Annotated in this window: 58 protein-coding genes and 1 tRNA gene (2 of these 59 cut by a window edge); 35 read left to right on the forward strand and 24 right to left on the reverse strand. The window is 58.7% G+C overall.

Annotation, left to right across the window (positions count from 1 at the left end):
- The 5 genes from ACIQJ2_RS10040 to ACIQJ2_RS10060 all read left to right on the forward strand — a co-directional run.
- On the forward strand, positions 1–218 hold the 3' end of the coding sequence (locus ACIQJ2_RS10040; protein ID WP_400670134.1) for a hypothetical protein. The gene continues 1,438 nt to the left of window position 1, outside the view; the window shows 218 of its 1,656 coding nt (coding positions 1,439–1,656); the start codon falls outside the window, past its left edge; the stop codon is at positions 216–218.
- A gap of 71 nt (positions 219–289) precedes the next feature.
- Positions 290–613: a DUF2190 family protein gene (locus ACIQJ2_RS10045; protein ID WP_400670137.1), complete on the forward strand. Its 324-nt coding sequence runs from the start codon at positions 290–292 to the stop codon at positions 611–613.
- 1 nt (position 614) lies between these two features.
- Complete coding sequence (locus ACIQJ2_RS10050; protein WP_400670139.1) at positions 615–992, forward strand: hypothetical protein; 378 nt, start codon at positions 615–617, stop codon at positions 990–992.
- Positions 993–1,059: 67 nt separating this feature from the next.
- A complete protein-coding gene (locus ACIQJ2_RS10055) occupies positions 1,060–1,752 on the forward strand; it encodes a hypothetical protein (protein WP_400670141.1) in 693 nt (230 codons plus the stop codon).
- A complete protein-coding gene (locus ACIQJ2_RS10060; protein WP_199095317.1) occupies positions 1,749–2,300 on the forward strand; it encodes a phage baseplate assembly protein V in 552 nt (183 codons plus the stop codon). Before ACIQJ2_RS10055 ends, ACIQJ2_RS10060 begins: the two co-directional genes overlap by 4 nt.
- A gap of 14 nt (positions 2,301–2,314) precedes the next feature.
- On the opposite strand, the gene ACIQJ2_RS10065 is transcribed toward ACIQJ2_RS10060, so the two are convergent.
- A complete protein-coding gene (locus ACIQJ2_RS10065) occupies positions 2,315–2,683 on the reverse strand; it encodes a hypothetical protein (RefSeq protein ID WP_199095316.1) in 369 nt (122 codons plus the stop codon).
- Between the two features lie 215 nt (positions 2,684–2,898).
- On the opposite strand from ACIQJ2_RS10065, the gene ACIQJ2_RS10070 reads away from it, so the two are divergent.
- From ACIQJ2_RS10070 to ACIQJ2_RS10120, 11 genes are all read left to right on the forward strand, one after another.
- Positions 2,899–3,276 (forward strand): GPW/gp25 family protein, encoded by a 378-nt coding sequence (locus ACIQJ2_RS10070; protein WP_400670145.1) that lies wholly within the window; start codon positions 2,899–2,901, stop codon positions 3,274–3,276.
- Positions 3,277–3,278: 2 nt separating this feature from the next.
- Positions 3,279–4,157, forward strand: coding sequence for a baseplate J/gp47 family protein (locus ACIQJ2_RS10075; protein WP_400670146.1), 879 nt, complete (start codon positions 3,279–3,281; stop codon positions 4,155–4,157).
- Positions 4,154–5,368 carry a phage tail protein I gene (locus tag ACIQJ2_RS10080; RefSeq protein WP_400670148.1) on the forward strand — a complete coding sequence of 405 codons (1,215 nt, stop codon included), beginning with the start codon at positions 4,154–4,156 and terminating at the stop codon, positions 5,366–5,368. Before ACIQJ2_RS10075 ends, ACIQJ2_RS10080 begins: the two co-directional genes overlap by 4 nt.
- A 3-nt stretch (positions 5,369–5,371) precedes the next feature.
- On the forward strand, positions 5,372–7,663 hold the full coding sequence (locus ACIQJ2_RS10085) for a hypothetical protein (protein ID WP_400670150.1): 2,292 nt from the start codon (positions 5,372–5,374) through the stop codon (positions 7,661–7,663).
- Between the two features lie 18 nt (positions 7,664–7,681).
- Complete coding sequence (locus ACIQJ2_RS10090) at positions 7,682–7,870, forward strand: hypothetical protein (protein ID WP_199095311.1); 189 nt, start codon at positions 7,682–7,684, stop codon at positions 7,868–7,870.
- Positions 7,871–7,876: 6 nt separating this feature from the next.
- Positions 7,877–10,798, forward strand: a complete 2,922-nt coding sequence (locus ACIQJ2_RS10095; RefSeq protein ID WP_400670154.1) for a hypothetical protein — start codon at positions 7,877–7,879, stop codon at positions 10,796–10,798.
- Entirely contained in the window at positions 10,791–11,135 is a 345-nt protein-coding gene (locus ACIQJ2_RS10100; protein ID WP_400670156.1) for a hypothetical protein, read from the forward strand. The genes ACIQJ2_RS10095 and ACIQJ2_RS10100 overlap by 8 nt, the downstream gene beginning before the upstream one ends.
- A gap of 129 nt (positions 11,136–11,264) precedes the next feature.
- A complete protein-coding gene (locus ACIQJ2_RS10105; protein WP_400670158.1) occupies positions 11,265–12,728 on the forward strand; it encodes a phage tail protein in 1,464 nt (487 codons plus the stop codon).
- Between the two features lie 25 nt (positions 12,729–12,753).
- Positions 12,754–13,260 (forward strand): phage major tail tube protein, encoded by a 507-nt coding sequence (locus ACIQJ2_RS10110; protein WP_400670160.1) that lies wholly within the window; start codon positions 12,754–12,756, stop codon positions 13,258–13,260.
- A gap of 75 nt (positions 13,261–13,335) precedes the next feature.
- Positions 13,336–13,620: a phage tail assembly protein gene (locus ACIQJ2_RS10115; RefSeq protein ID WP_199089269.1), complete on the forward strand. Its 285-nt coding sequence runs from the start codon at positions 13,336–13,338 to the stop codon at positions 13,618–13,620.
- 124 nt (positions 13,621–13,744) lie between these two features.
- Positions 13,745–15,907: a phage tail tape measure protein gene (locus ACIQJ2_RS10120; RefSeq protein WP_400670163.1), complete on the forward strand. Its 2,163-nt coding sequence runs from the start codon at positions 13,745–13,747 to the stop codon at positions 15,905–15,907.
- Here ACIQJ2_RS10120 and ACIQJ2_RS10125 read toward each other — a convergent pair.
- On the reverse strand, positions 15,904–16,227 hold the full coding sequence (locus tag ACIQJ2_RS10125; protein WP_400670165.1) for a hypothetical protein: 324 nt from the start codon (positions 16,225–16,227) through the stop codon (positions 15,904–15,906). The two genes, ACIQJ2_RS10120 and ACIQJ2_RS10125, sit on opposite strands and share 4 nt — an antisense overlap.
- Before the next feature lie 60 nt (positions 16,228–16,287).
- Here ACIQJ2_RS10125 and ACIQJ2_RS10130 point away from each other — a divergent pair, with 60 nt between their 5' ends.
- The 3 genes from ACIQJ2_RS10130 to ACIQJ2_RS10140 are packed head-to-tail and all read left to right on the forward strand — an operon-like array spanning position 16,288 to position 18,135.
- Positions 16,288–16,752: a phage tail protein gene (locus ACIQJ2_RS10130; RefSeq protein WP_400670168.1), complete on the forward strand. Its 465-nt coding sequence runs from the start codon at positions 16,288–16,290 to the stop codon at positions 16,750–16,752.
- A gap of 4 nt (positions 16,753–16,756) precedes the next feature.
- Positions 16,757–16,969, forward strand: coding sequence for a tail protein X (locus ACIQJ2_RS10135; protein WP_400670171.1), 213 nt, complete (start codon positions 16,757–16,759; stop codon positions 16,967–16,969).
- A 2-nt stretch (positions 16,970–16,971) separates the two neighbouring features.
- A complete protein-coding gene (locus tag ACIQJ2_RS10140; RefSeq protein ID WP_400670174.1) occupies positions 16,972–18,135 on the forward strand; it encodes a phage late control D family protein in 1,164 nt (387 codons plus the stop codon).
- On the opposite strand, the gene ACIQJ2_RS10145 is transcribed toward ACIQJ2_RS10140, so the two are convergent.
- On the reverse strand, positions 18,132–18,428 hold the full coding sequence (locus ACIQJ2_RS10145) for a HigA family addiction module antitoxin (RefSeq protein ID WP_400670177.1): 297 nt from the start codon (positions 18,426–18,428) through the stop codon (positions 18,132–18,134). The two genes, ACIQJ2_RS10140 and ACIQJ2_RS10145, sit on opposite strands and share 4 nt — an antisense overlap.
- 52 nt (positions 18,429–18,480) lie before the next feature.
- Entirely contained in the window at positions 18,481–18,762 is a 282-nt protein-coding gene (locus tag ACIQJ2_RS10150) for a type II toxin-antitoxin system RelE/ParE family toxin (protein WP_199089253.1), read from the reverse strand.
- A 130-nt stretch (positions 18,763–18,892) separates the two neighbouring features.
- Here ACIQJ2_RS10150 and ACIQJ2_RS10155 point away from each other — a divergent pair, with 130 nt between their 5' ends.
- The 3 genes from ACIQJ2_RS10155 to ACIQJ2_RS10165 all read left to right on the forward strand — a co-directional run bounded on the left by ACIQJ2_RS10155 (position 18,893) and on the right by ACIQJ2_RS10165 (position 20,244).
- The gene (locus ACIQJ2_RS10155; RefSeq protein ID WP_400670181.1) at positions 18,893–19,537 is read left to right on the forward strand and encodes a M15 family metallopeptidase; all 645 of its coding nucleotides are present in this window, start codon (positions 18,893–18,895) and stop codon (positions 19,535–19,537) included.
- Positions 19,534–19,779 (forward strand): hypothetical protein, encoded by a 246-nt coding sequence (locus tag ACIQJ2_RS10160; protein WP_400670184.1) that lies wholly within the window; start codon positions 19,534–19,536, stop codon positions 19,777–19,779. Before ACIQJ2_RS10155 ends, ACIQJ2_RS10160 begins: the two co-directional genes overlap by 4 nt.
- 138 nt (positions 19,780–19,917) lie before the next feature.
- Positions 19,918–20,244 carry a phage holin family protein gene (locus tag ACIQJ2_RS10165; protein WP_199089247.1) on the forward strand — a complete coding sequence of 109 codons (327 nt, stop codon included), beginning with the start codon at positions 19,918–19,920 and terminating at the stop codon, positions 20,242–20,244.
- 81 nt (positions 20,245–20,325) lie between these two features.
- Here ACIQJ2_RS10165 and ACIQJ2_RS10170 read toward each other — a convergent pair whose 3' ends face one another.
- The 8 genes from ACIQJ2_RS10170 to xylF all read right to left on the reverse strand — a co-directional run bounded on the left by ACIQJ2_RS10170 (position 20,326) and on the right by xylF (position 28,226).
- Positions 20,326–20,508 (reverse strand): hypothetical protein, encoded by a 183-nt coding sequence (locus tag ACIQJ2_RS10170; RefSeq protein ID WP_199089245.1) that lies wholly within the window; start codon positions 20,506–20,508, stop codon positions 20,326–20,328.
- A 643-nt stretch (positions 20,509–21,151) separates the two neighbouring features.
- Positions 21,152–21,373 carry a hypothetical protein gene (locus tag ACIQJ2_RS10175; protein ID WP_199089243.1) on the reverse strand — a complete coding sequence of 74 codons (222 nt, stop codon included), beginning with the start codon at positions 21,371–21,373 and terminating at the stop codon, positions 21,152–21,154.
- A gap of 629 nt (positions 21,374–22,002) precedes the next feature.
- Entirely contained in the window at positions 22,003–22,731 is a 729-nt protein-coding gene (locus tag ACIQJ2_RS10180; protein WP_199089242.1) for an SOS response-associated peptidase, read from the reverse strand.
- Positions 22,732–22,744: 13 nt separating this feature from the next.
- Positions 22,745–23,473 carry a hypothetical protein gene (locus ACIQJ2_RS10185; protein ID WP_400670188.1) on the reverse strand — a complete coding sequence of 243 codons (729 nt, stop codon included), beginning with the start codon at positions 23,471–23,473 and terminating at the stop codon, positions 22,745–22,747.
- Positions 23,474–24,542: 1,069 nt separating this feature from the next.
- Positions 24,543–24,619, reverse strand: a tRNA-Arg gene (locus ACIQJ2_RS10190).
- A gap of 162 nt (positions 24,620–24,781) precedes the next feature.
- Complete coding sequence (locus ACIQJ2_RS10195) at positions 24,782–25,564, reverse strand: ATP-binding cassette domain-containing protein (RefSeq protein ID WP_199142773.1); 783 nt, start codon at positions 25,562–25,564, stop codon at positions 24,782–24,784.
- Positions 25,565–25,579: 15 nt separating this feature from the next.
- Positions 25,580–26,893 carry a sugar ABC transporter permease gene (locus ACIQJ2_RS10200; protein ID WP_400670190.1) on the reverse strand — a complete coding sequence of 438 codons (1,314 nt, stop codon included), beginning with the start codon at positions 26,891–26,893 and terminating at the stop codon, positions 25,580–25,582.
- 292 nt (positions 26,894–27,185) lie between these two features.
- The gene (gene xylF, locus ACIQJ2_RS10205) at positions 27,186–28,226 is read right to left on the reverse strand and encodes a D-xylose ABC transporter substrate-binding protein (RefSeq protein ID WP_199142769.1); all 1,041 of its coding nucleotides are present in this window, start codon (positions 28,224–28,226) and stop codon (positions 27,186–27,188) included.
- Between the two features lie 223 nt (positions 28,227–28,449).
- On the opposite strand from xylF, the gene ACIQJ2_RS10210 reads away from it, so the two are divergent.
- Positions 28,450–29,691, forward strand: a complete 1,242-nt coding sequence (locus ACIQJ2_RS10210; protein ID WP_400670193.1) for an ROK family protein — start codon at positions 28,450–28,452, stop codon at positions 29,689–29,691.
- A 104-nt stretch (positions 29,692–29,795) separates the two neighbouring features.
- Here ACIQJ2_RS10210 and ACIQJ2_RS10215 read toward each other — a convergent pair whose 3' ends face one another.
- From ACIQJ2_RS10215 to iolG, 4 genes are all read right to left on the reverse strand, one after another.
- Positions 29,796–30,419 carry an ATP-dependent Clp protease proteolytic subunit gene (locus ACIQJ2_RS10215; RefSeq protein WP_199142765.1) on the reverse strand — a complete coding sequence of 208 codons (624 nt, stop codon included), beginning with the start codon at positions 30,417–30,419 and terminating at the stop codon, positions 29,796–29,798.
- A gap of 44 nt (positions 30,420–30,463) precedes the next feature.
- The gene (locus tag ACIQJ2_RS10220; protein WP_400670196.1) at positions 30,464–30,823 is read right to left on the reverse strand and encodes an SRPBCC domain-containing protein; all 360 of its coding nucleotides are present in this window, start codon (positions 30,821–30,823) and stop codon (positions 30,464–30,466) included.
- Positions 30,820–31,134 carry an ArsR/SmtB family transcription factor gene (locus ACIQJ2_RS10225; protein WP_400670198.1) on the reverse strand — a complete coding sequence of 105 codons (315 nt, stop codon included), beginning with the start codon at positions 31,132–31,134 and terminating at the stop codon, positions 30,820–30,822. The genes ACIQJ2_RS10220 and ACIQJ2_RS10225 overlap by 4 nt, the downstream gene beginning before the upstream one ends.
- A 211-nt stretch (positions 31,135–31,345) precedes the next feature.
- The gene (gene iolG, locus ACIQJ2_RS10230; protein WP_400670200.1) at positions 31,346–32,338 is read right to left on the reverse strand and encodes an inositol 2-dehydrogenase; all 993 of its coding nucleotides are present in this window, start codon (positions 32,336–32,338) and stop codon (positions 31,346–31,348) included.
- Between the two features lie 361 nt (positions 32,339–32,699).
- On the opposite strand from iolG, the gene ACIQJ2_RS10235 reads away from it, so the two are divergent.
- Together ACIQJ2_RS10235 and ACIQJ2_RS10240 are read left to right on the forward strand one after the other, a co-directional pair.
- The gene (locus tag ACIQJ2_RS10235) at positions 32,700–33,236 is read left to right on the forward strand and encodes an AAA family ATPase (protein WP_400670203.1); all 537 of its coding nucleotides are present in this window, start codon (positions 32,700–32,702) and stop codon (positions 33,234–33,236) included.
- A gap of 144 nt (positions 33,237–33,380) precedes the next feature.
- Positions 33,381–33,641: a hypothetical protein gene (locus tag ACIQJ2_RS10240; RefSeq protein ID WP_400670205.1), complete on the forward strand. Its 261-nt coding sequence runs from the start codon at positions 33,381–33,383 to the stop codon at positions 33,639–33,641.
- On the opposite strand, the gene ACIQJ2_RS10245 is transcribed toward ACIQJ2_RS10240, so the two are convergent.
- Positions 33,642–34,115 (reverse strand): hypothetical protein, encoded by a 474-nt coding sequence (locus ACIQJ2_RS10245; protein WP_400670208.1) that lies wholly within the window; start codon positions 34,113–34,115, stop codon positions 33,642–33,644. It lies immediately after the preceding gene.
- Between the two features lie 67 nt (positions 34,116–34,182).
- The gene (locus tag ACIQJ2_RS10250; protein WP_199142753.1) at positions 34,183–35,190 is read right to left on the reverse strand and encodes a LysR family transcriptional regulator; all 1,008 of its coding nucleotides are present in this window, start codon (positions 35,188–35,190) and stop codon (positions 34,183–34,185) included.
- A gap of 271 nt (positions 35,191–35,461) precedes the next feature.
- Here ACIQJ2_RS10250 and chvE point away from each other — a divergent pair, with 271 nt between their 5' ends.
- The 8 genes from chvE (at position 35,462) to ACIQJ2_RS10290 (ending at position 46,527) form a co-directional block, all read left to right on the forward strand.
- Complete coding sequence (gene chvE, locus ACIQJ2_RS10255) at positions 35,462–36,526, forward strand: multiple monosaccharide ABC transporter substrate-binding protein (RefSeq protein WP_400670211.1); 1,065 nt, start codon at positions 35,462–35,464, stop codon at positions 36,524–36,526.
- Between the two features lie 105 nt (positions 36,527–36,631).
- Positions 36,632–38,170, forward strand: coding sequence for a multiple monosaccharide ABC transporter ATP-binding protein (mmsA, locus tag ACIQJ2_RS10260; protein ID WP_199142750.1), 1,539 nt, complete (start codon positions 36,632–36,634; stop codon positions 38,168–38,170).
- Positions 38,167–39,375 carry a multiple monosaccharide ABC transporter permease gene (mmsB, locus tag ACIQJ2_RS10265; protein ID WP_400670215.1) on the forward strand — a complete coding sequence of 403 codons (1,209 nt, stop codon included), beginning with the start codon at positions 38,167–38,169 and terminating at the stop codon, positions 39,373–39,375. Before mmsA ends, mmsB begins: the two co-directional genes overlap by 4 nt.
- A gap of 116 nt (positions 39,376–39,491) precedes the next feature.
- Complete coding sequence (gene araD1, locus ACIQJ2_RS10270) at positions 39,492–40,490, forward strand: AraD1 family protein (RefSeq protein ID WP_400670219.1); 999 nt, start codon at positions 39,492–39,494, stop codon at positions 40,488–40,490.
- A gap of 65 nt (positions 40,491–40,555) precedes the next feature.
- Complete coding sequence (locus ACIQJ2_RS10275) at positions 40,556–41,989, forward strand: aldehyde dehydrogenase family protein (protein WP_400670223.1); 1,434 nt, start codon at positions 40,556–40,558, stop codon at positions 41,987–41,989.
- 63 nt (positions 41,990–42,052) lie between these two features.
- Entirely contained in the window at positions 42,053–43,798 is a 1,746-nt protein-coding gene (araD, locus tag ACIQJ2_RS10280) for an L-arabinonate dehydratase (RefSeq protein WP_400670225.1), read from the forward strand.
- A 291-nt stretch (positions 43,799–44,089) separates the two neighbouring features.
- A complete protein-coding gene (gene catB, locus ACIQJ2_RS10285) occupies positions 44,090–44,725 on the forward strand; it encodes a type B chloramphenicol O-acetyltransferase (RefSeq protein ID WP_400670228.1) in 636 nt (211 codons plus the stop codon).
- Positions 44,726–45,099: 374 nt separating this feature from the next.
- Positions 45,100–46,527, forward strand: a complete 1,428-nt coding sequence (locus ACIQJ2_RS10290; RefSeq protein ID WP_400670230.1) for a serine hydrolase domain-containing protein — start codon at positions 45,100–45,102, stop codon at positions 46,525–46,527.
- A 160-nt stretch (positions 46,528–46,687) separates the two neighbouring features.
- Here the strand turns inward: ACIQJ2_RS10290 and ACIQJ2_RS10295 are convergent, their stop codons facing one another.
- The 4 genes from ACIQJ2_RS10295 to ACIQJ2_RS10310 form a co-directional block, all read right to left on the reverse strand.
- Positions 46,688–47,512, reverse strand: a complete 825-nt coding sequence (locus ACIQJ2_RS10295; protein WP_400670233.1) for a transglutaminase domain-containing protein — start codon at positions 47,510–47,512, stop codon at positions 46,688–46,690.
- A 12-nt stretch (positions 47,513–47,524) separates the two neighbouring features.
- Entirely contained in the window at positions 47,525–48,466 is a 942-nt protein-coding gene (locus tag ACIQJ2_RS10300) for an alpha-E domain-containing protein (RefSeq protein ID WP_400670236.1), read from the reverse strand.
- A gap of 6 nt (positions 48,467–48,472) precedes the next feature.
- Positions 48,473–49,882: a circularly permuted type 2 ATP-grasp protein gene (locus ACIQJ2_RS10305; RefSeq protein ID WP_400670238.1), complete on the reverse strand. Its 1,410-nt coding sequence runs from the start codon at positions 49,880–49,882 to the stop codon at positions 48,473–48,475.
- A gap of 116 nt (positions 49,883–49,998) precedes the next feature.
- A complete protein-coding gene (locus ACIQJ2_RS10310) occupies positions 49,999–50,226 on the reverse strand; it encodes a hypothetical protein (RefSeq protein ID WP_400670240.1) in 228 nt (75 codons plus the stop codon).
- A 62-nt stretch (positions 50,227–50,288) separates the two neighbouring features.
- On the opposite strand from ACIQJ2_RS10310, the gene ACIQJ2_RS10315 reads away from it, so the two are divergent.
- Positions 50,289–51,182, forward strand: a complete 894-nt coding sequence (locus tag ACIQJ2_RS10315; protein WP_199142732.1) for a DMT family transporter — start codon at positions 50,289–50,291, stop codon at positions 51,180–51,182.
- 55 nt (positions 51,183–51,237) lie between these two features.
- Here the strand turns inward: ACIQJ2_RS10315 and ACIQJ2_RS10320 are convergent, their stop codons facing one another.
- Positions 51,238–52,950, reverse strand: a complete 1,713-nt coding sequence (locus ACIQJ2_RS10320) for a DEAD/DEAH box helicase (RefSeq protein WP_199142975.1) — start codon at positions 52,948–52,950, stop codon at positions 51,238–51,240.
- Positions 52,951–53,281: 331 nt separating this feature from the next.
- A complete protein-coding gene (locus tag ACIQJ2_RS10325) occupies positions 53,282–53,605 on the reverse strand; it encodes a hypothetical protein (protein ID WP_400673445.1) in 324 nt (107 codons plus the stop codon).
- Positions 53,606–53,948: 343 nt separating this feature from the next.
- On the opposite strand from ACIQJ2_RS10325, the gene ACIQJ2_RS10330 reads away from it, so the two are divergent.
- Positions 53,949–55,533, forward strand: the start of a protein-coding gene (locus ACIQJ2_RS10330; protein WP_400673447.1) for a response regulator. 1,667 nt of this gene lie beyond the right edge of the window; only the first 1,585 of its 3,252 coding nucleotides appear in the window; the start codon lies at positions 53,949–53,951; its stop codon lies beyond the right edge, outside the window.

Here is a 55,533-nt window from a genome sequence, read left to right on the forward strand (position 1 = left end):
AAACGTCTCAAATTGATGGGCCGTCGTGGGACTTGTTCGCAGACCCTTCGACCGGCTCGAATTATCGATGGGGCTATCTGGACGGATACGAAGCGCCTCGCGTCCGCATGGATGAGCCTTTCGGTCGGCAGGGGTTCAGCATGTCGGTTGAACACGATTTCGGCTGTGGCGCAACCGACTTCCGGTTCGGCTACCACAATCCCGGCAAGCTCGCCTAACTGGCTCGGATCAACAAGGGCGGGCCTCCGGGTCCGCCTCACGTTCTCATTGTTCATAAGGAATGCTCACAATGAAAAACTACATTCAGGAAGGCGATACGCTTGAAGTAACCGCGCCTGCCGATGTCAAGTCCGGCGACGGGGTGATGGTCGGCAAGCTCTTCGGTGTCGCCGCGCATTCCGCCAAGTCGGGCGAGCGCGTCAATATCGACCGCGAAGGCGTCTATCAGCTGCCAAAGGTCGCAGCGCAGGCTTGGGCAACGGAAGGCATCCCGCTCTATTGGGACGCTGGCGCTGCGACCAGCGATGCGACCGGCGGCAAGACGAAAATCGGCTACTCCGCCGATGTCGCGGCCAATCCATCCGACTTCGGTTTCGTGGTCCTGCATCAGTAACATGGTCGATTGGCGAAAACTGGAAGCTGCCGTTGATCGGAAGATTGGCGGCGCTTTTGGCGAGCGGGTTCGGCTTTCCTTCATGAAAGGTGGGAAGGCTGACCCGGATCGCCCGCAAACTATCGTTCGCTGCGAAGCGCTTTGCGAGGGCGGCGACGATTCCAAGCCTATCGGCGTCGGTCAAGCCGGTGTCTTCCGTAGCCGATTGGCGGCGGGGCAGGCGGAGCTTTTCTTAGATCGCGGCTCCTACGTCGGCCCACGCCTTCAAGCCGGCGATGCCGTGCGCGCTATCGATCGACAGGGCGAACCTGTTTGGGAAGTCAGCTTTATATCCGACCGCTACAGCAACTTGATTGTCGCCGTCCTCAACGAAAAGTGAGTGTGCCATGTCGCTTGCCTGTATCGCCATCCGTATCGCCGCCGTGCAAGCTCTGATCGGGCAAACAATGGTCGGCGATAATGTGCTTGATAGTGAAATCGGATCGCTCGACGTTGGCGAGGATGGCAAACTTAGGACGCAAAAGGAAAAGCCGTTCATCTCGGTCTATGTCGGCGCGGCTAAGGTGAAGGATGGCTTAGAGATTCGCGCGCTCAACAAAAACGGGAGCGTCGATATCGTCTTTGAAGCCGGCATTGCCTCGCCGCACGTCATGACCGACCCGGAAACGGATGAAAGCGTGATCTATGGCGGCTTGCCGGCGACAGACGCCAATTTTGAGTTTCAGCTTGATATGACCATCCGCCAGATTGGCGACGCGCTCAATGACCCGCAGAATGAATGGGCGGAGCTGTTTCGGTCCCTTACCCTTAGTTTGAGCGGTTTTGAACGGGACAGGGTGGGGATGGATGCGAATGGTACGCGCCTCGCGGCCCATCGCCTGAAACTCACCATGGAAGTGGTCGCCGATCCTGTACGCGGTGTGGGTCTTGTGGAAGCGTCACCGTTGGCGCGGTTCTTCGCCAAGTGTGAGGCCGATCTTATTCCTAGGTCGCCGGACATGGCGAAGAATATCGCCCTGATGCGCGCGCAGATTTCCGGCGATGCGGACGACTTGCGAGCGGCCATGCGCCGCTATGGCATGGCGTACGGTGAAGCCGATGCCATGTTGATGACGCCGGCTTGCGAGGTGTTGCCATGAGCGATTTGATTGACCAGATCGCCGACATGCTCCACCGGATTGCCGAGCTTGAGCGGCGCAACCGCAACCGCCGTCGCAAGGGCACGGTCGCCGAAGTCAGCGACGACAAGAGCAAGTACCGCGTGAAGCTGTCCGATCAGAACGGCAAACCATACCTTACACCTTGGATAAAGGCGCGGACGCTGGCGGCGGGTGGCGTCAAGGTGGATGTGCTCTATCAGGCTGGCGAGCAGGTCGATGTTGTCTCGGAAAGCGGCGACATAGCAGACGCGCAGATAGATTTCTCCACCTATAGCGATGCCAACGCCCGCGAAAACAAGGATATGCCGCTGCATATCAAGATCGGGGATACCGTCCTTGAAGCCTCGTCCAGTCTCGTCAAGGTCAAGGGAGCGACCGTTATCATTGAATCGCCGAATGTGCAGCTCGGCGGCGCGGGCGGCAATAAGGTCGCTCGTGTTGGTGACAGGGTCGATGTCGGGGCCGGCTCGTCAAAGGGGCTGTGGCCCATTGTCGAAGGTTCGTCCAGCGTATTCGCCAAGGATTAGCCGGCCCTCGTCCACTATGCGGAGTTCGCTGCGTTAGGCCGGCGCATCGCCCTAACCGTATCCGCCGTTACTTCGTCGTATTGGGGCGAGGGGACTTTGACCGCAAGCATGAGGATCCACAGGCTTGCCGGTGAAACGTTCGCGTATCCTAGTTCAAGCAGCCGAAGCGCCAGCCGGTAATGATCAACTCCAATGGCCACGCGGGCGCTTTCATCCACTTGGCGCAAGACTTGGAGCATGGCTGCGTATGTCTTGAACCCAAACGAGGCCGCTAGGGCTTCATCGGCGTGTGATGAGCCAACTTCGGGAAACTCACTTCGCAGAGCCTTTTTGACCGCAGCAACATTCGCAAAAGTAAAAATGAAGGTGGGGTTTGAGAACATGAGACGATCCGTCGTGCATGGTCGAAGTCCGCCGATTACGCATCGACCTTGTTGAACACGGTCGTCTTCAAAAACCGAAAATCACCCTTCAACCCGGCAGCAGGTTAGGCGAGGCACCCGACCGGGCGAGCTTAGCCGTCTGCCAAGGGGTTAGCAAGACTGCCGGGCGCTGGCGACGGCGTATCGCCAATCGATTCAGAAAGAAGGTGCGGAGGATGCCGGATTCAGCGGGCATGAGTGCCGGAAGCGGAAAGCCGCTCACTAATTGGGAGCATGTCGAGCAGTCGATTTGCAAGATACTGACCACGCCGAAGCGGTCGCGTCTGATGCGTCGAAACTTCGGGAGCGACGTGCCAGAGCTGATTGACGCCAAGATGACCCGGCGTTCCATCCTTGCGGTCTATGCCGCCTCGGCGACTGCAATTCTCGAATGGGAGCCGCGCTATCGCATGACGGCGGGCCGGGTCACGCGAGCCGATGCGGACGGCGCAATCACACTGGAAATCTTCGGAACCTATTACCCACGCGGCCATCGCGGCGATTACTCCATATCGGAGAGCGCAAGCGTCCGCGTCATCTATGGCGAGGGCTGACCATGTTAACAATCATCGATCTTTCTCGCCTGCCGGAACCGGACGCGATAGACAAGCTCGATTTCGAGACGATCTTAGCGGCCCGCATGTCCGACCTCGAAAAGCGGGCTGAACAGGCCGGCTATGAGTACGATACGGGTGGACTTGAAACCGACCCGCTCAAGATCGATCAGGAAGCTCACGCCTTCCGTGAAATGTTGATGCGTGCCCGCGTCAATGACGGTCTGCGCTCGACGCTGCCCGCCTTCGCAAAGAATGCCGATCTCGATCACGCCGTTTCGAAGGCGGGTGTTGAGCGCATCATTCTGGTTGACGAACATGGCAAAGTGACTTTCCGCGAAGACGATGGCGCATTGTTGCGCCGCTATCTCGCGACGTTCTCCGCACCCGCCGCAGGGTCGGAGGATGGATACCTGGCTGCGGCGTTGAAGGCTTGGCCGCAGGCGCATGACATTCGCGTCGTCAACGGTGGGGCGGGCAAGGTTCTCGTTTATCTGCTTGGTGCCGATGGTGCGGTTGCGCCCTTGGATGCGGTGTTCGCCGTCGCCAAGGCGCTTGATGCAAAGCATATCAGGCCGCTTACGGACGACGTTACCGTTTCGGCGGCGACCATCGACCGGTATTCGCTGACCGGAAAGCTCATCGTGCCGCGTGGTCCCGACCCGGCGCAGGTCGTTGCGGCGGCTGTCAAGCGGGTCAAGGAATTCGGCATTGCCCGGTATCATATCGGGGCGGAAATTCCGCGCGATGCTCTGTTATCGGCGGCATATGTCCCGAACGTCATTCGCATTGAGGGCGTCACGTTTTCAGACGTACCGGCCCGCGCGAGCGTTGCGCCTTATCTGACCGGCATCGATCTGACATTCGGGGTGGAAGCATGATCCCGGCCAATACGCATTTGTTGCCGCCAAACTCTTCGCCTCTGGAAATGGCGCTGGCGGCGGTTGGGGAGCGCACCGACGCAATCGGGATTGACTGGCAAGTCTACCTCGATCCGTTGAAGACGCCGGTTCATTTCCTGCCGGCTCTTGCCCATGCCTATGCCGTTGATGTCTGGAATCCGAAGTGGCCGGTCCACCATCAACGCCGCGTCATCGCCGATGCGATCTATCATCACCGGATCAAGGGCACGCTTGCCGGGCTTGAAGCCTATGCCGATATCGTCGGAAGCGAGATTATCCGCGCGATCCGGCCACCCGGTACGTTCTTTCTGTCCGGTGGTATGTCGGAAGAGCAGCGGGCGGCTCTCGCTGATCGGATGCCGCAAATTCGCATCTACACGCGCGCCGTCCGTTCGAGTGCAGGAAAGCGGCTGTTTCTGTCAGCGCGATCCTACTCGGCGCTTGGCGCGTCCTTTGTCGCCGATAGCAAGGCCGTAGAGCGAATGCGTCCGCGCATTACCTTTGTCGAGGGCGGCTTAGAGCAGCCAATCAATGTCGAAGAGGTGACGGATATCATTCCAGGCCTCGGCTACGCCCTTTACGAACGGGCATTGCTACGGCGTCCGCGTCGGCGCTCCGTTACCTATCTCGGCAAAGCCCTGCGGTTTTGGGTGACGCTCGATCATAACCGTTCCGTCGCCGCCTATCGGCGTGCGGACGGCGCGCCCTCGGTTATTCGCTATGGGATGCGCCCGGCGACCGTCCAGCCCGAAGCGGAGTATTTGCCGGCAAAGGCGGGAAGATCGGCAATCTTCGGGCGGCCGCTTCACCGTCGATACTGGTCAAACATGCGGTCTGAAACGCGCGTCTTTGAACGCATCGTCATTTGGGACCCCGATATGGTGCCGCGCCGTCGCGGTGCCTCCTATTTGGGGGTAAGCCGTTTTGGCGTTGCACCCTTCACCGCCGAACTGGTCGTGCATATCCCGTCGAAGCGACCGCGCCGGGCGCTTTTGGTCGGTGGGTTCTTCGGCAGCTTCTTCGCCGCGTCCAATGGCGAGAAATACCGCGAAACATTGCGAGCACTTCGCGCCGCGAAATCGGCGCGGGATACGATCCTCATCAACACCAAAACATTCCGCAGCCCGCAGGCAGGTCAGCTCATCGTAGCCGGCACGCCATTCATCGCTGGCCGTCTACTCAGGAGCTAACACATGCTGAAGACAGTACCGTTTCAGGATCGCATGGAGGCGCGCGCCAGCGACCTCAACGCCATCGAGTCATCCGCCCGTGCCACGTTCGATACCGTCGTGAAGGATGCCGTCACGGCAGATGCGCCGGGCTATGCCGGCTTTGCCGTTGCAAAGAACAGCGCGACCGAACTGCAGGTCGCCGCAGGCCGCATCTATCGGCCCGATGGTGCGGTGTTCGAGATGGAGCAGGCATCCACCCGAAATATCGTCAATATCCTGCCATCCGCAACGAAGCGGCTTGTCGCTGTCATTGCCGTTGGGCAGGAGGAAGACAGCCGGACCGAGACACGCGATTTCCTCGTTGATCTGGAAAGCGATACGACCGAACCGCGTATGATCGTTGTTGAGCGCCGACGCGCCGCCTTGATCGACCTTGTTCCGGGACAGGAAAGTTCGACCTTGCCGCGCCCGGTTATCGATCAGTCGCTTATCGTCATCGCCTGGGTGACGTTGAACACGACCGGTATCGAGGCAATTTCCATGGAATCCGCCAATGCGCTTCCATCGGTCACGCGGAATGACAAGCGCATCCGTTCGCTCGAAACTTGGCGCGAGATCATCGAGCCGCGCATCAATACGATTGCCAGCGACATCACCGCGCTCAAAAAGGGCATGGCGGGCATGGCCGGGTCCGGCGAGCTGATCAATGTGATGCGCGATATTGCCCGCCTGAAAGAGCGGCTGGAAATTCCAGACGACGCTTCCGATTGGGCGTCGGATCGCTATCTGACGATCAATGAGACCGACAAGGATAACATTGACCTGCTCTGCCTTGTCGAAGAGGGGATTCGCTTCTCGCATGAAGCCCGGAGCGAAACTCAGATTTCGCTCTATAACCCCCTCGATCTCAACGCCTTCGTGACAGGCAGCGGCTTGTTGTTGCCGGCGATCTCCGGTCGGGAAATCCGTCTGGCGTCGTCATCGGGCGCCGTCGATTCTGCCATATCCATCGCGCAGTACGGGTTCCAGACTCACGAGATGAAACAGCTGTCGGTTGCCCGCTCGCGTATGCGGTATGGGCCTGCCTATAACGTCTGCAACAATTCGCAGTGGTGGGCAGATGGCAAATACGACAGCGCCACCAATACATTCACAAAGAACGGCGAGACTTTCCTCGTTACCGGGACACAAATTCTCGACAACGTCTATGGTCAGTCATGGTGGGACCCACTCAACGCGCATACCCTACTGCGCGTCCAGCAGTTTTGGGAAGACACGTGGGAGGATAACTATTGGGTTGCGCAGACCACGGACAGAACCGTTTCCGGCGCGCAGATCGCTCAAACTATCCTCAATTCGCAGGATGGTTGGCTATCCGGCCTCAAGCTTCGCTTCACCGAAAAGGGTGCGGACGGCGACGTGCATGTTTCCATTGCCTACGCCACGGCCAGCGGTGCGCCCGATCCGGCGCATCTGGTGACGCATGTCACGATCCCTTACGCCAATATCAAGGTGGCACCGAATGACACCTATATCGACATTCCGCCCGTCTTCTTGGAGGCCGGGCAGCGATATGCACTGATCATCACGACGCTCGGCAATCACAAGGTCGCCGTTGTCGACAGCAACAAATATGCGCAAGGCACCCTGTTTTACTCGACGGACGGTGCATATTTTCAGGGCGATCTCACGCGCGACCTTTATTTCCAGATGGAATATCTGGTCTTCAAGGCGTCCCGCGTGGAAATCGAATTGCAGGCTTTGACGCTTTCGGGCGGCATTGCTTCCATCGATATCCTTGCCGGCACCATCAAGCCCAAATCCTGCGCGATTGAGCATCAAGTGATGATCAACGGCGCATGGAAGCCGCTGAACGTGTTGACGCCCAATCTGCTTGTCGGACTGCCGCCGTTGCTGCGCCATCGCGTGGTGATGACCGGTACGAATGCCGTTGCGCCTGCCTTGGAAATTCCGAGCAGCCGCATTCGCATCTGGCGACAGCGGACGACGTTGAAGCATATTTCGACGCGCCGCACGCTAGCGACCTCGGCGACGACGATCACGGTGCAGCTCATCATCGCCAAGTTCGAGGCTGACCGGCACACCATCGCCGTCAAGCTTCGCAAGGACGATAACACCCTGATCGCGAGCAGCGGCTTTGTCGATGAACCGATTGATCCGGGCCGTTTCCGCCGAACCTACAGTTTCGCGGCAAGCCCGGCGATCAACGCCTACAAAATCCAGATCGAAGGCACAACGAATAACGCCCTCGTTCCCTTCCACGTCGAAGAGCGCGTTGACGTAGCGCTCTAACTCCCCGGAGACGAAAACATGGCAGTCAAGAAAACGAGTTCGGCCTTTCAGCCGGACGCGCATTATCGCGTCCAGGTCGCAACGGTCGTCAAGGTCGCGGGCCTGACCATCCGCCCAAGCCAAGGCGGGACCATCACCGGCGCGCTCGCCGAACAGATCAAAGCCGACATTCTTTCCTCTGAGGAAGTCACGCCAGCGCAGGAGTAACCGGTCATGCGCCGACTGGATCAATATGAAATCAAGGTCGGCGATGATCTCGGCGATCCTGATTTTTGGAATAGACGTCTCCAAGACGTCGACTTGCGCTTGCACGGGCAAGAGCTGATCGAAAAGGATTGGCGTTCGGCTGTTCGCGAGTTGCAGGAAAACGGCTTGCGTCGCATTGATGAGGCCGTTTCTCCGCTTATTGCGCAGTTGCAGGAAGACTTGCAGCTTGGCGCGGTCTTTATTGCCGAGTCCAAATCGGCAATCGAAGTGAAAACCGGGCCGTTGACTATCGGTATCAGCTCGGCAAACAGGCGGCGTTATTCGCCTGCGGCCTATCTCGCGCTGGTCACGCGGGATGCGCCCTATGCCGTCATGCTTGGCCGGCTGATGTCCTACAATCGCGAAACGGGCACGCTTGCCGTCGATGTCGAGCGGACCTTTGGGGCGGGCGAGGCGATCCGTGCTAACTGGATTGTCTCCGCCACCTCACATATCGATTATCAGGCGGATCGCGTTTATCGCGAGGCCGGCGGCGGGCTGGTGTCGACCACGGTCGAAGATGCGCTTCGGGAAATCCTGACGCTGAGCGTGTCAAACACTCGTTCCGTCACGACCGGAACCGGCTTGAAGGGTGGCGGGGCATTGGCGGGCGACCTCACCCTGTCGCTCGATCTTCAATATTCCGATGCTCGGTACGTGCAGCAACAGGTCTTTGACCGCCATCGGCACAATTGGGCCGATATCGACAGCCGTCCTAATTCCCTTTCGGGCTATGGCATCGGTGATGCCTATTCGAAGACGGAGACTGACCAGCGTCTTGCGAACAAGCAGAACAAGCTTGATTACACGGCGGAAGATGCCGCCAAGAAAGGCAAGCCGGACGGTTATGCTCCGCTTGGTCCTGATGGCAAGATCGGCGGGGCATTCCTGCCGGTGGATGGTAGCTTCCTAGGCGTTTACGATGCCGCCACAAACAAGCCGCCCATTGCCTCGGGTTCGGGAAACCAAGGCGACTTCTGGGTTGTTTCGGTTGCCGGAACGGTTGCGGCGGATAGCGTCGGTCCCGTATCGGCGGGCGATCAGTTGCGCCGTGGTCCCGCCAAGTGGGAGCGCGTGCCGACTTTCAACGCCGTATCATCGGTTGCCGGCAAGACTGGCGTTATCACGCTCGATGCCGACGACATCGCCGACAGTGGCGCGGCGGGTCAAGCGCTGATGAAAGCCGCCGATGCGACGGCGGCAAAGCGGGTTCTCTCGCTTGCCGTTGCCGACCTGTCGGATTTCGCAACCGCATGGACGACGGCATATCAGGCGGTGTCTGCCGGCTATGGCCGTTCGCTGGCGGCTGCGGAAGATGCCAATGCGGCGCGTGTCTTGTTACAGCTCGGCTCTGCCGCCTTGCAACCCTCGACAGCGTTTGCGCCTGCCGGACACGTCGGGGCGGGCGGTGTTGCCGCCCATCCCGACGCGACAGCGACGACTAGCGGCTTCATGTCGGCGGCGGACAAGTCGAAGTTGGGCGGTGTTGCCGCGAACGCCAACAACTATGTCCACCCGACCGGCGACGGAAACTTGCACGTTCCGGCGACGGGGGCGGGCAGCGCCAAGAAGGTGTTGACCGCTGGCAATGCTGCCGGGTCCATGACCTGGACTTTGGTTGATTTCGGCGATCTGACAGGCAGGCCGGATTCACTGGCGGGGTACGGCATTCTCGATGCCTATACCCGTTCCACCGTTGACGCGATGCTTGCCGCAAAGCAGCCTAACCTTGGCTACACTGCCGAGAATATCGGCAACAAGGGTGCTGCAAACGGGTATGCATCACTCGATGGCGGCGGGAAAATTCCGGCCTCGCAGCTCCCGGCCATCGCTGTCGTTGATACCTTCGTCGTGGGCAATCAGGCGGCAATGCTGGCGCTCACGGTGCAGAAGGGTGATATTGCCATTCGCACAGACTTGAACCGGTCCTATATCCTTCGGGCGGAACCGGGCACAACGCTGTCAAACTGGGAGGAGCTGCGAACGCCGACCGATGTCGTTCAATCGGTCGCGGGTCGGCAAGGTGCTGTCACCTTGTCTTCTTCTGACCTGATGGATTCGTCTGCCTTTGGGCGCAGTCTGTTGCAGACCGCTAACGATTGGACTGCGAGGGGCACCCTCGGGCTAGACCGCATCAACAATACGTCCGATGCGGAAAAGCCCGTGTCGAATGCTACTTTGACGGCATTGGGTCAGAAAGCCGACAATTCGGTTGTGGCCAACAAGCTCGACTTGAGCGGCGGTACGATGACCGGTCCGATAAAGGAGGCCAGTTTCGCGCCGTCGGCAGACCCATCAAGGCTGATGAAGCTCGATGTTTCCGCAATCGCTCCCAATACCACCCGACTGCTCAGGGTGCCAAACTACGATGCAAATGTGACAGTGTGGGAGACGATCGAAGTTTCCGACCTCGTGGGTGTAACGAGCTGGGTGAGAACAGGCCTAGCGGCGTTTCGGGATTTGCGTTTCCACTTTGACGCTTACCCGGATGCCGCTGCCAGCTTGTTCAGTATGCACTATAGCACCAATAACGGCAGCTCGTGGCTTACTGGCGGCACCGATTATTACTACCAAACTTTGTATGGGAGTGGTCTATCGACGCCGGGTGCCGGCTCCGGCAATGCAGCCAGTATTTTGTTGAGCATTTCAAACAATATAGCCGTTGGTGCGAACCAAGGTGGCCTCATTGTCGGCGGTCATATTTCTGAGTTCAACAAAGGCCAATGGTCAAGGTACAGTGGTTTGCACGGCTTTCAAAATTCCGGGACATCACTGAACACTTCAACAATGTACGGCGGTCAACAAGGCACAATTGGCCGCAACGCCATGCGTATTGTGGGGTCGCAGGCGTTTTCAGGGCGCATTATTTTGGAGGGTGTCCGTGGCTAAGATTCTCATTAACGGCACGTTGCGGGATGAAACGCCGGAAGAGCAGGCCGAAAGGCTTGCTCTATCTGACACTCCGATTGAAGGCCCGCCCGCTCCACTTCCGCGTCTTGCCTTCTGGCTTGCGGCGGTAGAAATCGGCGTCACGAAGGCAGGTGTCAGAGAGCGGATTGATGCCATGCCCGAAGGCGTCCAGAAGACGATTGCTCTCGTCTACCTTGAGGAAGCGCAGCAATATCGGCGCAATGACCCATTGCTGAATTCCATGGCGGAAGCCGAAGGCATTACCCAAGTCCAGCTAGATACGCTCTGGACGTGGGCGCTCGACCACTACGCCTAGATAAACCTCGTCTCTGATCAGCACATTGCAGTTCGCCAGCGTCTGGCGGGCTGATCGCGCGCGCGCTCCAATCTCGGCAAAGCCAGCGCAACCTCAAACCAATCCCGATATTTTTCAATGGAGTCCTTCATGGTCGACCTGTCCTATGCGCATGGCGTAACGCTCACGGAAAGCGCCGAAACCCCGTCGCTCTTGCGTGTCCAGCGTAGCGGCATCACCTTCGTCAACGGCACGGCACCCAATGCGGATGCCGCTGCCTTTCCCCTCAATGAACCGCAGATCGTCACGGGGGAAAAGCAGGCTGCGGCGCTCGGCGTGGCCGGATCGCTGCTCGAAGATGTCACAACCGTTTTCGGTGAAGGCGGCTCTTGGTGCATCGTGAACCGTGTGCCCGACAGCGCGGACGCGGCCACACAGCAAAGCAATCTTATCGGCGATCCCGTTGCCCGTACCGGCCTTTATGCCGCGCTTCGTGCCAAGGCCATTACAGGCTATCAGCCGCGCGTCATCATCACCGCTGGCGAAACCGGGACTTGGATTGAGGGCGGTGTTGTTTCCGTCTCGCTCACGGTGCAAGGCGCGAAGCTCACGGAAGCGCCCACTATCGAGGTGACGGGCGGCGGCAGCGATGCCGGCAAGGTTCTGCCGACGCTTGAGGTTGTCATGGGCGAGGGCGCCAGCGCCGGCACTGTTACCGGCGTCCGGGTTGTTCACCCCGGCAAGAAAATGTCGCAGGCTCCGACCATCGTCTTCAAGGGCGGTGGAACCGATGCGGAAAAGGTGCTGCCGGCGGCGACTGCCAATGTCGGCGACGTTGCCAATCCGTTTGTGTCGGCGCTCAACGTCATCACGCCGAAGATCAGAGCGCGCGCCTATATCACCGGCCCGAACACCAGCAATGCGGAAGCCGTCCGTTTCCGCAATACGGTCAACGGCGGGCGCATTCTCATTATCGATCCCAAGACGATCAAGAACGTCAATGGTGTCCCGGTCATCAAGCCGGTTGCTGCTGTCTTTGCCGGCGTCCGCGCTCGCGTCGTTGCTTCATCGGAGGGCGTTTCCGGCTCCGTATCGAACAAGGTTCTTCGCACGATCGATGGTGTTGCCCGGACGATTTCCTACCCGGATGACAGCAACTATCTGAACGAACGGCAGGTCGCGACCATCATCAACGAGCGCGGCGGCTTCCGTACCTGGGGTAGCCGGCTGGCAACCGATGATCCGCTTTGGCAGTTCGATAGTGTTCGCGCGACCGCCGACATGGTGAATGAGTCCCTTGAAGACCTCTATTTCCTGTATGTGGACCGCAAGTTCACCAAGGCGAACCTCAAGATGCTGATCGAGGACGGCAACGCCGCCCTGCGCGTCTTCAAGAACAATGATGACATCTTGGGCGGTCGCGTATGGTTGCCCGATATCAACGAGCCGACCACGCTTGCCGCCGGCAAGCTCTTCCTTGACGTGGAATTCGAGCCGGTCGGCATCATGGAACAAATCCACATCACCGCGCGCCGCAACATTCTCTACTACCGGCTTCTGCTGGATGAAGTGAATGGCGCAATCGAAACCGGCCCGCTCTCGCTCGCCGCCTGATCCCACACTTTTGGAGGATTGCCACATGTCCAATCTACCTCGTTATCTCCTACGCAACTGCATGCTGTGGGCTGACCGTACAAGCCTCCTCGGCCAGATCGGCGATATCACGCCACCTGTCCCGCAGGAAAAGCTCGAGGAAATGCGCAACGCCGGCATGATTAAGCCGCGCGAGATTAAGCTAGGCTTCGACAAGCTGGAGTTCAGCTTCAAAATGCCCGGCCTCGATCCTGCTGTTATCAAGCTGTTTGGCCTCAAGCCGGGCAGCGAGAACCCTTTCATGATTACCGGCGCGCTGGTCGATGAAGATGGAACGGAGCATTCCGCTGTCATGACAATCCGCGGCTTCCTTAAGAAAGCCGACTCTGGCGGCTGGAAGGCTGGCGACCAAGCCGAGAACGACTATCAGGTCTCGGTCAATTACTACAAGCTTGAGATCGATGGCCAAGAGCTGATCGAAATGGACGACTTTGACATTAAGATCGGTGGCGTCTCGCAATATGGCGGCATCCGAAGCGCCCTGCTGCTGTAGGGCTGCATCTCTCCCCGTCACAATCACCCTTCATCAAGCCCGCTGTAGGCGGGTCATTTTCTTTGAGGAATCATCATGACCGAAGTTGTCACAGACGTTGTCAAACATACCCTACTCACGCCGGTAACGCATGGCGAGGTAACCATTACAGAATTGACGTTCCGCGAAGCGGAAGTCGGAGATTTCATGGCTGCTGATCACGTCAAGGGCGAGTTTTCTGGCAACGTCGCCGTTCTGGCGTCTATCTCGGATACCCCGCTTCCCGCCTTCAAGAAGATCAAGGCCAAAGATTTCAGCATCATTCTTGCGAAAACCAAGGGACTGCTGGGAAACGACGGAAAGAACACGACTGGCGGCTAGTCGCGGTCTTCGTTGCCCGGTTCGCTCACACGCCGCTCGACATCATCGAGCGGTGGCCCCCTGAAAAATTGCTCGCCTACTTCGAAGCAGCGCGAAGCCTGCGGGACGCGTTGAAGGAATCTCTATGACCACACAGCAAAGCACCCTGCGCGTTTCATTGCTGGACGATGTCACGGCTCGCGCGAAGCATATCACGCGAGCGCTCGACGGCCTTCGTTCGCAGCAGATGACCGCATTCGCCCCAATGCGGAGCATGATCGGGCAGGCGGTAGCGCTCGGCGCTGGCTACCTTGGCGTTCGCGAGGGGCTGCGGGCAACAGCCGGCGAGGCGATCAAATTCGAATCAGCCTTTGCCGATGTCAAAAAGGTGGTCGACGCGTCCAGCGAGCAGTTTGAAAACATGCGCCGGAACATTCGGCGCATGTCCGGCGAAATCCCGATGTCAGCCAATAACATCGCTGCCCTATTTGCTGCTGCCGGCGAGTCCGGCATTGCGACAGAGGATTTGCAGAGCTTCGCGGAAATGGCTTCGCGCGTCGGCATCGCCTTTGACATCACGGCGGAGAAGGCCGGCACTAGCCTGGCTAAACTGAAAACACAGTTCGGCTTGACGGTTGCCGAGACTGGCGACCTTGCCGATGTCATGAACTACCTGTCGAACAACATGGCAAGCAAGGCGTCGGAAATCACGGATTTCATGCTGCGTGTCGGTGCGCTCGGCAAGATCGCCGGTTTCACCAAAGAGCAGGTTGCCGGCATCGGCAGTGCCATGATTGCAGCCGGTGCGGAGCCGGAAGTTGCCGCGACCGCCATGCAGAACGTGACGAAGGCCCTCACGCGCGGCGCGTCGGCAAAGAAGAGCCAGCGCGCAGCCGCTGAACGGCTTGGGCTTGATTTGCCGCAGATCGCCAAGCAGATGCAGAAGGATGCGCCGGCAGCGCTGAAAAAGGTTCTTGCCGCCATCGCCAAGGCTCCGAAGGATCAACAGATATCTATCGTATCGGATTTCTTCGGTGATGAGGCCAAGGCGTTCATTCCGTTGCTCGGCAACGTCAAGCTGCTAGACGACGCGCTTGCCAGTGTCAGCGACCGAACGAAGTATGCCGGTTCGGCAATGAGCGAGTACAAGCAGCGTGCCAGCACCACGGGCAACGCGCTTGAGCTATTGGGTAACAAGGTATCCAACATCTTTTGGGATGTGGGCGACCGCATGTTGCCGACGATCAGAGAGGGCGCGCAGGCGATCAGCGATGTCTTGGATACCCTTGGAAGCCGGGCGACGATCTTCGATCAGATCAAGGTCGGCGCGCAGGGCTTTGCCAAGGGCTTCGGCTATGACGGCGGCATTCGCGAACTGGTCAACGACATAAGCGACCTGATGCTTGGCAAGGTTGATCCGAATGCCGGCGAAAATCTTGGCCGGTTTTTCATGAAGGCGAAGGAATGGGGCGCGTCGGTGCGCGAGTTGACGGATGCCATCCGCGAAAACCCGATTGCCAAGTTCTTCGCGGAAATGTCCGGCTATGGCCTCAAGCTTGTTTTGTGGGGTACTGGCATTGCCTTTCTCGCCGGCACCGTTCGCAAGCTCGCCAGCGCTATGTTTTTATTGTCTGGTGCAAGTACCCTAATAGGGGCACTGAAAACCGTGGGCACGCTTGCGACGATCCTCGGCGGGGGCGGTGGCACGGATATCGTGACTAAGGTGGCAACCAACCCCGCCGCGCAAGTCGCCGGCGGGACTTTGCTTGGTCGTCTTTCGACGATGGCGTTAGGCTTTGCCCGTCTCTTCACTATTGGTGGGGCGGCGGCGGGCGGTGTAGAGTTTGGTCGGCAGAGCTATACCGGTGATACCTTCTACAAGCAGGGAAAGGCTTGGTTGCCCGGCCCGGAAGATGCCTTGCATGCGATAGGCGCTTATCTGAAGTCGTTCGCCTTGTCTGAAAATGCCCCGGCTCCCGCTGGCGTCTACGGGCAATCGGCTATGGATGGTGCGCGTGCAGCTCGTGCCGCCGGCTTTGGCGGTTCGACAACTGAAACTCTTCCCGGAAAGACGGCGGATGATCTCGGAATAAAGACCACGCGTATCGACGCGTCGTCTATTGCCGAGATGGTCAGGCCAAGCGGGACGCAAGATGTTCGGATTGTCAATCAGCAGCCGGTCAACGTGGCGGTTAACGTGCAGGCTTCGATTACCGGCGTTGCCGACCCACAAGCCGCAGCCACCGCAACTGTCAATCAGATCGGCGCTGCGGTCAAAAATGCGGTGGAGTCGCAGTTCAGCGATTAGCCTGTAAGCTTAGTGTTCGTGAGACCGGCAATCAGTCCGCCGACTACAGCAAGTATTAACGCGCCCATCGTCGCGGTAGCGATTTGTCGCGGCGTCATTTTCAATGCGCCGCCAATTATCGCGACGAGTGCGAGATTGCAGGCTGCGGCTAGGTACTGATTGTCGACCGCGAGCGCGACGAATATCGCGAGCGTAACCAGCATGGACAAGGCGATTACGACGGCACCGCGCCAAGCTTGCGTTCCCGAGCTGCGCGCGCCCCACGCGCCGCCCGCCGCACCGACTAGCAACAGCACGATGCCAAACTCATTCTCGCTCATTTTTCCCCCATCGAATGGCGGCGCTGCAACCGCCGTTTGTTCAGCAGCAACGGAGTCCCCATGACGGGTGTAACATCGATGATGCTCGGAGGCTACGCCTTCGAGGCGTTGGGCCTTGGCTATCAGGGTGTCAAACGCAAAGTGAATACGCCTTGGGTTGAGATACCCGTGGGCCAAACCCTCAATCCGCAACAATGGACCGGGCCAACGTCCGACGAGGTGACGATTCAGGGCGTCTTGTTTCCCGAAGAGTTTGGCGGGCAGTCGCAGCTTGACGGCATCATTGCCGCATCACTGGCCGGCACGGAAATGATGCTGGTCAGCGGTGATGCCGTCGAGGGCATCATTCGTGGCATGTTCACAGTGCAGTCTGTCGAGGAAGACATGTCGTTCCACGACGCCAGCGGGGTCGCTCGCCGGAATGCCTATGTGATCTCGCTCAAGCGGTTGCCGACCGAAGCGGCGGCGGGTGCCGGCGGCTCGCTCGACAGCGCAAGCTCTTTCCTCTCCAATCTCTTCCGGTGATCGCATGGCTAAGACATATACAACCCGACAGGGCGAAACGGTCGATACTGCCTGTTTCAATCACTACGGACGAACGGCGGGCGTAGTTGAGGCGGTGCTTTCGGCCAATCGCGGGCTTGCTGCCCTTGGCCCGGTTCTTCCACTCGGCACTGAAATCTTCATGCCCGACCTGCCGAGCGTTAGCGCGGAGCGTCGGCTTGTCAGCCTTTGGGATTGATCATGCATCCTCGTGTTGAAATCACCGTCGACGGTGTTCCCGTCGCGGGCCAATTCTATGAGCGCTTGATATCCGTCACCGTGACGGATGAAGAGGGCTTGAAGTCTGATACGGTCGATATCGAGCTGAACGACGGCCCGCCGAATTTCCTCGCTCTGCCACGCAAGGGTGCCATCATCTCGGTCAAAATGGGATACGGCAACAACCTCGTGTCGAAGGGCCAATTCACGGCTGACAAGATCAGTCTCGATTGCCTGCCCTATAAGATGTCGATTTCAGGCAAGGCGGCGGACCTGCGCGCCGGCAAGCTGAAAGAGCGACAGGAACGGGCATGGGATAGACGCAAGCTCGGCGACATCATATCCGAAATCGCAGGCGAGAGCGGCTTGACGCCTGCCGTGGATAGCGATCTCGCCGCGCATGAATATGAGTGGATAGGGCAACAGGACGAAACGAACATCCATTTCCTGCGGCGGCTGGCTGACCGGCATAATGCCCTGTTCGCCATAAAGCAGCGGCGGCTATTGTTTGCCCGGCGCGGCTCTGGCCTTTCGGCCTCGGGTTCGTCGCTTGGTTCAATCATCCTCACGCCTTCGGTGATCAAAACCGGCACGCTGAAAGTCGATATCAACGACCGCACGAAATACAGCAAGGTTGTGTCCTACTATCAGGATGCCGACAAGGCGAAGCGGGTCGAAATCGAGGCGGAATCGGATGCGGACGGCGACAGCGTCTACCGCATTCCCGAAGCCTTTTCATCGCCTGCCGAGGCTGACAAGGCAGCTCGCGCCAAGGCGAAAGAGCTGGCGCGGGGCGAGGGTGCCGTTTCGGTGACTGTCATCGGTGACGAGACCATAGAGGCGGGCTTGCCGCTTCTCTTCGCTGATGTTCGCCCTGGACTGGACGGCGTGCCCTACATCATCAAGACGGCGCGCTCCAAATACACCAAGACATCGGGCTTTGAGGTGGACGTTTCCGGGCGGCTCTATGACGGCAAGTCGGCGACGGAAGACGAGAGCGAGGGCGGCGGGAAGGGGGAAGCCGGCGGGTCGTCCAGCGCCTCGCATGCCGGCGGCAAGGTCGCGCCAAACAGCGCGCCGGGCACGCCCGCCACGCCTTCGGCTTTCCTCACCCCTCGCCGGTTCGGGCGGACGGATGAGAACTAGGCGGCAATCTCTTTGATCTGCGCAAGGTCGCTTTCCATCACTTGGGCGGCTATCTTGATGTCATAGGCATTCTGCAAGTTCAGCCAGAATTCAGGGGCTGTCTTGAAGAATTTCGCCAGCCGCATCGCCGTGTCTGTGGTGATGCCGGTCTTTTCGGCGATGATGCGCTCAACGCGGGTGCGCGGCACGTTGATGTGCTTCGCTAGCGCATAGGGCGTCATGTCGAGCGGTTCGAGGTACAGTTCCCGCAGGATTTCGCCCGGATGGATCGCGGGGAGTTTGCTAACTGTCATGATCGCTTGCCCTCCTTGGCTGTTGTCATGATGGCTACCACGCCCTTTCGGGTCAATGGTAGTCCGTGATTTCGACTTGCTCCGGGCCTGCTTCCGTCCAGATGAAGCAGATGCGCCATTGCTTGTTGATCCTAATCGAATGCTGGCCTGCACGGTCGCCCGACAGCTTTTCCAGACGATTGCCGGGCGGCGAACGCAGGTCTTCAACGCTGGTTGCTGCGTTCAGCACGTAAAGCAGTTGTTGAGCGCGGCGTACCAGATCAGCCGGAAAACCCTTCTTGATTGATCCGTCATCGATCGATGCGGTGAGCTTGTCTTTGAACGAACGGATCATATCGGCCTCCTGATATTTGGCATCATACAGTGATACGTCTGGAAGTCAACGAGATAGTATCACTAAACGATACGTTTTTGATGCTGTAACCCGCCCTAGCGGCGTTTTTCCAAAACATAGGAGTTACATAATGAGCTACACGCTATCGGCGCGGAGCGTTTCGCGCCTGAATGGAGTGCATCCCGATCTCGTGCGCATCGTGAAGCGTGCTATCCAGATCACCGAAGTTGATTTCACGGTGCTTGAGGGACTGCGCACCGTCGAGCGGCAGAAACAGCTTGTCGCGTCGGGCGCGTCGAAGACGATGAATTCGCGCCATCTGAAGGCTGAGAACGGCTACGGCCACGCGGTCGATGTCGCGCCGGTCATCAATGGCGAAGTGTCTTGGGATTGGCCGCTCTATCACAAGATCGCCAAGGCCATGAAGCAGGCGGCAAACGAGCTTGGAATTGCCGTCGAGTGGGGCGGCGACTGGAAGGGCTTCAAGGATGGCCCGCACTGGCAGTTGCCTTGGAAGCAATACCCGTCAAAGGGTCCGGTTGCCGGCGCGAAATACACGGCGGAGACCGAGACGCAAGCCAAGTCCAAGGCCGTCGCCATCGTTGCGAGCGGCGTCGGCGCGTCGGCAACCGTCGCGCAAGAGCCGCTTTCGAGGGCTGTCGAAGTCATCTCGCAGCAACAGGGCGATCTCTCTTCCGGCGAGTGGCTGCGGATGGGTCTCGCGGTCGTCGTCGTGGGTCTCACGCTCTATGTGGCATGGCGGAAGCTCGCATGATGCCCTTCGACGCTATTAAGATTGGAGGCGGCATCGTGATCGGTGCCGCCTTGGCGATGACGCCGGCCTATCTGGTCGGCAAGCGCGCGGCCAAAACCGAGATTGCGGCGAGCCTTCATGCAAGCCGCGTTACCATCCTCAAAGACGGACAGAAGATCGATGCGAACGCTTTTCAAGCTGACGATGCTGATTTGTGCTTGCTGCTCGGCGGCTGCTTGCAGCCCGACAGCCAAGGGAATTGAGCCGTGTGACGTTCTGGTGCCTATCGACCCGCTACCGGAAACGAACGCATATCTGGTCGGCCATGACAGGCCGGTTGCTGTCAACATCGCTCGGCATCGCGGACGCTATGCCCAATACCACTGCGGAAAGCCCGGCTGATGTCTGACAAATACAATTCGCTCTACGAGCTGCTGAATGCCTGGGGTGGCGGGGCGCTGTCGACCATCGTCGGGGCCATGATGGGCCGGGCCATGTGGCACACCAACGAGGCGCGCAAGGGCCGGCGGAAGTTCTTCGGCCTCGAATTGCTTTGGGAAGCTCCCGTTGCTCTTGGCATGGCGTTCATCGGGGAGGGGATAGCCTCCTATTTAAATGTAGGGCAGCCGGCAACGACGGGCCTTATTGCCGGGCTTGCCTATCTCGGGCCGCGCGGGACTGAGGTGCTATTTCAGAAATGGTTTTCCCGGCGCATGACGGGCCAATAGATCGCAAACTAAACGCCGCCTCGCGTATGCCGGGCGGCTTTTTGCGTTTTCGGAGCGCCTTTGGTTTGTGGCGTTGGCAGGCTAATCCGTAATCTCCAGCATGAGGCGCCAAAGTCGTTTCATCTCTTCGTCCGCTTTTCGAAAGGCCTCAGATTCCACGCCGGACTTCTCCAGAACATGGTTTGCACGTGCTTTGGCCTTCGAATGGCTCGCATGCAGCTCATTGAGTTTCTTTCTCGCCTCGGGACTGATGACCGTCTGCATGATGAAACCCCTGTGTTGCGACCTCGCAGATACATAGATGGGGTGAGCGGCATTCAAATTTTAGGGGGACTTTATCGAGCGTGACGAGATCGCGCGATAATTCATCTCGAATTGGCATAGGCGGCTGAAGGCATCGCGTCCATTCGAAGAAGGCGTCGAAGATCAATGTTGGAAGGAAATAGACAAAAAAGCCCTGCCCCTTTGCGGAGGCAGAGCTGAAGCGCTTTCGGGCACTTCATGCGAAACGTCGATTGGGGGCGCCAATTTCGCAAGGGCGCCGTACAGGAGGTGTCTGACATAATCCTGAACGATTTCGAATGGCACCAGAAAATATCGCTGGTGAGAAGTCTACTAGAATCGTGGCACTACGCTGCTGCTTATCGGTGTCGTCAACTATCGTCCCGGCGGTTTATCGCTGCATCTGACCTTTTGGGCGTCTAGCTGTCCGTGTTCGAACGATTTTGCGGCCCCACTGCCCTCGGGATAGGGGTTACCTTCTTTGGGATATTTTTGTTTACCGGCGTCCGCGCCTCGCTCATACGCGGAGGCATTGCTCTTGCGAGCGTCCTTCGCACTCGATTTGCTCGATGTAGGCTGTTTGTCATGTTTAACCATAGGCTTATCCTCCTCTCGAAGACCGTTCCTATTTCTGCGCGGGGGCAGCCGCAGGCATGGTTGTAGTCGAAGGCTGCTGTGTGGTCGTGTAGGTTTGGATAGGGGTCGTGGTGCTGGCATGCGGCCAGAAATTCCAGGTAAAGGCCCCCACGAGAACAGCCACAAGTATTGCGGTCCACGGAATCGCGGGCTGCTGGCGTGTCGTTGTCGCTTTGAGATCGGGGCTTGGTCTATTGATGTCGTTACTCATCGGAGTACTCCTCTAAGACATAACCCCCAACGGGACCAATGGTTCCAGACTGCCGCCGTGCGCATTCGCACCTGGCCGTTTGAAGGCGCAAGCAACTAACACTTTTGCGAGTGGACACTCGGAGGCATCTCCGGCCTGATGAGCCATCGAACGCGGAGAACAACGATGGAAGTCAGTAGCAAGGTGATTGATCAGCTATGCGTGCTGCAAGACAGACTGCGCTTGGTTGAGGCAGCGTCAGTATCGCTCGACGATGAAGACCATGTGATAGCCCTGCATATAGGGATATCTCTCGCGCGTCAGGCCGTAGGGGACCTCTGGGCATTGCTCGACCCATCGGGAGAGTTTATCGTCCCTTCAAGTTCGCGAGGATGGCATTAAATTCGGCAACTAAAAAGCGTCCAGAGATAGGTTTCGCTAGACTGCTTGGCGTCCATCCCGCGCCTCCCTCTCTTTACGCCTGTCTGCTTTCCATTCCTCGTCTGGAAAATGAGGCCAGCACCAAAAGCTGTTTTTCCCTTTAGCCGGTTCGTACCCGAGCAAGCCCCATTGGTTGCAGCCGGGATGCTCGCAAAAATGCTCGAGGTATGTCGGCGGGAATGGATGGGTGGGCGTGCGTGTTTCGTCGCTCATAGCAATGGCGGCTCCGGGTCTTCGGGCATGGGGTCGATGATATCGGGCCGGTTGTTCCTCACGTTGCCTACGTCCCTGCCGATTTTCCACATGGTCATTAGCTCGGATGGGAAGGGCTTCATAAGGTCAGCGGGGTCCGGCTCTGGCGATAGCCAGCGATCATAGTCTTCCGGGTGCAGGATGACCGGCATTCGGTCGTGAATTTCGCTCATCATCTCGTTTGGTGCGCAGGTCACGATTGCAAACGTCTGCTTGTCTAGGCCGGTCTCTGGGTCGCGGCGGCGCGACCAGATGCCGGCAAGCACATAGGGGCTGCCGTCTTTCATGGCGATGGCATAGGGCTGCTTGTTTTTGCCGGTCCCGTGAATGTCCTTCCACTCGAAGAAACCATTGATCGGTACAAGGCAACGCTTTGACTTGTAAGCCTGCCGGAACATGCGATGCGTCTGGATGCCTTCCGCCCTGGCATTGATCGGCGCGAGTCTCGCTATGCCGTCATCCTTGGCCCATTCGGGGACGAAGCCCCATCGGCCCGAAACGAAGATTGGGCCGGTGATATCAGGCTCTTGGACAATATCCCTGACGATGACGGGATAGGATTGCGTCGGCGCTCCGTTGTAATTCGGAAAGCTGTTCGAAAGCGGCTCGACATCGCCGGGCCGGGCAAACGAAAAGTTTGTCAATAGTTCGCGCAATGATGCTTTGATGTAGATGCGACCGCACATGCTTGCTCTCTCCCTAAGCCTGCTTTCCGTTTAGTCTCATGATGGCATCAAAACACTTTTCAGCCCGGCACGATGCTTCGCGGGCTGACCATTCCCATCCTGCCGAACGGCTTTCGCGCTCCGGGCGTTCAAGGGGCATGTGTTCGACCAGCCAAAACCATTTCTTGGATTGAGTGGTATAGTCCAGCTTGAACACGCGCCCGATACACGCGCCGTCTTTGTAGCCGACAAAGTCATTGCCGCTTCGGTCTGCCCATGTGTGCCGCCATTTGTACTGAGGCTTTTCGTGGGACTTTATCGATTCAAAACTCTGCCACCCGTTGCCTTCAACCTCTTTCGGCGGCTCCGGCACTTTCTCAATTTCCGTCACGGTGTAGTCAGAAAGCATCATTGCGCGGACCTGATCTATGATCAGATCAACGACCGCTTCCTTTTCTTCCGTCGAATGGCTGGCCAAATTGAAGGCCGTTGTCTCGTCAATGCCAAGCAAGATCGTCTCAATCTTTCCGGCGATCTCTTCCGGCGTGACGGCCTGTCCTTCGCTGGCAACCTGCACCGATCGTACAAGTTCTTTCGCCATGTCCCTCGCGATATAGGGCACTATCGATAACTTGCGGCGCTTCCCCACGGCATAGCCTGCAAAGTCGCGTCGTGTCTGTCTGCTTGTTCTGCTCATGCAAGCGCTGACGACAAAGCTTAGGGTTTCATAAGCGGGCGTAATGGTGCGGATATCGCGCGGCATAAATGTTCCTCTTTTTCCATAACTGCCGCCTGATCGTTCCTATTATGTTCTTGTCGGCATTTGAGTCAAGATGGTTGGTGATCCGCATGCGTTCCGCTGAATTTGGGGGATCAAAAGTTTTACGGCGCTATTGAAAACATTGAAGAAAATCGAACGCCTTGAGCGGAGTTTTACCCGCAACCCATTGATATCTCTAGGATAGATCGAGCTTCCCAAGCTGTTTTGGATAAGCGAAACCTAATCAACCATGCGACTACGAATTTTCTTGCAGACGCGATGGACCTCACTCCCGGTGCGATACCACAAAATGAATAGGATAACCCCCAGCGCTATCCCTACAATGGCAACAAGAGTGAACAGCGTATCGAGTTTTGGCTCTTTGATTTCGGTCGATAGTATCGTGATCAGAAAAGAGATGCCAATGGAGAAAAAAAGCGTACCGAGATTAAACATAGTCGAACTAGGCGACCCTTTTTCGAGAATGCCTAACTCATAGTCCGTGATTTCGTACAGAGATACCGAGCCTACTCGTGCACGCCGAATTTTAGGTTCATTTGACCCTGTATCACCTATTGGGGCGTCATCTCCGCTTAAAGCCATTTCTTTAGCCACTCGTTTCGACCACGAACATTCCGCCAAGCTGCTTCGGTTCCAGACTTCACAATAAAAAGTCTGTCGTCCTCGTCCAATACCGAGCCTAATCTATCACGAAGTTGTTTAGCACTTTCTTCCGTGACGACCGCCCAAGTCGACTCGGTCACCCTCGACCAGTGAGGGGATGATTTTATTGCCTCGTACAGTGGTTCATAGTCACGTTTATTTACTAAGTCGTAGGTGACGATGTATGTGTTTTTGTCCAATGCCTTCCGCCCCTGATTTTTTATTAAATGCCAAGGCAGATATTCCTCGCGATCGAGGTTGTGTCAACGTGCTCCTGGTATATTTTTGCGTGAATTTCAAGTCGTGAAGCAAACAAGGTGCGCTAGCAAGAGGACGCAACAATGCTTCCTATGTGCTTCCTGCGAGAATTTTAAGTGAGGGTGAGGGTTGCTAAAGTCCCTGTAAAATATGGCGCACCCGACAGGATTCGAACCTGTGACCTTTGGAATCGGAATCCAACACTCTATCCAGCTGAGCTACGGGTGCATGCCTTAGGCGGGTTGAATCGCCTGTCCGATGGCTGGTTCTTAGCCTAGGAAGCGCTTGGCTTCAATGCGGAAAATTCAGGAAAACGCAGATCGGTCATTTTGTTAGATGGAGGTCGCGGCCTTTTGGGCCGCGGCCTTGGTTGTTGAGCGGCGTTTGCGCCTATTCCTTCATCGCGCCGGGGCCGGGGATGGCTTTGGGCGGGACCTTGCCGAGGATGATCATGCCGAGGACTTCGTCCTTGGTGACGTCTTCGGTGCGGGCGTGGCCGACGACCTGGCCGTTCTTCATGACCGAGACACGGTCGGCGAGGTCGAAGACATCGTGGATGTCGTGGCTGATGAGGAAGATGCCGATGCCTTCCTTCTTCAACTGCTTGATCAGCTCGCCGACCTGCGCCGTCTCCTGCGGGCCGAGCGCTGCCGTCGGCTCGTCCATGATCAGGATGCGGGCGTCGAACAGGATGGCGCGGGCGATCGCAACGGACTGGCGCTGGCCGCCCGAGAGCGCCTTTACCGGCTCCTTGAAGCGCTTGAAGTTGGGGTTGAGGCGCCCCATCACTTCGCGCGCCTTGGCCTCCATGGCGACGTCGTCGAGCGTGCCCCAGCGGGTCTGCAGCTCGCGGCCGAGATAGAGGTTGGCGGCGGCGTCGACATTATCGGCAACGGCGAGCGTCTGGTAGATCGTCTCGATACCGTATTTCTTAGCATCGCGCGGGCTGCGGATATCGGCGGGCTCGCCATTGATCAGGATATCGCCGCTGTCGCGCTTGTAGGCGCCGGAGAGGATCTTGATCAGGGTCGACTTGCCTGCGCCGTTATGGCCGAGAAGGGCGACGACTTCGCCGGGGTAAAGGTGCACGGAGGCGTTGTCGACCGCGTGGATGCCGCCGAAGGAGATGGAAATGTTCTTCATTTCCACAAGCGGCGTGGTTTGATCCGTCATGGTTCAGAATTCCTTTTACTTGGCGCGCGAGCGGTAGACGATGTCGAGCCAGACGGCGATGACCAGCACGACGCCGACGACGACGTTCTGGATCGGCGTGTCGACATTGGCGAGGCCCATGCCCGACTGCAGCGACTGCATGACCAGGGCGCCGAGCATGGCGCCGGCGATGGTGCCGCTACCGCCGGCAAGCGACGTGCCGCCGATGACGGCCGCGGCGATGGTGAAGAGTTCGTAGGTGGTGCCCTGCGAATTGGCGGCGGCATTCAAGCGGGCGGTGGAAATCGCCGCGGCGACGGCTGCCAGCAAGCCCATCAGCGCGAAGATGCGCACCGTTACCCAGCGTGTCTTGATGCCGGCCAGTTCAGCCGCTTCCGGATTGCCGCCGATGGCGAAGACATAGCGGCCGAAGCGCAGGCGCGTGGCGATGAAGGTCATGACAATACCGATGCCGACCGCGATCAGCACGGGCACGGCGATGCCATAGGGGATGTCGAGACCGTTTTCCGGCCAGGGAATGTTGTGTTCCGTCGCGTATTTCTTGGCGATGCCGACGGGCCAGTAATAGATGCTGAAGACGTAGATTGTGCCGAGCACCAAAGCCGAGCCGAGGATGGCGAGGAAGTATTCGGCCCAGAGCGGCCGGCGCGGGAAGTTGAAGCGCTTGCGCTGGTGGCGCTCGCCGACGATGCCGAGCACGATCATCACACAGGCGAGCACGCCGAGGATCCAGCTCCAGGTCGCGCCGATAGAGCCTTCGGCGCCGCCGCCCATGATGCGGAAGGTGGCATCAAGCGGTGCGACTGTCTGGCCGCTCGTGACATACCAGGCAAGGCCGCGCCAGGCGAGAAGCCCGCCGAGGGTGACGATGAAGGAGGGGACATTCAGGAAAGCGATGATGACGCCCTGGAACATGCCGAGCAGCGTGCCGATGGCAAGGCCGCAGATCAGCGTGATAACCCAGGTCCATGAACTGTCGAAGCCAAGATATTGCGGCAGCCATTTAGCCTGGATGACGCCCATGATCATGGCGACGAAGCCCAGCAGCGAACCGACCGACAGGTCGATGTTGCGGGTGACAATGACAAGCACCATGCCGGTCGCCAGAACGGCGATTTCGCAGGTCTGAACGGAAAGGTTCCAGAGGTTTCTGGGTGTCAGGAACAGGCCGCCGGTATAGACGTCAAAGCCGATCCAGATGATCAGCAAGGCGCCGATCATGCCGAGCAGGCGGGTATCGATTTCGGTGGCGCGCAGGAAGCGCGTAAATGCGCCTTCCTCTGCATTGCGCGGACCGCTCGATGCTGTGGAATGTGTCATGTCGGCCATCGCTTTGCCGTTCTCCCACTTGTTGGGCGCAGGCCAGCGAATGCTCTCTGTTTATCGCTGGGCAGTATCCGCGCTGGTCATAATAGACGTCATCGCTCGCCCACCCGGTCTCTCCCGGTTCCACGACCGCCATCCGGCAAGCCGATCGGATATGCGACGACGCAACACATGCGGGAAACCTTTTTCTCCATTCTGGGTGGAGTTGCCGGCCTCTTATCCGCATTCGACGCCGCAATGGAAAATCCCTTGCGGCGTCGGCATTATATTCGGGTCAACCCGTCAACGTCTCTGCTTACTTGCAAGCAGCGACGGTGCCGGCCTTGACGCCCTGGCAGGCTTCAGCCTTGGAGATCCAGCCGGCGTCGATGACGACGTTCAGATTGTCCTTGGTGATCGGGATCGGGGTCAGGAAGACCGACTTCATGGCAACATGCTTCGGACCGCCGTTGAAGGTCTGTACGCCGGTAATCTCGTCGAGCTTCTTGCCCTTGGCGAGGTCGATGGCGATTTCGGCGGCGCGCTTGCCGAGTTCGCGCGAGTCTTTCCAGACAGAGACGGTCTGCGTGCCGAGCGCGATGCGGTTCAGAGCGGCCTTGTCGGCGTCCTGACCGGAAACCGGTACGGAACCGGCGAGGCCCTGGGCGTCGAGGGCTGCAACAGCGCCGCCAGCGGTGCCGTCGTTGGAGGCGACGACCGCGTCAACCTTGTTGTTGTTAGCGGTCAGGAACTGCTCCATGTTGCGCTGCGCGTTCTGCGGCAGCCAGCCGTCCGTGTAGGCTTCGCCGACGTTCTTGATCTTGCCGGCGTCGATCGCAGACTTCAGCACTTCGATCTGGCCTGAGAACAGGAAGTCGGCGTTCGGGTCGGAAGACGAGCCCTTGATGAAGACGTAGTTGCCTGCCGGCTTTGCCTTCAGCACTTCGCGAGCCTGCATGCGGCCCACTTCCTTGTTGTCGAAGGTGATGTAGAAGGCGGCCGGATTTTCGATCAGGCGGTCATAGCCGACAACCGGAATGCCTTCGTCGGCAGCCTTTTCGACGGCGGGGCCGATGGCGTCGGAGTCTTGAGCGAGAATGATGAGGGCGTTGGCACCCTGGGAAATCAGGGATTCAACGTCGGTCAGCTGCTTGGACGCGGAAGACTGAGCGTCGGCGGAAATATACTTGGCGCCGACGGCGGCGAGCGCCTTCTTGATGGCGGCTTCGTCGGTCTTCCAACGCTCTTCCTGGAAGTTGGACCAGGAAACGCCAACGACGAGATCCTTTGCGAAGGCGGCCGTCTGCATGGTCAAAACGATGGCCGCGCCCGCAGCCAGCTTAACAAAAGCTTTCATATTATCCTCCCGATTGAACGCGGCCGGGCGTATCCTGAACTCCCGCCGGCCGCCGCGATAACGCTGACGAGAAAAGGTTCTGATTTTTTTCTCGACAGTCGAGAAATTTACTGTCAGAGATTTTTTCAACTGTCAACACCCGCATTGTCAGGCTAAATCGGCTGCCCGATAAGAGTCGTCCGTCGATGCGGAGGGGAGGGCGGAATGAGCGGGAGAGTTACCGATGCTGGCCAAATCGAGCACCGAATTGGTCCGTCAGAAGAACAGTACCTTGGTTCTGTCGGCTTTGCGCCGGCACGGCCCGCTTGCGCATACCGAACTTTCTGATTTCACCAAGCTTTCCTCGGCAACCGTTTCGGTCATCACGGCCGATCTGGAGCGTGCCCAGATCATCGAGAAGGCGGAGCAGCAGGCGGCCAGCGGCCGCGGCCGGCCGCGTGTCCTGTTCTCGCAGCGGCGCGATTGCGGCTACCTCATCGTCGTCGTAATCTCTTCCGATGCCGTGCAATATTCGCTGGTGGATTATGCCGGGCGGCTGATCGACCGTTTCAGCGAGGAGCGGCCGCAGGAGGTATCCGGTGTCGGCCCGTTCGTCGCGGGCCTGCGCGATGCGTTGCGGCGTATCGCCGCCCGTTCGCAACTTGCTCACGACAAGGTGCTGATGATCTCGATCAGCAGTAAAGGGCTGGTTGACAACTCCGAGCCGGTGCTGCGCTGGTCGCCGATTTTCGGGCGTGATGAAATCGACTTTGCTGCCGTGCTTGCCGACGAATGGTCGGCAAAAGTCATTCTCGGCAACGAGACCCTCCTTGTGGCCGCTGCCCTCGGCCGGCAAGAGGAGAACAGCAAGGGTCCCGATTTTCGGGCCATGGCGGCGTTATCGCTGGGGCACAGTATCGGTCTCGGCATCGTGCGCAGGGAAGATGAGGGTGGGCATCAGGTCTCGGCACCCAATTTCGGGCATATGATGCATGTGCCCGGCGGGGGCCTGTGTCGCTGTGGTGCAAGGGGCTGTATCGAAGCCTATGCCGGCTTCTACGCCATGCTGCGCATTGCCTTCGACGTGCCGCTCGATACCATCCCGGCGAAGTTCGTTCCCATTGCCGAGCTGGACAAGATTGCGGTGAGCGCGCGGCATGGCGGCCGCCGCAATGTGCTTGCCTTCCGTCAGGCTGGTCTGGCGCTCGGCAATGGTCTCTCTCGCGTGCTCAGCCTGCATGAACGAATGCCGATCGTCATCACAGGCCCGGGCGTGCGCTACTACGATCTGCTGATCGAGGGCATAACGGAAGGGCTGGCGGAATCGCACGTCGTGCGCATGGAAGGCATGCCGGAGTTGCGTGTCGCCGCCGACGAACCGACGCTCGTTTTCGAAGGACATATCAACCGCGCATTTTCAATCATCGACAATGATATCGTGAAAAAGGTCAGCTCGGGCATCGAATTGCGTGCTGAGGCTGGCTGAGAGCCGGCGCTGCGGTGACCGGGACCGACACAGGTGGCATTCGCGTCGGCAATCGAATGCTGCCGAACGAGGCGCGATGCCGGTCTTGGCCTCTTCCATTGAGATCATTCCGTCAGGCCTGGATACTGATCTACGTCGCGGACCTGCAGAATGCGATCGATCAAGCCCCATTCGAGGGCTTCTTCCGCGGTCATGAAGTTATCACGATCCATTGCGTGTTCGAATTCCTCATAGGAGCGGCCGCAATGCTCCGCATAGAGCCGCGTCATGCGGTGCTTGGTGCGCCTCATTTCCTCGGCATGGATGAGCATGTCGGAGGCCTGGCCCTGAAAGCCGCCCAAAGGCTGATGAATCACGATGCTGGCATTGGGCAGCGCGGTGCGGTGCCCCGGTTCGCCTGCCATGAGCAGGAACGACCCCATTGAACGGGCAGTTCCCATGCAAAGCGTATGCACCGGCGCGCGGATGTAGCGCATGGTATCGTACATGGCCAAGCCGCTGGTCACGACGCCACCGGGTGAATTGACATAGAGGCTGATCGGTTTCTTCGGGCTTTCCGCTTCGAGAAACAGCAGCTGTGCACAGACCAGCGCCGAGACGGCGTCATTGATCTCACCGTTCAGGAAGATGATTCTCTCCCGCAGCAGGCGGGAATAAATGTCGAAAGACCTTTCTCCCTTGCTGGATTGTTCTACGACCATAGGGACGAGCTGCATCGCTTCGCGCATCGGCGAACTCCAATAGTTTTGCAATTTTTGGTATGTCTTATGCGTCAGGCGGCGCGCATGACGGGCAAGCCGTTATTGTTCGCAACGGCCTTGTTCGTTTCGCGAAGCCGCGCATCATCGAGCTCATGGATGATGCGCAGGCTCGTGCCGCCGGTTGCGTTCGGCAAGACCCTGAAGGTCACGGTGCTTTCAAGGAATGGTGGCGTATCATCGCGCAGCCTGTAGCGAACTTCCTCGCCGTGGACGACGGAAATTGCCTCAGGACTGGCCAGGGCTTCTTTCGGCAGCCAGTTCTCGCGCAGTTCGGGAGTGCTGACCGCGCGCCAGACTTTGTGCGGCGGCTGGTTGAAGTGGTATTCCAGTTCGATGCTGTTGTGCCGCACGGGGTTCTTGAGATCGTTCATTGGTCCATATCCTTCAACAAGCCCTCGAGAGCTTCCATGCGAGCAGGCCAGTAGGCGCGGTATTTCGCCAGCCACTGCGCAATGAGTGCGAGACCTTCCGGATCAACTTCATAGTTCACGAAACGCCCCTCGCGGTGCTCCCGGACCAGTCCGGCGCTTCGAAGCACCGCAAGGTGCTGGGACATTGCCGGCTGACTGATCTCAATGCCTTCGCGCAGTGCGCTGGCATTCATTTGGCCCAGGGCCAGCTTTTCAAAGATGGCGCGCCGGGTCGGGTCGGCCAAGGCACGGAATATTTCGTTCTCTATCATCACAACAGATAAGCATGGACTTATGTGATTCGCAAGGGAATTCTATTGCACTCAATGGCTGGCCGACCCTGATTATCAATGGCGAGCGTCGCAGGGCTCGTCACGTATGCGAGTCTCGGACGCGGTGAAGCGCGAAAACAAAAGTCCGCCGCGAAGCGATTCGCGACGGACTTATCGGGAGGATCATGTTTTCCGCGGGAAGCCGAGCGGATTAGTCGACCTTTACCAGACGGCCTTCCTTGACCGACTGCAAGGCGGCGTCCGCCAGCTTCAGGGCGGCGAGGCCGTCGGCGCCCGACGGTGTGATGGTCGCGCCCTTTTCGATCGCGGCGATGAAGCTTGCGATTTCGTTGGCGTAGGCTTCGGTATAGCGCGTCATGAAGAAATCATGCAGCGGCGGGCGGGTATAGCCATCGCCATTGGCAACTTCGATGGAGAAGGGGCGCTGGTTTTCGGCAGCGACCATGCCCTTCGAGCCGTGGATTTCGATGCGCTGATCGTAGCCGTAGGTGGCGCGGCGCGAATTGGAGATAACAGCCTGCTTGCCCGATGCCGTCTGGAGGATGACGGAAACGCTGTCATAATCGCCGGCTTCGCCAATCGCCTTGTCGACGAGAACTGCGGCGGTCGCGGTCACGGCCACCGGCTCTTCGCCGAGCAAGAAGCGCGCCATGTCGAAGTCATGGATGGTCATATCGCGGAAGATACCGCCGGAGCGCTTGATATAATCGACAGGCGGGGCGCCCGGATCGCGCGAGGTAATCGTCACCATCTCGACGGCGCCGATGCGGCCTTCGTCGATGGCCTTTTTCACGGCCATGAAATGCGGGTCGAAGCGGCGGTTGAAGCCAACCATAAGCTTGCCCTTGGTTTCGTCGACGACCTTGATGCAGGCCTTGACGCGGGCGAGATCGAGATCGACGGGCTTCTCGCAGAAGACGGCCTTGCCGGCGCGGGAGAAGCGCTCGATGAGATCGGCATGGGTATCGGTCGGCGTGCAGATCACGACGGCGTCGATATCCTTTGCGGCTTCGATCGCTTCGATAGTGCGTACCTCGCAGCCATATGCGGCGGAAATAGCTTCGGCAGCGGCAGGGAAGGCGTCCGCGACAGCAACAAGCTTGGCGTTGGCATCGCCGCTGACGGCCTTCGCATGCACCTTACCGATACGACCAGCACCGAGCAGGCCAAATCTTACAGTCATTCTTACCTCCCTGGATTCGGAACAAATGAACCGAATAATGATCTAGATGGAATTTTCATTCCATCTTCCGGAGGCGGCGTCAAGCCACCCGTTCTTCACAATTGCGAAAATGACAATACGATATTGGCCTCTGCTATGTGAGGTCCCAGCATCTCATCAAACTGTGAAAATCGATCGAGATGCAAGGATTGGTGCTGTCGGCAATGCGACATCGTCGGCACTTCTTCGCCGAAAGCATTTTCCCTGATAAGTCGTCGAGCAAGATTGCCGAAGGTGCCGGCTTTTGTGATGATGGAACACGGTTGCAAATTGTTGGTTCGATCAGGGATTTGCTTGAGCATGGACTGGACAGGTCGACGCCATGATAAACCATTCAAAAGAAGTTCTCATTCTGACTGGTCCGCCAGGATCAGGGAAGACGACGACGGCGCAGGCTCTCGCGCGCCAGCCCGGATCGCCAAAGGTGCATCTTCATTCCGACGACTTCTGGCACTTTATCAAGAACGGGGTGATCCCACCCTATTTGCCTGAGGCTCATGAGCAGAATGCGGTGGTCGTCGACGTTTTGAAAGAGGTTGCTGCGCGTTATGCTCAGGGCGGCTATTTCGTGATCCTGGATGGGATCGTTGGTCCCTGGTTCCTGGAGCCATTCAGATCTATTCCCGTGCCGCTTCACTACGTCGTCCTGCGACCGCCGCTCGAAGCGGCCATCCAGCGTTGCAGAGAGCGGGGTGGGGGTACTCTAACCGATCCGGAGCCCATTACCGCCCTGCATCAGCAGTTCTCTTCCCTCGGGCCACTTGAGAGGCATGCCCTGCCAACCGAGGGTTACGATCGTGCAGAAACACTTTCCCAGGTGATAAGGGCCGTACAGAGCGGAACTTTTCGCCTCGCATGAGATCGCAGGTTTGCAACGGCGATAATTCTGTATTCCTGCAGGCGATCAAGAACTGGCCCATCACTTCTTATTTTACTCAGACAGCTTCACAATTTTCCCGCGGATGCGTTAAAGACAAGTCTTCTTGAACAGGCAAAGAGACCTATGCAACTGATCGATCCCAGCCATCCCATGTACAAGCCGCTTTGGGTGCGCATCCTCATCGTGGCCGTCTGCTTTGGCTGGGCAGCTGTCGAAACGCTTGGCTCGCAACCGTTCTGGGCGATGCTGTCAGGTGCGCTGGGCGCCTATGCCGCCTGGATGCTGCTTTTGAATTTCAAGCCACTGCCCCCGGCAACAAATACTGAAACTCCGTCGCAGGATGATGCCGAAGAGAGCGATACGCCGGCGGACGACAAAAAATAATCACCGCCTGAGGCGGCGAAGGGCTTCGTCGATCAGCTGATTGGCGAGTGTCATGCGGATGGTTGCCTGCTCGCGGAAGAGGACGGCGATGCCGTCCGGATGATTGGCTTTGGCAAAGTTGCGGCGCTTTTCCTGCAGGGCCTCGCGCGTATCATTCGAAGTGATTGCCAGTTCGGCGGCGACTTCTTCGCGTGACGTTCGTACAAGATGCTCCGGCATGACAGGCGGCTCGGGCTCCTGAGGCACCGGTTCGTGCTCTGCTTCCGGTTCAGGCAAAATGATGGGGTCGCCGAGATTGTCGCGATAGGCGTCATCGGCGCGATGCGCCTCCGGCGTCTCGCCGCCAAGCACGGTCGCCGCGAAGCTGACATTCAATCCGCGAATGCGATGCGCGACCTCTTCCTTCTCCGAGGTTTCCTCTTCCGTATCGAGACGGTCGAGTACGGATTGAAACAGTGATTGCTTGAACAGCATGCCGGCCTCCATGCCACCTCCATAAGAGAGGAAGTTGGCGTGGAGCTTATGGCGAGCGGCTCTGCCTCTATGTCAGCGAGAGGGTCTTGCTCTCTTCCAGGATCATATCGTGCAGCAGGCGGGCGCTCGGCGGCATGGCCCGCTCGCGTGCGGTGATGAGGCTATAGGGCCTGACGTCGATATCGAAATCGGTCGGCAATATGCAGGACTCGCCGGCTCGCGACGATTGCCCGCATATGAATTGCGCCATGTCGAGTGCGATTGGCGCGATCGCATCCGTCTTGCAGACGACGGCGAGGGTCAGCAGCAGTGATGAGGTATTGACGACGTTTTCCGGCAGCGGCACGCCGGCGGCAAGGAATATGTCCTCCACTTTACGGCGCAGCAAGGTTCCGGGCGGCTGGAAGACCCAATCGTAGCGGCCGAGATCCTCTAGGCTCGCAGGCCCCTTTTCGAGGAGCGGATGGCCGTTGCGGACCACGAGACAGGCTTTTTCCACGCCGATTTCGTGGGCCAGGAACAGGCGTGGGTCGAGATCGTCGGGGATGCGGCTGATGATAAAATCATGACGCGCTGCCAGAAGCTCTCGTGCCAGAACATTGCTGTTTTCGACCTCGATATTGATCTCGATACCCGGATAGCTGCGCGTGACCCGCTGGATGGCGGGGACGACGAGGCTGATGGCTGGAGCGGTTACGGCTCCGAGGAAAACCGATCCGCCTCTTCCTGTCCGCAGGGCGCCGAGTTCGCGGCTCGCTTCGCGCAGCTCGAGGAGGATCTTGCGCGCGCGCTTGGCAAGCGAGAGCCCGAAAGGGGTCAGCACCACGCCCCGCGCGACGCGCTCGTAAAGCGGGCTTTTGACAATGGACTCCATTTCCGAGAGCATGCGTGAAGCCGCAGGTTGTGACATGTTCATGGACTCGGCGGCGGCGGAGATCTGGCCATGATCCTCGATTGTGACGATCATCCGCAGGTGATTGAGCTTCAGGCCCGCCTTGAGCAACGTGTCGTCGCGAAAACTATCGGAATGAATCTCGATGCCTTCGCTGACATAATCGTTATATATTTTCTCCATAACGGCCAAATTTCCTGTTCGTCGGCAAAAAAGTACTATTTTTTATAATTATACCAAACATGGTATATGTTTAGCCAGTTATTCTATTTGACAGTTATACGAAATCGTACGAGTTTGCCCATCGTGCGCTGGTTGCAGTTCACAAGACGTGAGGGCGTGGAGGAGACCTACTTCGTTTCTCACAATTGGAAGTAAACCATTCCTTCTACGAAACCTGCTGCAGTTTCGGGCGGGCTTTTTGTCCGTCATTTTATCAACAAGGGAGAGAGTAATGAAATCCATTATCTCATTGATGGCCGGCGCTGCGCTCGGCGTCGTTACGCTGGTCGCACCTGCCTTCGCGGCGGATAAGGGCACTGTCGGTATCGCCATGCCGACCAAGGCATCGGCTCGCTGGATCGACGACGGCAACAATATCGTCAAGCAGCTCCAGGCCGCCGGTTACGGCACCGACCTGCAGTACGGCGATGACGACATTCCGAACCAGCTCTCGCAGATCGAGAACATGGTCACCAAGGGCGACAAGGTTCTGGTCATCGCATCGATCGACGGCACCACGCTGTCCGACGTTCTGCAGAAGGCTCATGATGCCGGCATCAAGGTCATCGCTTACGACCGTCTGATCCGCAACAGCGGCAATGTCGACTACTACGCCACGTTCGACAACTTCAAGGTTGGCGTTCTTCAGGCCGGCTCGATCGTCGACGCTCTCGGCCTCAAGGATGGCAAGGGTCCGTTCAACATCGAACTGTTCGGCGGTTCTCCGGACGACAACAATGCCTTCTTCTTCTATGACGGCGCAATGTCGGTCCTGAAGCCGTACATCGACAGCGGCAAGCTGGTCGTAAAGTCCGGCCAGATGGGCATGGACAAGGTCGGCACGCTGCGTTGGGATCCGGCAACGGCCCAGGCTCGTATGGATAACCTCCTCTCGGCCTACTACACCGACGCTCACGTCGACGCCGTTCTGTCTCCTTATGATGGTCTCTCCATCGGTATCCTCTCCTCGCTCAAGGGCGTAGGCTACGGCACCGGCGGTGTGAAGCTCCCGGTCGTTACCGGTCAGGACTCCGAAATTCCTTCGGTCAAGTCCATCATCGCTGGCGAGCAGCACTCCACTATCTTCAAGGACACCCGTGACCTCGCAAAGGTCACCGTCAACATGGTCAACGCCCTGATGGAAGGCAAGACGCCTGAAGTCAACGACACCAAGACCTACGACAACGGCGTCAAGGTTGTTCCGTCCTACCTGCTGACCCCGGTCGCAGTCGACAAGACCAACTACGAGAAGATCCTCGTCGAAGGCGGCTACTACAAGGCCGATCAGCTGAAGTAATCTTCTGATATAGCGGTCAGGGCTCGCTCGAAGGCGGGCCCTGGCTTTGATATTTAAGACGATCGCGCGGTCTGCTATGTTCGATCGCGGCGTTGGATTTGGACTATGGACGATACCATTCTCGAAATGCGGAACATCACCAAGTCGTTCCCCGGTGTGAACGCCTTGGAAAATGTCAATCTGAAGGTCCGCCAGGGCGAGATTCACGCTCTGGTCGGCGAAAATGGAGCCGGCAAGTCAACCCTGATGAAGGTGCTCTCGGGCGTCTATCCGGCCGGCACTTACGAGGGCGACATCTATTACGATGGCGCGGTCCGTCAGTTCAGGACGATCAGGGATTCTGAAGATATCGGCATCATCATCATCCATCAGGAGCTGGCGCTCGTGCCGCTTCTGTCGATCGCCGAGAACATCTTCCTGGGCAATGAGGTCGTCGCCAATGGCATGATCAATTGGCAGGAAACCTTTACTCGTACCAAAAAGCTGCTCGACAAGGTGGGCCTCAAGGAATCACCGAACACGTTGGTGACCGATATCGGCGTGGGCAAGCAACAGCTGGTTGAGATCGCCAAGGCTCTGTCGAAGAGCGTTAAGCTGCTCATTCTCGACGAGCCGACAGCATCGCTCAACGAAAGCGATTCCGATGCGCTGCTCAATCTCCTCATGGAATTCCGGAACCAGGGCATCACGTCGATCATCATCACGCACAAGCTGAACGAAGTGCGCAAGGTGGCCGACGAGATCACGGTTCTGCGCGACGGCATGGCCGTCAAGACGCTGAACTGTCACGAGGAAGAGATCAGCGAAGACATCATCATTCGCAACATGGTCGGCCGCGAGCTGGCCGACCGCTATCCGCCGCGCTCGGTGCCGATCGGCGAGACGATCTTCGAAGTCAAGAACTGGAATGCCTTTCACCAGCAGCATCGCGACCGCCAGGTGCTGCACGATATCAACGTCAATGTGCGCAAGGGCGAAGTGGTCGGCATTGCCGGTCTGATGGGCGCAGGACGTACCGAATTTGCGATGAGCGTGTTCGGCAAGTCTTACGGCCACAAGGTCAGCGGCGACGTCTTCGTCCATGGCAAGCCTGTCGACACCACCACGGTACGCAAGGCGATCGACGCGGGTCTCGCTTATGTGACCGAGGATCGCAAGCATCTCGGCCTCGTTCTGTCAAACAGCATCCTGCACAATACGACGCTTGCCAATCTGCTCGGCGTTTCCAAGGCGACAGTCATCGACGATGTGCGCGAGTTGCAGGTGGCGACCAATTATAGGGCCAAGCTGCGCATTCGTTCGGCCGGCGTCTTCCAGGAGGCGGGCAACCTGTCCGGCGGCAACCAGCAGAAAGTGGTGCTGTCGAAGTGGCTGTTCTCCGATCCGGATGTCCTGATCCTCGACGAACCAACGCGAGGTATCGACGTCGGCGCCAAATATGAAATCTATTCCATCATCAACCAGCTTGCCGCCGACGGAAAAGGCGTTCTGATGATTTCATCGGAAATGCCCGAGCTTCTCGGCACTTGCGACCGCATCTACGTCATGAACGAAGGTCGCATCGTCGCCGAACTGTCGAAGGCAGAGGCAAGCCAGGAGAGCATCATGCGCGCTATCATGCGCTCAGGGGAGAAACAACAATGAGTTCGGCCAACCCAGCCACGGAAAGCAGCAACGTCGTCTCCGTTGGCGATCATATCCGCAACAATATTCGCGAATACGGCATGTTGATTGCGCTCGTGGTGATCATGCTGTTGTTCCAGTGGCTGACCGGCGGCGTGCTGTTCAGGCCGCAGAATCTCACCAACCTCGTTCTACAGAACTCGTTCATCGTCATCATGGCGCTGGGTATGCTGCTGGTCATTGTGGCTGGACATATCGATCTGTCGGTCGGCTCCGTTGTCGGCTTTGTTGGCGCGGTCGCCGGCGTGCTTGTCGTGCAATGGCATATGAATCTGGCGCTTGCGACGGTTATTTGTCTTCTGATGGGGGCTGCGGTCGGTGCGTGGCATGGATACTTCATCGCCTATCATCGCATTCCGTCGTTCATTGTGACGCTTTCAGGCATGCTGGTTTTCCGCGGCCTGACCTACGCGATCATCAATACGACCGGCAACGGCAGCAGCATCGGCCCGTTTCCGCCGGCATTCCAGATCGTCGCCACGGGCTTCATCCCTGATCTTGCAGATGTGGGCGGCATTCATTCGACGTCGATTCTGCTGACAGTCGCCATCCCGATCGTGATGTTCTTCCTGTCGTGGCGCCGCCGCGTTGTGAACGAGAAGCACGGTATCGATGTCGAGCCGTTCGCCTTCTTCGTCGGTCAGAATCTGGTGGTTGCGGCTGCGGCCATTTTCATCGGTTATCAGATCTCCTCCTACAGAGGTCTGCCGAATGTTCTGGTTCTCATGCTGCTGCTGATTGCACTCTACGCTTTCGCAACGCAGCGCACGACGATCGGCCGCCGCATCTATGCCATGGGCGGCAACGAGAAGGCGACGAAGCTTTCGGGTATCGATACCCGCCGTCTGACGTTCTACACCTTCATCAACATGGGCGTGCTTGCCAGCATCGCCGGCATCATCATCGCCACGCGCCTGAACTCCGCAACCGCCAAGGGCGGCGACGGTCTGGAGCTTGACGTGATTGCGGCCTGCTTCATCGGCGGTGCTTCGGCTTCCGGCGGCGTCGGCAAGGTCACCGGTGCTGTCATCGGCGCCTTGATCATGGGTGTCTTGAATCAGGGCATGTCGATCCTCGGCTACCAGACGGACTCGCAGAAGATGATCAAGGGCGCCGTCCTGCTCGCTGCCGTGTTCATCGACGTCTACAACAAGAACAAGGGTTGATCGGTTAGCGATCAACCAAAGCTTTTAAAACCAAATCCATGACAGAGTCCGGCTCTCGCTGAGAGCCGGAGCGGTGAACTGCATCCGATCTCTGTCTTCTCGGAAGGATGAAAAACATGCTCATCTCGCAGATCAAAGGTTCGAACGGCGAGATTGTCGTTGCCGTCCGCAACGGCCCCGGCGAAATCGCCAAGGCTGTCGTTAACGCCGGCAGCGTTTACAAGCTTGCCATAGAAGCCGCCGATAGCGGCAAATCGCTGGCATCAGTCATCGAGGCGCATGGTCTCGGCGAGGCGATCGATCTGGAAAAGGTCTATGCCGAGGGCCGCTTCCTGCCGCCGATCACGCATCCCGACGCTGCGCATCTGCATTTGACGGGCACGGGCCTTACGCATCTCGGCTCGGCTGCGACGCGCGATTCCATGCATAAGAAGACGACGGAAGCCGCTGAAGAGACGCTGACCGACTCCATGAAGATGTTCAGGATGGGCATCGAAGGCGGCAAGCCGAAAGCGGGCGAGAAGGGCGTGCAGCCCGAATGGTTCTACAAGGGCAATGGTTATGGTGCGGCAGCTCCCGGTGCTGCGCTGATATCGCCGTCCTTCGCGCTCGACGGCGGCGAGGAGCCCGAAATGGCCGGCATCTATGTCATCGCCAAGGACGGGTCGCCGTTTCGCATCGGCTTTGCGCTATCGAACGAGTTTTCCGATCACGTCACCGAGCGGATCAACTATCTCTATCTCGCGCATTCCAAGCTGCGTCCGGCGAGTTTCGGTCCGGAAATCCGCATCGGCGCTGCACCGGAGGATATTCGAGGCACCTCGCGCATCAAGCGCGGTGATAAGGTGATCTTCGAAAAGCCTTTCCTTTCCGGAGAAGCGAACATGTCGCACACCTTCGCCAATCTGGAATATCATCATTTCAAATATGGCCTCTTCCGCACCCCCGGCGATGTGCATGTACATATGTTCGGCACAGCGACACTCTCTTTTGCCGAGGGCATCAAGCCGGAACCGGGTGATGTCTTTGAAATCGAGGTTGCCGAATTCGGCCTGCCCCTGCGCAATCCGCTGGCAGTCGCCGCCGAAGAGAATGTGGCTGTTCGCCAGCTGTAATTCGGTGAGACCGGCTGCTACGGTTGGCCGGTCATCCTCAATACGAACCAGGAAAGCATGACGCCATGACCATTCATCAGAATCTGATTGCCGGCGAGTGGACCGGAACGACCGGCGCCGAAAATATCAACCCGTCCGACACCAACGAAGTCGTTGGCCTCTACGCCAGCGCAAATGCGCAGGACGTCACGGACGCGATCGCTGCAGCCAAGGCCGCTTTTCCGGCATGGTCCCGTTCGGGCATTCTTGAGCGTCATTCCATCCTGAGGAAGACCAGCGACGAAATCCTGGCACGCAAGGACGAACTCGGCGCGCTGCTCGCCCGCGAAGAAGGCAAGACGCTGCCGGAAGCTATCGGCGAGACCATCCGCGCCGCGCAGATTTTCGATTTCTTCGCCGGCGAGGCACTGCGCCTTGCGGGCGAGGTGCTGCCCTCCGTGCGGCCGAACATCGGCGTCGAGATCACCCGCGAGCCGCTCGGCGTCATCGGCATCATCACGCCCTGGAATTTCCCGATCGCCATTCCCGCCTGGAAGATCGCGCCGGCGCTTTGCTACGGCAATACCATCGTCTTCAAGCCAGCCGATCTGGTGCCCGGCTGCTCCTGGGCGATCGTCGATATCCTCAACCGCGCCGGCCTGCCGAAGGGCGTCCTGAACCTCGTCATGGGCAAGGGCTCGGTCGTCGGCCAGGCGATGCTCGACAGCCCGGTTCTGTCCGGCCTCACCTTCACCGGCTCGGTCGGCACGGGAAAACGCGTCGCGCTTTCCTCCGTCGAGCATGGCCGCAAGTATCAGCTCGAAATGGGCGGCAAGAACCCGATGGTCGTTCTTGACGACGCCGATCTGACGGTTGCCGTCGAAGCCGCCGCCAACTCGGCCTTCTTTTCCACCGGCCAGCGCTGCACGGCCTCGTCGCGCCTGATCGTGACCGAAGGCATTCACGACAAATTCGTGGCCGCACTGACGGAAAAGCTGAAGACGCTCAACGTCGACAACGCCCTGAAATCGGGCACGCATATCGGCCCTGTCGTCGACGCCAAGCAGCTGAAGACGGATACGGATTATATCGAGATCGGCCGACAGGAAGGCGCCAAGCTCGCTTTTGGTGGCGAGCTTATCAGCCGCGACACGCCCGGCTTCTACCTGCAGCCGACGCTCTTCACCGAAGCGACAAACCAGATGCGCATCAGCCGCGAAGAGATTTTCGGGCCGGTTGCCTCAGTCATTCGGGTCAAGGATTACGAAGAGGCGCTCGCTGTCGCCAACGACACACCGTTCGGCCTGTCCGCCGGCATCGCCACCACAAGCCTGAAGCATGCGACGCATTTCAAGCGCAATGCCGAAGCCGGCATGGTGATGGTCAACCTGCCGACGGCAGGTGTCGACTTCCACGTGCCCTTTGGTGGCCGCAAGGGCTCGTCCTTCGGTCCGCGCGAGCAGGGCAAATATGCCGCCGAATTCTTCACCACGGTCAAGACCGCCTACACGCTGGCCTGACCATCGAATTCAAAGCCCGGGCGCGAACGAGGCGGCCCGGGCGACACAAAAGGTACCGAGACTATGAAAAAGAAAGCTGAATGGCCGCGCAAGCTGCGCTCGTACGACTGGTTCGGCGGCACCGGCAAGAACGCGATCATGCATCGTTCCTGGATGAAGAACCAGGGCCTGCCGGCCGACACCTTCGATGGCCGCCCGATCATCGGTATCTGTAATACCTGGTCGGAGCTGACGCCTTGCAACGCGCACTTACGCGATCTTGCCGAGCGCGTGAAGCGCGGCGTTTACGAAGCGGGTGGCTTTCCTGTCGAATTTCCGGTCTTCTCCGTCGGCGAAAGCACGCTGCGCCCGACCGCAATGATGTTCCGCAACCTCGCGGCCATGGATGTCGAGGAGGCGATCCGCGGCAATCCGGTCGATGGCGTCGTGCTGCTCGGCGGCTGTGACAAGACCACGCCGAGCCTGCTGATGGGCGCGGCCTCTGTCGATATCCCGGTCATCCTCGTTTCCGGCGGCCCGATGCTGAACGGCAAATGGCGCGGCAAGGACGTCGGCTCGGGCACAGCGATCTGGCAGTTCTCGGAGATGGTGAAGTCCGGCGAGATGTCGCTGGATGAATTCATGGATGCGGAGCAGGGCATGGCCCGCTCGGCCGGCAGCTGTATGACCATGGGTACGGCCTCGACCATGGCGTCGATGGCCGAAGCGCTCGGAATGACCTTGCCGGGCAATGCGGCCATTCCGGCTGTCGATGCCCGCCGTCGCGTCATCTCGCAACTGTCAGGCCGCCGCATCGTCGACATGGTCAAGGAAGATCTGAAGCCCTCCGACATCCTGACCAAGGAAGCCTTTGAGAACGCCATCCGCGTCAACGGCGCCGTCGGCGGTTCGACCAATGCCGTTCTGCATCTGCTGGCGCTTGCCGGCCGCGTCGGCGTCGAGCTGTCGCTGGACGATTGGGACCGCCTGGGCCGCGAAGTGCCGACGATCGTCAACCTGCAGCCCTCCGGCAAGCATCTGATGGAAGAGTTCTACTATGCCGGCGGTCTGCCCGTCGTTATCAAGGCTGTGGGGGAGATGGGCCTGCTGCATAAGGATGCGATCACCGTCACAGGCGAAAGCATCTGGGCCGGCGTCAAGGATGTCGTCAACTACAATGACGACGTCATCGTGCCGCGTGAGAAGGCGCTGACGCAGTCGGGCGGTATTGCGGTTCTTCGCGGCAATCTCGCGCCGAAGGGCGCCGTCCTCAAACCATCGGCCGCTTCGCCGCATTTGATGCAGCACAAGGGCCGCGCCGTGGTCTTCGAAAGTATCGAGGACTATCACGCTCGCATCAACCGCGACGATCTCGATATCGACGAAAACTGCATCATGGTGCTGAAGTACTGCGGTCCGAAGGGATATCCGGGCATGGCCGAAGTCGGCAATATGGGTCTGCCGCCGAAGGTGCTGAAGAAGGGTATCACCGACATGATCCGCATTTCCGATGCTCGCATGTCCGGCACCGCCTACGGCACTGTCATCCTGCACACAGCTCCCGAAGCCGCCGATGGCGGGCCGTTGGCGCTGGTTCAGAACGGCGACATCATCGCCGTCGACGTTCCCGGCCGCACCATCCAGCTCGAGGTTTCTGACGAGGAACTGGCAAAGCGCCGCGCCGCCTGGGTTTCCCCGGTCAAGCCGCTCAACGGCGGCTACGGCGGTCTCTATGTGAACACTGTCATGCAGGCCGATACCGGCGCCGACCTCGACTTCCTCGTCGGTCCGCGCGGCTCGGAAATCCCGAACAATCGCGATAGTCACTGAGATCGGCGCTTTGAAGCACTACCAGGGGCGGGATGAAAATCCCGCCTTTTTCTATGGCGTGCACTGGATGTAAGGTGAAGGAAGCAACCATGGCATGTGTTAAAGGCGGATGTTCTTGTCTCGCTGGTCTTCCCGGGATATGAGGGCCGCATGAAACTTTGTCGAAGTATCATCTGCATGGTGCTCTCGCGCTAACCGCGTGGAGAGCGTGAGCGCGAGCAATGTTCAAATTGCTCGCGGCGTTGTCGCTTGCCATTCCGCAGGCGCATTTTCTCATGCAGTGAGTACTACATGGACAATTTTTTCGAGAGCCCTTTCAAGGGCAAGACCCTCGTTGAGCAGGTCACCCATCCCAACATCCTCGTCGGCCGCTATAGCTATTATTCGGGCTATTATCACGGCCACGGTTTTGACGACTGCGCGCGGTTTCTTCCTCCGGCGAAGGGTGTCGACAGGCTGATCGTGGGCAGTTTCTGCTCGATCGGATCAGGCGCCGCCTTCATCATGTGCGGAAATCAGGGGCACAGGCACGATTGGATCAGCACCTTTCCATTCTACTGGATGTCGGAAGTTCCGGCCTTCGCGGAGGCGGAAAACGGCTATCTGCCGGCGGGGGATACCGTGATCGGCAACGACGTCTGGATCGGTTCCGAGGCGATCGTGATGCCGGGCGTCAAAATCGGCGACGGTGCGATCATCGGCACGCGTGCGCTGGTGACGCATGATGTCGAGCCTTATGCGGTCGTTGGCGGCAACCCGGCCCGCACGATCCGCAAGCGGTTTGACGATGACCGCGTGCGACTGCTTCTTGAGATGAGGTGGTGGGACTGGTCAGACGATCAACTGAAGGCGGCGATGCCGATCCTGACCAGCGGCGATATTGAAGCCCTCCATCGTCATTGGCGGGATTCCGTGAAATCTAACTGATCCTGAAGCGGGCAGTTGATGCCCGCTCGCAATCAAACCATTGGCCGCAGGAACTCTCGCTTCGCGAGAGGACTTGCGGCCAATCTGGAGGAGTAGCGCCATCAAGCTCTCTCAACTAGGCCGGAAGCATCCGCTGCGGCTAGGCACGCATGGCAATCTGGGCATAATGTACCATCCTGCGTTGGGGCGTAGTCTTTGCGTGATCGGAGATCATTGTGGACATGCAAGTCAGGAAACGCTCTGCCCTACGTGCAATCTTTAGCTTATGTGCTGTGTTCATCGGGGTTCAATTCGGGCCGGCATGTGCGCAGGACACTGGTCGATCGATCTGGCCAACCAAACAATGGCTGACATCAACACCGGAAGAGCAAGGCATGGATTCTGCCGCGCTCGCCAAGCTTGTCGCCTACGGGGGACGCAACAGCTTTGACAGCCTTCTCGTCGTGCGTCACGGACTGATTGTCACGGAGGCCTATTATGCCCCTTACATCGGCAATATTCCACACCAGATATTCTCTTCGACAAAGGCGATCACCGGCACTCTTCTAGGCATGGTCTTCAAAGACGGCCTGCTCGACCGGCTCGATCATCCAGTGCTCGATTTCTTCAGCAATCGGGCGATTGCGAATATTGATCAGCGAAAGAAGGCCATCACAGTCCAGAACCTTCTGGATATGACCTCCGGGCTCGACTGGGATCAGGGATTCGAAGGCGCCAAGCAGCAAACGATGTTCGATTTGGAGCTAAGCTCCAATTGGACCCAGTTCATTCTGGATCGCCCGATGGCGCATCCACCGGGAGAGGTTTTCAATTACAGCAACGGCAGTCCCGATCTGGTTTCCGCCATTATCACCGAGCTGACCGGCAAGCTTGCCGAGGACTATGCGCGAGAGAAGCTGTTTACCCCGTTGGGCATTGTCGATTGGCATTGGGATCGTGATCCGCAAGGTCTCTCCAAAGGGCATGGGATGCTATATCTGCTGCCGCGCGACATGGCGAAGATCGGCTACTTGTATTTGCACCATGGCGAATGGGACGGGGCGCAACTTCTGCCGGTCGGTTGGGCGGATGTCTTGAGCCACAGGCTCGTCAATGTGCATGCATCGAACAATCCGAATGAGAGCTATTCGAACTTTATCTGGGTCTTTCCCGATAGGCATGTTTACATGGCGAATGGCAAAAACGGCCAATTGATCGTGGTGTTTCCCGATTTAGATGTCGTTGTGGTGACCACCGCCAGGCAGCAGCTTCGGTACAAAACCCTGATCGATGCTGTTTCCGATGCGGTGAGGTCCGAGTCTTCGCTGCCGTCGAATCCGAAGGCCGTTGCGCAGCTTGCCGATGCCGTCAAGGATGCTGCCATCGAGAAGCCGACGCCCGTCGGCCCAACGCCCGAGATTGTCTCCAAGATTTCGGGAAAGACATACGAGTTTCCCAGCAACGCCTATGGATTAAAATCGTTCACTCTCGATCTGACCAATCCTCGCCCGCATTTCGAAGTCGAATTTTCCTTGCATTATCCCGCCGGCTCGTCGGTCAGGTATGACACGCCGATCGGACTTGACGGGCTCTATCGCAAAGGATCTCCGGTGCTCGCGGACCCGGACGCGGGTCGCATTACCGCAGCCAAAGGAACATGGTTGGATGCGCAGACATTCGTGATCGACGCGCCGCAATTGGGTTATGGCGAACAGCAGGAACTTATCCTGACATTTAACGGCAAGACCTTGAGGCTTCATCGCACAGTCGCCGTGGGCGAAGGTACAGACATCTCGCTCGATGGCCAGCAAGCGACGAATTAGAGCAGTTTCAGGGAAAATGCGCGGGCGCTTTTCCGTCCGGGAATACGCAACGAAAGATGACGATAGCGGGCTTTCGCGAGTCAATGAAAAGCGGAAAGACGTCAGCCGAAAAATTCGTCACTTGATCGATAGGGCAAAGCTTCAAGCCGAAGCGGATTTGTTAGCTTTGGCTCTGGCTCTGACTTTGCTCCTGGTTCGCAACCGTGACCTTTACGGTGAGGGTTTCACCCGGCGTGCCGACCCGCATGCCGGAAACGGGAGCGGCGTCTCTATAGCACAGGCCCGTCGCGATGCGGACGTAGCGGGCATCCGGACAGACGTCGTTGGCTGGATCGAAGCCGACCCATCCGAGGCCGGGAATGTGCGCTTCCGCCCAGGCATGTGTGGCTGCCTGCTCATTCTTGCCTTCCATCATCAGGTAGCCGGAGACGTAGCGCGCCGGAATCTGGAGTGCGCGAGCGCCGGCGATGAAGATATGAGCATGGTCCTGACAGACGCCGTTTTTTGCCTCCAGAGCCTGTTCGGCGGTTGTCTCCGTATCGCTGGTGCCGGGCTTGTATTCGACGGATTGATGGATTGCGCTCATCAGCGCGTGCATTCTGGCGAGGTCGCTGTCCCCGGACAGCCCGCGTGTCAGCTCCTTCGTCAGCTTTCCGGCCTTGGTACGCGGCGATTCCCTGAGGAAGAGCCAGAGCGGGGCGAAGCCGGCATGCGGCCCCACCACGCCATTGAGATCCTGCGTTTCCACTTCGCCCGTCGCGACGATCCTCGTCGCTTCCTGCTGTCCGTCGAGCGAGACGAGGGTAACGCGATTGCCGAACTGGTCGTCATATTCCACTTCGGGACTGGCGCCCTCGACGGATAGTTTCCAGTTCGCGACCGTTTGCCCGGTGCCGGTGAGCGGCGTCAAGCGCAAGCGCTGCAGGGAAAACTGCGACGGTTGGTGGTAGCGATATTCCGTAATATGGCTGATCGTCAGTTTCATAATGTCGCCCGCCTACTCATAGAACCGATAGCCATCGGAAATCTCCGCGCCGAGCTTGTTGTTGCGGGCGACGAAATCCTCCAGGAACTCATGAAGGCCCTGATCCATGATGCGCTTGATCGTCAGCTTTTGCAGCGATTGGCGAATGGCTTCGGCCGTTTCATGCGCCGGCAGCCGCTTTTCGTATTCCGCGCCGAGATACCCCATGTTGCTGACGATCTTGTCGTAGCAATAGGCGAGGGAGCGCGGCATCTGCCCATTCAGGATCAGGAAGTCGGCAATGTTGGCGGGCTTGTATTCCGGGTCGTAAGCCCATTTGTAGGCCCTGTGCGCCGACACCGATCGCAGGATCGACTCCCATTGCGCATTGTCGAGCGATGAGCCGACATGCGAGACCGAGGGCAGCAGCACGTAGTATTTCACGTCGAGAATGCGGGCCGTGTTGTCGGCGCGCTCGATGAAGGTGCCGATGCGGGCGAAATTATAGAGTTCGTTGCGCAGCATCGAGCCGTGAAAGGCGCCGCGGATCAGCCCCGCACGCTGCTTTATGACGTCGATCGTCTCGGGCAGTTCGGCCGTCTTCAGCTTTTTGCCGAGGAGGGTCTTCAGTTCGATCCAACATTCGTTGGTCGCTTCCCAAGTGTCACGGGTCAGTGCCGTGCGCACCATGCGGGCATTGTTGCGTCCGTATTCGATACAGGACATCACGCTCGACGGATTGGCCCGATCGCGCATCAGATAGTCGATGGCGTCGGCGCCCGTCATCTTGTCGTGCACCTGGCCATAGGCTTCGCGCACGCCGGCGCTTTGCAGCACGCCGTCCCAATCGTCATCGGCGGCATCGCTGCGGGTCAGCGACATACGTTGTCCGGCGTCGACAAGGCGGGCAATGTTTTCGGCGCGCTCGATGTAGCGGAACATCCAGTAGAGGCCATTCGCGGTTCTTCCCAGCATGTCCGATCAGTCCTCCAGAACCCAGGTGTCTTTGGTGCCGCCGCCCTGGCTGGAGTTGACCACCAGCGAGCCTTCCTTCAGCGCCACGCGGGTGAGCCCGCCGGGAATGATCCGCACCTTGTCGGAGACGAGGACATAGGGCCGCAGGTCGACGTGCCTGGGCGCAATGCCCTTGTTGACCATGATCGGCACGGTCGACAGGGAAAGAGTTGGCTGCGCGATATAGTTGTTCGGCTTGCTCTTCAGCTTCTCGGCAAAGGCAATGCGCTCCTTCTTCGAGGCCGTCGGTCCAACGAGCATGCCATAGCCGCCGGAGCCGTGAACTTCCTTGACGACGAGATCCGCAAGGTACTCAAGCACATATTTCAGGCTGTCGGGTTCCGAACAGCGCCAGGTCGGCACGTTTTCGAGGATCGGTTTACGGCCGGTGTAGAATTCGACGATCTCCGGCATGTAGGAATAGATCGCCTTGTCGTCCGAGATGCCGGTGCCGGGCGCGTTGGCGATGGTGATATGGCCGGCGCGGTAGACATCCATGATGCCGGGGATGCCAAGCGCGGAATCCGGGCGGAAGGTGAGGGGATCGAGGAAATCGTCGTCGACGCGGCGATAGAGGACGTCGATGGCCTCATAGCCGCGCGTCGTGCGCATTTTGACCTTGCCGTCGATGACCCGAAGATCCGAACCTTCTACCAGTTCGACACCCATCATGTCGGCGAGGAACGAGTGCTCGTAGTAGGCGGAATTGTATATGCCTGGTGTCAGCACCGCGACGCGCGGCTTGCCCTTGCAGCCGGGAGGGGCAAGGGAGGCCAGACTTTGGCGCAGCTGCAACGGATAGTCCTCGACGCGCTGCACCTTGTTCTGGTGAAACAGTTCGGGGAACATCTGCATCATCGTTTCGCGGTTCTCGAGCATGTAGCTGACGCCGGAAGGCGTGCGGGCGTTGTCCTCGAGCACATAGAACTGGTCTTCGCCGGTGCGCACGATATCGGTGCCGACGATGTGGGTATAGACGCCGCCCGGGGGACGGAAGCCGATCATCTCGGGTAAAAAGGCATCGTTCTTTTCGATCAGCTCACGCGGGATACGTCCGGCGCGGATGATTTCCTGCTTATGGTAGATGTCATCGAGGAAGGCGTTGAGGGCGATGACCCGCTGTTCGATGCCCTGAGCGAGCTTGCGCCATTCGCGGCCTGATATGATGCGGGGAATGATGTCGAAGGGAATGAGCTTTTCGGAGGAGTCTGCGTGTCCGTAGACCGCAAAGGTAATTCCCGTTTTTCGGAAGATGGTTTCCGCATCTCGGGACTTGGAAATCAAGTGGCCTCTATCCTGGCCAGAGTACCACTCGAAGTATTTCTCATAAGGTGCGCGCGGATTTTCATCCGCAGTCATCATTTCATCAAATGCCAAAGGCGCGGTCCCCGTGTTTTCACCCATTTGAATACAATGATTTTTACAATGCAAGAAGTATGCGCAGTTGCCGATACGAATTTCGAAATATCGAAAAGTGCCGGATTTGCAGGCAGTTAAGAATAGAGCAGCTGTTGCTGGCCTGATCCCGTGGCATTACTCGGACCAAAATTTGAGCATTTGCCTGCTTTGCAGACCGAACGGCTGGGTAGCAGCTGCAATTCCTTCAGCTGCGGATTGCGGTTCGCCAGCGGTGAAGAAAAATTGATCGCTGCTTTCAGCAGATGGATTTTGACCGTTCCGGCAGCTTCGGCTATCAGCCTGGAATCCCCTTCGCGCAGCATTCTGAGTCCACCTTTCTTTGATTTGACCTCCGATGCGCAAAACACATATCGGTCTGAATTCCATGTCCCTCGATAGACTAGCACCGGCGATCTTCGTTCTTCTCTGGTCCACCGGCTGGATCGTCGCCAAGTATGCCTCGCTGCATTCAGGCCCCTTCACGTTCCTGATGATGCGCTACAGCCTGTCGGCGCTTGCCTTCGTACTGCTCTGTTCTTTCACCGGCGCCCGCTGGCCGCGTGATTGGTCGAGCGTCTATCGGGCCATCTACTCCGGCATCTTCCTGCATGGCATCTATCTGGCTGGGCTCTGGTGGGCGATCGCCGAGGGCGTGCCGGCCGGCATTTCCGGCATCATCGCGGCCCTGCAACCTCTAATGACGGCCATGGCGGCGCCATTCCTCGTCGGGGAGCGTATTCAGCCGATCCAGCGTCTTGGCTTGCTGCTCGGCTTTCTCGGCATCGCCATCGCCATATCGCCGAAGCTGCTGGCGTCGGGCACGGCTGATCTCTGGCAGTCAGCGATCCCGCTCGTCGTCAATCTGCTGGCGATGGTATCGGTGACTTATGGAACGCTCTACCAGAAGCGGCACCTTCAAACCGGCGATCTGCGCACCATCGCAACATTGCAATATGTCGGCGCATTGATCGTCACCGTGCCATTGGCCTTCACATTCGAAGGCCTGCATTTCGACGGCACGCAGACGGCGATCCTGTCGCTCCTCTGGTCGGTGTTCGGCCTGTCGATGGGGGCGGTCGGTCTGCTGCTCTATCTCATCCGCCGGGGGCAAGTCTCGCGCGCGGCATCGCTGATCTACCTGATGCCGCCGGCCGTCGCCATCGAAGCGGCGATCGCTTTCGGCGAGCCTCTGACGCTGCCGATCATCATCGGCACTGTCATCGTGGTCATGGGAGTTTATCTCACCAATCGGCGCACGGCGGATGTCGTGCCGGAATAAAATGGAATGATGGAATAAAAAAGGGGGCCGGTTGGCCCCCTTTTTTGATCTTGTGTCAGGCGCGTTCGCGGCGCTGACCGCCATTACCGGGGCCGCGGCGCTTCATGCGGCCGTTGCCGCCATTGCGCTGTTCGCCCTGGCCGTTCTGGTTGCGGTCTTCATTGTGACGACCCGCCGGGCGGCCGTGCGAATGGCGCTGACCGCGATGTGCGCCGGCTTCATGTGCTGCGGCGTTGCCGTTCGCGGCATTGGCATGCTGCGGCTTGCGGGCCGGACGGAAATCGGAGGTTGATGCCAGATCGTTGTCGACTTCCGGACGCGGCGCCTGCTCGTTGCGGCGCTGACCACGGAAATCGGCGTTGCGGTTGTTTTCGCGCTGCGGACGATCGTCGCGCTGACGGCGTTCCTGACGTTCGCCAGCCTGACCGCGCGCTTCGCCATTCTCCTTGTCGAAGAAGGGACGACGAGCCGGGCGAGCCGGACGACCTTCGGCGCGACCCTGACCGGCGCCGCGACCTTGGCCTTGGCCCTGGCCACCACGGGCACCACCGCCGCGGTTGTTGCCGCGAGCCGGACGGCCTCGGTCGGCCGGAGCCTCGCCGCTGGCAACGGCGATTTCGATACCCATCAGGCGCTCGATGTCGCGCAGCAGGCGGATTTCGTCCGGAGCGCAGAAAGCGATGGCGATGCCGTCGCGGCCGGCACGGGCGGTACGGCCGATGCGGTGGACGTAGGCGTCGGGAACTTCCGGCAGATCGTAGTTATAGACGTGCGAAACGCCGGGGATATCGATGCCGCGGGCAGCGACGTCGGTGGCGACGAGAACGCGGATTTCACCGTCACGGAAAGCCTTGAGAGCGCGTTCGCGCTGGCCCTGGCTCTTGTTGCCGTGGATGGAGGCGGCGGCGAAACCGACATGGTCGAGATGCTTCATCAGCTTCTCTGCGCCGTGCTTGGTGCGCAGGAAGACCATGGCGCGGCCATCCGGATTGGCGGAAATCGTTTCCTTGAGGATCTCCGTCTTGTGGTTCTGGCCGGAAACGAAGTGGACATACTGTTCCACCTTGTCGGCAGCCTTGCCCGGAGGCGACACTTCCACCTTGACCGGATTGCTCAGGTAGTCGGAAGCGAGATCGGCGATCGCCTTCGGCATGGTGGCCGAAAACAGCAGGGTCTGGCGCTTGGCGGGGACCATCTTGGCGATTTTGCGCAGATCGTGGATGAAGCCGAGGTCGAGCATCTGGTCGGCTTCGTCGAGCACGAGATGGGTGACATGGCCGAGCGACAGGGCGCGGCGGCTGATGAGGTCGAGCAGGCGGCCCGGAGTAGCAACGAGAATGTCGGTGCCGCGTTCAAGCTGAAGCTGCTGCTTGTTGATCGAGGCGCCGCCCACGACAAGGTTGATCTTCAGCGGCGTCTTGCGGACGAAGAGCTTCAGGTTGTCGGCGATCTGGTTCACCAGTTCGCGGGTCGGGGCGAGGATCAGCGTGCGGACGGTGCGGTTGTCCGGGCGCTTGGCGTCCTTCAACAGCATTTCGATGATGGGCAGGCCGAAAGCGGCGGTCTTGCCGGTGCCGGTCTGGGCGAGGCCGATCAGATCGCGGCCCTGGAGAACAAGCGGGATAGCCTGTGCCTGGATCGGCGTAGGAGTGGCGAAGTTGTTCTGCGACAGCGTATCGACGATCTGCTTGGAGAGACCAAGCGAATGAAAATCGGTCAATTCAATACCTTTCGGGGGCGCCAAAGCAAAAAGGCCGGGTCGCACCATGCGGTCCGGTCTGTCTCTGGCGTCAAGAACCCCGCGTGAAGTGGGAACTTGTAAGTTGGAAAAAGCTTTCCAGCGCATCTGACCGCCTTGGGTGCGGTCTCATTATCTAAAGCGCTTTTGTCCTTCTCTTGCGTACGTCTAGTCCCGCAGGGCACGCTCACGCGGCGGCCGGAAGGTGAAAGCTGAGGCGCATTTGGTCTCATTTGCGCCCAAAGTCAAGGGGCACAGGCAAAAGCTTTTCGATAGACAAAGAAGGATGCCGCCGAAATCGGGCGGCATCCTTGGTCATGAAAATCCGAAAATCGCGCTAGCCGTCGCTGCGTTTCAGGCCTTATCGGCAGATTTCGACACGATATGGACGGCCCCAGCCATCGTGACGCCAGGCCCAATAGCAGCTTGGATAGGGGCGCACATAGACCCGCTCATAGGCGGGGCCGGCGTAGTAGGCAGGATAGGCGGGGTAAGCAGGATAGTAAGCGGGGTATGCCGGTCGTACCGCCCCGGCGACCAGAGCCCCTCCGACGACACCGGCAGCAAGGCCGCCGAAAAAGGCGCCGCGCTCCGAGGCGCCGGCATTGGTAGTGGTTACGGCGGTGGCACTGCCGAGCGTCAGTGCGATCAAGCCGGCCGTCGTTAAAGTGCGAAGCACAGACATTGAAATCCCTTTCCCAAAACAAAGGCCTCCCAGCCGAAGCCGAGTTTGAAGGTGCGCGCGAAACGGGGCGAAGTCGCGGCTGAAAAATGGGCCGCCGCATTAAATTTTGTTCATTATGAAATAGGCGAAAGCAGTTGATTTTGCTTCTGAAATCTCTGCGTGTGTCGCGTATTCTTTCGCGGTTAGCGACCATGTCTGGTGTGGCAAGCGAGGACCGCTCTCATCCATGACGCGAGCGCTGCCGCATCGCGCCGCGCCAAACATGGTTAACATCTTTTTAAAGCGATTTGTGATAGAGCGTCGCTTGATGAACTATCATACGTGGTGAGAAGAGAGGCTTGGTTTGACCTTGGACGGTGAACTGCTTGACATAGCATGCCGCCGGATCGCCAATCTGGACAGGCCTGCCTACATCAAGAACAGCGAACTGCGCTACGTCGCCGTCAATGACGCCTATGCGCGCTTTTTCGGGCGCGACATCTCCGATTTCATCGGTAACCGAAGCCACGAAATTCTCGATGTGGGCGAGAGCGCCGAGAGGGAAGACAAAGAGCGCCGTGCGCTGGTTTTCGCCTCGGAGGAGACGGCGCTGTGCTTCGATGTCGCCGGCCGTCAAAGGTCGCGCATACAGATCGAAAGCTTCTCTCCCTCGGAAGATCGCGTCTATATCTTCGGCGTGTTTCTCGATGCACCGGCGGTCTTTGGTGCAGCCTCAGCTGCCGACGGTTTTCAAGAGAAGATCGATCGGGCAGGCTTTTTTCGGACCGTTCTGGAAGACTTGCCGGTCGCGACCTTCGTGCGCGATGCGAATCATCGGCTCGTCTATTCCAATAGCGCCCATGCCGAGATTACCGGGCTCGATCGTGCGGAAATGGTCGGCAAGACCGAGCACGAGATGTTCGACGTCGGTGCCGACGACTTCTTCGCCGCAAACGAAGATGCCCTCAGGGAAGGGCGCGGGCACGAGTTCGAGAGCGAAATCGTCGACCGACAGCAGGTGAGGCGGCCGGTGAAAATTCGCCTGAACAGGGCGACCACGGATGACGGCAGTCACTACACAATCGGCTCCGTCACCGATATCTCGGCTCTCAAGCAGCGGGAAATGCAGATCATCGAGGCGCAGGCGCGTGCCGAGGCGCTGCACCACGATCTCGAAAACATCCTTCGCTCGATGCCGATCGGAGTTCTGATCCACGATAGCGACTACATCGTCGAATACGTCAACGATGCCTGGTACGAGATCTGGGATTTCTCCAAGGACGAGCGTTTCGAGGGTCGGCCCTATCGCGACCTGATCGCGAGACATTTCGCGCTGGAGCGTTTCGGCCCGGACAACAGCCGCAGCGTCGAGGACATCTATCAGGCGCGTCTGGCTGCCTTGCGCAAGGCGGGGTCGCACCTGCAGACGGAAGTGAATTTTGCCGATGGCAAGTCCGTCATCATCGATGCGCGCCGAATATCCAATGGCAGGACACTGATGTCCTACACGGACATTTCCTCCGTAAAGCAGCAATCGCTGGAGATAACCGAGACGCGACTGGCACTGGAGCGTCTCGGCGAGTTGATGGCCGACGCGATGCAGGCCATGTCGCAGGGTTTGCTGATCGTGCAGGACGGCACGATCATGCTGGCAAACGACACGCTGCAGCACATGCTCAAGCTGCCGGCGGCGCTTCTGGAAGCGGACAAGAAGTGGTCGGCCGCTTTCGACTACTGTGCGGCGCGTGGGGACTTCGGCGACGATGCGGAGACGGTGCGGCGCTCCTGGGGCGAGAGCATCGCGGCCGGCAAGCCGATCCATCATGTGTTCCAGGTCGTCGGCGATCGTTGGATGCAGCTCGATGCGGCGATCGGCGAGCATCGCCGCTGGACCGTCGTTCTGACCGATGTCACCGAAATGAAGGAGCGCGAAGCCGATCTGCAGCTCC

This window comes from Rhizobium sp. NPDC092011, assembly GCF_044756305.1.
Lineage (GTDB): Bacteria > Pseudomonadota > Alphaproteobacteria > Rhizobiales > Rhizobiaceae > Rhizobium.

Coding starts and splice junctions, on each gene's coding strand:
- ACIQJ2_RS10155 (WP_400670181.1), top strand. CDS start 18,893: ATGAGCTACACGCTATCGGCGCGGAGCGTTTCGCGCCTGAATGGAGTG.
- ACIQJ2_RS10215 (WP_199142765.1), bottom strand. CDS start 30,419: ATGCGCGAAGCGATGCAGCTCGTCCCTATGGTCGTAGAACAATCCAGC.
- ACIQJ2_RS10090 (WP_199095311.1), top strand. CDS start 7,682: ATGGCAGTCAAGAAAACGAGTTCGGCCTTTCAGCCGGACGCGCATTAT.
- ACIQJ2_RS10250 (WP_199142753.1), bottom strand. CDS start 35,190: ATGGAGAAAATATATAACGATTATGTCAGCGAAGGCATCGAGATTCAT.
- ACIQJ2_RS10110 (WP_400670160.1), top strand. CDS start 12,754: ATGTCCAATCTACCTCGTTATCTCCTACGCAACTGCATGCTGTGGGCT.
- ACIQJ2_RS10165 (WP_199089247.1), top strand. CDS start 19,918: ATGTCTGACAAATACAATTCGCTCTACGAGCTGCTGAATGCCTGGGGT.
- ACIQJ2_RS10095 (WP_400670154.1), top strand. CDS start 7,877: ATGCGCCGACTGGATCAATATGAAATCAAGGTCGGCGATGATCTCGGC.
- ACIQJ2_RS10160 (WP_400670184.1), top strand. CDS start 19,534: ATGATGCCCTTCGACGCTATTAAGATTGGAGGCGGCATCGTGATCGGT.
- ACIQJ2_RS10185 (WP_400670188.1), bottom strand. CDS start 23,473: ATGCCGCGCGATATCCGCACCATTACGCCCGCTTATGAAACCCTAAGC.
- mmsB (WP_400670215.1), top strand. CDS start 38,167: ATGAGTTCGGCCAACCCAGCCACGGAAAGCAGCAACGTCGTCTCCGTT.
- xylF (WP_199142769.1), bottom strand. CDS start 28,226: ATGAAAGCTTTTGTTAAGCTGGCTGCGGGCGCGGCCATCGTTTTGACC.
- iolG (WP_400670200.1), bottom strand. CDS start 32,338: ATGACTGTAAGATTTGGCCTGCTCGGTGCTGGTCGTATCGGTAAGGTG.
- ACIQJ2_RS10060 (WP_199095317.1), top strand. CDS start 1,749: ATGAGCGATTTGATTGACCAGATCGCCGACATGCTCCACCGGATTGCC.
- ACIQJ2_RS10045 (WP_400670137.1), top strand. CDS start 290: ATGAAAAACTACATTCAGGAAGGCGATACGCTTGAAGTAACCGCGCCT.
- ACIQJ2_RS10300 (WP_400670236.1), bottom strand. CDS start 48,466: ATGCTGGGAAGAACCGCGAATGGCCTCTACTGGATGTTCCGCTACATC.
- ACIQJ2_RS10130 (WP_400670168.1), top strand. CDS start 16,288: ATGACGGGTGTAACATCGATGATGCTCGGAGGCTACGCCTTCGAGGCG.
- ACIQJ2_RS10055 (WP_400670141.1), top strand. CDS start 1,060: ATGGTCGGCGATAATGTGCTTGATAGTGAAATCGGATCGCTCGACGTT.
- mmsA (WP_199142750.1), top strand. CDS start 36,632: ATGGACGATACCATTCTCGAAATGCGGAACATCACCAAGTCGTTCCCC.
- ACIQJ2_RS10275 (WP_400670223.1), top strand. CDS start 40,556: ATGACCATTCATCAGAATCTGATTGCCGGCGAGTGGACCGGAACGACC.
- ACIQJ2_RS10240 (WP_400670205.1), top strand. CDS start 33,381: ATGCAACTGATCGATCCCAGCCATCCCATGTACAAGCCGCTTTGGGTG.
- ACIQJ2_RS10290 (WP_400670230.1), top strand. CDS start 45,100: ATGGATTCTGCCGCGCTCGCCAAGCTTGTCGCCTACGGGGGACGCAAC.
- ACIQJ2_RS10195 (WP_199142773.1), bottom strand. CDS start 25,564: ATGACGGATCAAACCACGCCGCTTGTGGAAATGAAGAACATTTCCATC.
- ACIQJ2_RS10075 (WP_400670146.1), top strand. CDS start 3,279: ATGTTAACAATCATCGATCTTTCTCGCCTGCCGGAACCGGACGCGATA.
- ACIQJ2_RS10245 (WP_400670208.1), bottom strand. CDS start 34,115: ATGCTGTTCAAGCAATCACTGTTTCAATCCGTACTCGACCGTCTCGAT.
- ACIQJ2_RS10295 (WP_400670233.1), bottom strand. CDS start 47,512: ATGAAACTGACGATCAGCCATATTACGGAATATCGCTACCACCAACCG.
- ACIQJ2_RS10175 (WP_199089243.1), bottom strand. CDS start 21,373: ATGAGTAACGACATCAATAGACCAAGCCCCGATCTCAAAGCGACAACG.
- ACIQJ2_RS10315 (WP_199142732.1), top strand. CDS start 50,289: ATGTCCCTCGATAGACTAGCACCGGCGATCTTCGTTCTTCTCTGGTCC.
- ACIQJ2_RS10125 (WP_400670165.1), bottom strand. CDS start 16,227: ATGAGCGAGAATGAGTTTGGCATCGTGCTGTTGCTAGTCGGTGCGGCG.
- ACIQJ2_RS10210 (WP_400670193.1), top strand. CDS start 28,450: ATGCTGGCCAAATCGAGCACCGAATTGGTCCGTCAGAAGAACAGTACC.
- ACIQJ2_RS10320 (WP_199142975.1), bottom strand. CDS start 52,950: ATGGTGCGACCCGGCCTTTTTGCTTTGGCGCCCCCGAAAGGTATTGAA.
- ACIQJ2_RS10070 (WP_400670145.1), top strand. CDS start 2,899: ATGCCGGATTCAGCGGGCATGAGTGCCGGAAGCGGAAAGCCGCTCACT.
- chvE (WP_400670211.1), top strand. CDS start 35,462: ATGAAATCCATTATCTCATTGATGGCCGGCGCTGCGCTCGGCGTCGTT.
- araD (WP_400670225.1), top strand. CDS start 42,053: ATGAAAAAGAAAGCTGAATGGCCGCGCAAGCTGCGCTCGTACGACTGG.
- araD1 (WP_400670219.1), top strand. CDS start 39,492: ATGCTCATCTCGCAGATCAAAGGTTCGAACGGCGAGATTGTCGTTGCC.
- ACIQJ2_RS10115 (WP_199089269.1), top strand. CDS start 13,336: ATGACCGAAGTTGTCACAGACGTTGTCAAACATACCCTACTCACGCCG.
- ACIQJ2_RS10310 (WP_400670240.1), bottom strand. CDS start 50,226: ATGCTGCGCGAAGGGGATTCCAGGCTGATAGCCGAAGCTGCCGGAACG.
- ACIQJ2_RS10140 (WP_400670174.1), top strand. CDS start 16,972: ATGCATCCTCGTGTTGAAATCACCGTCGACGGTGTTCCCGTCGCGGGC.
- ACIQJ2_RS10080 (WP_400670148.1), top strand. CDS start 4,154: ATGATCCCGGCCAATACGCATTTGTTGCCGCCAAACTCTTCGCCTCTG.
- ACIQJ2_RS10235 (WP_400670203.1), top strand. CDS start 32,700: ATGATAAACCATTCAAAAGAAGTTCTCATTCTGACTGGTCCGCCAGGA.
- ACIQJ2_RS10135 (WP_400670171.1), top strand. CDS start 16,757: ATGGCTAAGACATATACAACCCGACAGGGCGAAACGGTCGATACTGCC.
- ACIQJ2_RS10200 (WP_400670190.1), bottom strand. CDS start 26,893: ATGGCCGACATGACACATTCCACAGCATCGAGCGGTCCGCGCAATGCA.
- ACIQJ2_RS10065 (WP_199095316.1), bottom strand. CDS start 2,683: ATGTTCTCAAACCCCACCTTCATTTTTACTTTTGCGAATGTTGCTGCG.
- ACIQJ2_RS10050 (WP_400670139.1), top strand. CDS start 615: ATGGTCGATTGGCGAAAACTGGAAGCTGCCGTTGATCGGAAGATTGGC.
- ACIQJ2_RS10105 (WP_400670158.1), top strand. CDS start 11,265: ATGGTCGACCTGTCCTATGCGCATGGCGTAACGCTCACGGAAAGCGCC.
- ACIQJ2_RS10170 (WP_199089245.1), bottom strand. CDS start 20,508: ATGCAGACGGTCATCAGTCCCGAGGCGAGAAAGAAACTCAATGAGCTG.
- ACIQJ2_RS10180 (WP_199089242.1), bottom strand. CDS start 22,731: ATGTGCGGTCGCATCTACATCAAAGCATCATTGCGCGAACTATTGACA.
- catB (WP_400670228.1), top strand. CDS start 44,090: ATGGACAATTTTTTCGAGAGCCCTTTCAAGGGCAAGACCCTCGTTGAG.
- ACIQJ2_RS10150 (WP_199089253.1), bottom strand. CDS start 18,762: ATGATCCGTTCGTTCAAAGACAAGCTCACCGCATCGATCGATGACGGA.
- ACIQJ2_RS10325 (WP_400673445.1), bottom strand. CDS start 53,605: ATGTCTGTGCTTCGCACTTTAACGACGGCCGGCTTGATCGCACTGACG.
- ACIQJ2_RS10085 (WP_400670150.1), top strand. CDS start 5,372: ATGCTGAAGACAGTACCGTTTCAGGATCGCATGGAGGCGCGCGCCAGC.
- ACIQJ2_RS10220 (WP_400670196.1), bottom strand. CDS start 30,823: ATGAACGATCTCAAGAACCCCGTGCGGCACAACAGCATCGAACTGGAA.
- ACIQJ2_RS10145 (WP_400670177.1), bottom strand. CDS start 18,428: ATGACAGTTAGCAAACTCCCCGCGATCCATCCGGGCGAAATCCTGCGG.
- ACIQJ2_RS10225 (WP_400670198.1), bottom strand. CDS start 31,134: ATGATAGAGAACGAAATATTCCGTGCCTTGGCCGACCCGACCCGGCGC.
- ACIQJ2_RS10120 (WP_400670163.1), top strand. CDS start 13,745: ATGACCACACAGCAAAGCACCCTGCGCGTTTCATTGCTGGACGATGTC.